The 57,671-nt window shown below is 69.9% G+C and carries 44 protein-coding genes and 1 other RNA gene (2 of these 45 only partly in view); 24 read left to right on the top strand and 21 right to left on the bottom strand.

Annotated elements, in window-relative coordinates:
- The 3 genes from FHS44_RS17280 to FHS44_RS17270 form a co-directional block, all read right to left on the bottom strand.
- On the bottom strand, positions 1-190 hold the 5' portion of the coding sequence (locus tag FHS44_RS17280; RefSeq protein ID WP_184715811.1) for a DUF4193 domain-containing protein. The gene continues 110 nt to the left of window position 1, outside the view; only the first 190 of its 300 coding nucleotides appear in the window; the start codon lies at positions 188-190; its stop codon lies off the left edge, out of view.
- Between the two features lie 293 nt (positions 191-483).
- Entirely contained in the window at positions 484-1,767 is a 1,284-nt protein-coding gene (locus FHS44_RS17275; protein ID WP_184716604.1) for a sensor histidine kinase, read from the bottom strand.
- Between the two features lie 80 nt (positions 1,768-1,847).
- On the bottom strand, positions 1,848-2,501 hold the full coding sequence (locus tag FHS44_RS17270; protein ID WP_184715809.1) for a response regulator transcription factor: 654 nt from the start codon (positions 2,499-2,501) through the stop codon (positions 1,848-1,850).
- Between the two features lie 218 nt (positions 2,502-2,719).
- Here FHS44_RS17270 and FHS44_RS17265 point away from each other — a divergent pair, with 218 nt between their 5' ends.
- Positions 2,720-2,887 (top strand): hypothetical protein, encoded by a 168-nt coding sequence (locus FHS44_RS17265; RefSeq protein ID WP_184715807.1) that lies wholly within the window; start codon positions 2,720-2,722, stop codon positions 2,885-2,887.
- Between the two features lie 55 nt (positions 2,888-2,942).
- Here FHS44_RS17265 and FHS44_RS17260 read toward each other — a convergent pair whose 3' ends face one another.
- Positions 2,943-3,740 (bottom strand): inositol monophosphatase family protein, encoded by a 798-nt coding sequence (locus FHS44_RS17260; protein ID WP_184715804.1) that lies wholly within the window; start codon positions 3,738-3,740, stop codon positions 2,943-2,945.
- Entirely contained in the window at positions 3,737-5,722 is a 1,986-nt protein-coding gene (locus FHS44_RS17255; protein ID WP_184715802.1) for a S9 family peptidase, read from the bottom strand. The genes FHS44_RS17260 and FHS44_RS17255 overlap by 4 nt, the downstream gene beginning before the upstream one ends.
- Positions 5,723-5,845: 123 nt before the next feature.
- Between FHS44_RS17255 and FHS44_RS17250 the strand changes: the two genes are divergently transcribed.
- On the top strand, positions 5,846-6,808 hold the full coding sequence (locus tag FHS44_RS17250) for a ferrochelatase (protein WP_184715800.1): 963 nt from the start codon (positions 5,846-5,848) through the stop codon (positions 6,806-6,808).
- Here FHS44_RS17250 and FHS44_RS17245 read toward each other — a convergent pair.
- Positions 6,799-8,001: a lytic transglycosylase domain-containing protein gene (locus tag FHS44_RS17245; protein WP_246435610.1), complete on the bottom strand. Its 1,203-nt coding sequence runs from the start codon at positions 7,999-8,001 to the stop codon at positions 6,799-6,801. The two genes, FHS44_RS17250 and FHS44_RS17245, sit on opposite strands and share 10 nt — an antisense overlap.
- A 150-nt stretch (positions 8,002-8,151) precedes the next feature.
- On the opposite strand from FHS44_RS17245, the gene FHS44_RS17240 reads away from it, so the two are divergent.
- The 3 genes from FHS44_RS17240 (at position 8,152) to sepH (ending at position 12,741) form a co-directional block, all read left to right on the top strand.
- Positions 8,152-9,360: an MFS transporter gene (locus tag FHS44_RS17240; RefSeq protein ID WP_184715796.1), complete on the top strand. Its 1,209-nt coding sequence runs from the start codon at positions 8,152-8,154 to the stop codon at positions 9,358-9,360.
- 89 nt (positions 9,361-9,449) lie between these two features.
- Positions 9,450-10,775: a D-arabinono-1,4-lactone oxidase gene (locus FHS44_RS17235; RefSeq protein ID WP_184715794.1), complete on the top strand. Its 1,326-nt coding sequence runs from the start codon at positions 9,450-9,452 to the stop codon at positions 10,773-10,775.
- Between the two features lie 529 nt (positions 10,776-11,304).
- The gene (gene sepH, locus FHS44_RS17230) at positions 11,305-12,741 is read left to right on the top strand and encodes a septation protein SepH (RefSeq protein ID WP_184715791.1); all 1,437 of its coding nucleotides are present in this window, start codon (positions 11,305-11,307) and stop codon (positions 12,739-12,741) included.
- A gap of 73 nt (positions 12,742-12,814) precedes the next feature.
- Here the strand turns inward: sepH and FHS44_RS17225 are convergent, their stop codons facing one another.
- Positions 12,815-14,449, bottom strand: coding sequence for a PH domain-containing protein (locus FHS44_RS17225; protein WP_312863689.1), 1,635 nt, complete (start codon positions 14,447-14,449; stop codon positions 12,815-12,817).
- Positions 14,446-15,027 carry a PH domain-containing protein gene (locus FHS44_RS17220; RefSeq protein WP_376771600.1) on the bottom strand — a complete coding sequence of 194 codons (582 nt, stop codon included), beginning with the start codon at positions 15,025-15,027 and terminating at the stop codon, positions 14,446-14,448. Before FHS44_RS17220 ends, FHS44_RS17225 begins: the two co-directional genes overlap by 4 nt.
- Before the next feature lie 491 nt (positions 15,028-15,518).
- Here FHS44_RS17220 and FHS44_RS17215 point away from each other — a divergent pair, with 491 nt between their 5' ends.
- The 7 genes from FHS44_RS17215 to FHS44_RS17185 all read left to right on the top strand — a co-directional run bounded on the left by FHS44_RS17215 (position 15,519) and on the right by FHS44_RS17185 (position 26,980).
- Positions 15,519-16,085 carry a YbhB/YbcL family Raf kinase inhibitor-like protein gene (locus FHS44_RS17215; protein ID WP_184715790.1) on the top strand — a complete coding sequence of 189 codons (567 nt, stop codon included), beginning with the start codon at positions 15,519-15,521 and terminating at the stop codon, positions 16,083-16,085.
- A gap of 183 nt (positions 16,086-16,268) precedes the next feature.
- Positions 16,269-17,798, top strand: coding sequence for a hypothetical protein (locus FHS44_RS17210; protein ID WP_184715788.1), 1,530 nt, complete (start codon positions 16,269-16,271; stop codon positions 17,796-17,798).
- Between the two features lie 76 nt (positions 17,799-17,874).
- Positions 17,875-20,163 carry a SulP family inorganic anion transporter gene (locus FHS44_RS17205; protein WP_184715786.1) on the top strand — a complete coding sequence of 763 codons (2,289 nt, stop codon included), beginning with the start codon at positions 17,875-17,877 and terminating at the stop codon, positions 20,161-20,163.
- Positions 20,164-20,314: 151 nt separating this feature from the next.
- Complete coding sequence (locus FHS44_RS17200; RefSeq protein ID WP_184715784.1) at positions 20,315-21,754, top strand: CBM96 family carbohydrate-binding protein; 1,440 nt, start codon at positions 20,315-20,317, stop codon at positions 21,752-21,754.
- 49 nt (positions 21,755-21,803) lie between these two features.
- Positions 21,804-23,000 carry an MFS transporter gene (locus tag FHS44_RS42365; RefSeq protein WP_221460921.1) on the top strand — a complete coding sequence of 399 codons (1,197 nt, stop codon included), beginning with the start codon at positions 21,804-21,806 and terminating at the stop codon, positions 22,998-23,000.
- Positions 22,997-23,935 (top strand): TolB family protein, encoded by a 939-nt coding sequence (locus FHS44_RS17190; protein ID WP_312863688.1) that lies wholly within the window; start codon positions 22,997-22,999, stop codon positions 23,933-23,935. Before FHS44_RS42365 ends, FHS44_RS17190 begins: the two co-directional genes overlap by 4 nt.
- 411 nt (positions 23,936-24,346) lie before the next feature.
- Positions 24,347-26,980 (top strand): RCC1 domain-containing protein, encoded by a 2,634-nt coding sequence (locus FHS44_RS17185; RefSeq protein ID WP_184715780.1) that lies wholly within the window; start codon positions 24,347-24,349, stop codon positions 26,978-26,980.
- 302 nt (positions 26,981-27,282) lie between these two features.
- Here FHS44_RS17185 and FHS44_RS17180 read toward each other — a convergent pair whose 3' ends face one another.
- From FHS44_RS17180 to FHS44_RS17170, 3 genes are all read right to left on the bottom strand, one after another.
- Entirely contained in the window at positions 27,283-28,671 is a 1,389-nt protein-coding gene (locus FHS44_RS17180; RefSeq protein WP_184716596.1) for an SNIPE associated domain-containing protein, read from the bottom strand.
- Between the two features lie 123 nt (positions 28,672-28,794).
- Entirely contained in the window at positions 28,795-30,024 is a 1,230-nt protein-coding gene (locus FHS44_RS17175) for an exonuclease domain-containing protein (RefSeq protein WP_184715778.1), read from the bottom strand.
- Positions 30,025-30,138: 114 nt separating this feature from the next.
- Positions 30,139-32,373, bottom strand: a complete 2,235-nt coding sequence (locus tag FHS44_RS17170) for a DUF2339 domain-containing protein (RefSeq protein WP_184715776.1) — start codon at positions 32,371-32,373, stop codon at positions 30,139-30,141.
- 542 nt (positions 32,374-32,915) lie between these two features.
- Between FHS44_RS17170 and FHS44_RS17165 the strand changes: the two genes are divergently transcribed.
- Both FHS44_RS17165 and FHS44_RS17160 read left to right on the top strand, forming a co-directional pair.
- Positions 32,916-33,908, top strand: a complete 993-nt coding sequence (locus FHS44_RS17165; RefSeq protein ID WP_184715774.1) for a hypothetical protein — start codon at positions 32,916-32,918, stop codon at positions 33,906-33,908.
- Between the two features lie 1,173 nt (positions 33,909-35,081).
- On the top strand, positions 35,082-35,795 hold the full coding sequence (locus tag FHS44_RS17160; RefSeq protein WP_184715772.1) for a hypothetical protein: 714 nt from the start codon (positions 35,082-35,084) through the stop codon (positions 35,793-35,795).
- Between the two features lie 373 nt (positions 35,796-36,168).
- Here FHS44_RS17160 and FHS44_RS41015 read toward each other — a convergent pair whose 3' ends face one another.
- From FHS44_RS41015 to FHS44_RS17150, 3 genes are all read right to left on the bottom strand, one after another.
- Positions 36,169-36,330 carry a hypothetical protein gene (locus tag FHS44_RS41015; protein WP_246435609.1) on the bottom strand — a complete coding sequence of 54 codons (162 nt, stop codon included), beginning with the start codon at positions 36,328-36,330 and terminating at the stop codon, positions 36,169-36,171.
- A gap of 102 nt (positions 36,331-36,432) precedes the next feature.
- Positions 36,433-36,744: an HAD family hydrolase gene (locus FHS44_RS41010; protein WP_312863687.1), complete on the bottom strand. Its 312-nt coding sequence runs from the start codon at positions 36,742-36,744 to the stop codon at positions 36,433-36,435.
- 52 nt (positions 36,745-36,796) lie between these two features.
- Entirely contained in the window at positions 36,797-37,465 is a 669-nt protein-coding gene (locus FHS44_RS17150; protein WP_184715770.1) for a hypothetical protein, read from the bottom strand.
- Between the two features lie 359 nt (positions 37,466-37,824).
- Here FHS44_RS17150 and FHS44_RS17145 point away from each other — a divergent pair, with 359 nt between their 5' ends.
- A complete protein-coding gene (locus FHS44_RS17145) occupies positions 37,825-38,199 on the top strand; it encodes a hypothetical protein (RefSeq protein ID WP_221460920.1) in 375 nt (124 codons plus the stop codon).
- Positions 38,200-38,320: 121 nt separating this feature from the next.
- Here the strand turns inward: FHS44_RS17145 and rnpB are convergent.
- The 4 genes from rnpB to FHS44_RS17125 form a co-directional block, all read right to left on the bottom strand.
- Positions 38,321-38,708: RNase P RNA component class A (gene rnpB / locus FHS44_RS17140), an RNA gene on the bottom strand.
- Positions 38,709-38,871: 163 nt separating this feature from the next.
- On the bottom strand, positions 38,872-40,368 hold the full coding sequence (locus FHS44_RS17135) for a bifunctional RNase H/acid phosphatase (protein WP_184715768.1): 1,497 nt from the start codon (positions 40,366-40,368) through the stop codon (positions 38,872-38,874).
- On the bottom strand, positions 40,365-41,105 hold the full coding sequence (locus FHS44_RS17130) for a zinc ribbon domain-containing protein (RefSeq protein WP_184715766.1): 741 nt from the start codon (positions 41,103-41,105) through the stop codon (positions 40,365-40,367). Before FHS44_RS17130 ends, FHS44_RS17135 begins: the two co-directional genes overlap by 4 nt.
- Positions 41,102-41,938, bottom strand: coding sequence for a Nif3-like dinuclear metal center hexameric protein (locus FHS44_RS17125; RefSeq protein WP_184715764.1), 837 nt, complete (start codon positions 41,936-41,938; stop codon positions 41,102-41,104). Before FHS44_RS17125 ends, FHS44_RS17130 begins: the two co-directional genes overlap by 4 nt.
- Before the next feature lie 77 nt (positions 41,939-42,015).
- Here FHS44_RS17125 and FHS44_RS17120 point away from each other — a divergent pair, with 77 nt between their 5' ends.
- The 3 genes from FHS44_RS17120 to FHS44_RS17110 all read left to right on the top strand — a co-directional run bounded on the left by FHS44_RS17120 (position 42,016) and on the right by FHS44_RS17110 (position 45,597).
- The gene (locus tag FHS44_RS17120) at positions 42,016-43,053 is read left to right on the top strand and encodes a dipeptidase (protein WP_184715761.1); all 1,038 of its coding nucleotides are present in this window, start codon (positions 42,016-42,018) and stop codon (positions 43,051-43,053) included.
- Positions 43,050-44,132: a M20 family metallopeptidase gene (locus FHS44_RS17115; protein ID WP_221460919.1), complete on the top strand. Its 1,083-nt coding sequence runs from the start codon at positions 43,050-43,052 to the stop codon at positions 44,130-44,132. The genes FHS44_RS17120 and FHS44_RS17115 overlap by 4 nt, the downstream gene beginning before the upstream one ends.
- 121 nt (positions 44,133-44,253) lie before the next feature.
- A complete protein-coding gene (locus FHS44_RS17110; protein ID WP_184715759.1) occupies positions 44,254-45,597 on the top strand; it encodes a sensor histidine kinase in 1,344 nt (447 codons plus the stop codon).
- Here FHS44_RS17110 and FHS44_RS17105 read toward each other — a convergent pair.
- Positions 45,587-46,477: a DMT family transporter gene (locus tag FHS44_RS17105; RefSeq protein ID WP_184715757.1), complete on the bottom strand. Its 891-nt coding sequence runs from the start codon at positions 46,475-46,477 to the stop codon at positions 45,587-45,589. The two genes, FHS44_RS17110 and FHS44_RS17105, sit on opposite strands and share 11 nt — an antisense overlap.
- 468 nt (positions 46,478-46,945) lie before the next feature.
- Here FHS44_RS17105 and FHS44_RS17100 point away from each other — a divergent pair, with 468 nt between their 5' ends.
- The 3 genes from FHS44_RS17100 (at position 46,946) to FHS44_RS17090 (ending at position 51,335) form a co-directional block, all read left to right on the top strand.
- A complete protein-coding gene (locus FHS44_RS17100) occupies positions 46,946-49,579 on the top strand; it encodes a chitinase C-terminal domain-containing protein (protein ID WP_184715755.1) in 2,634 nt (877 codons plus the stop codon).
- Between the two features lie 161 nt (positions 49,580-49,740).
- Positions 49,741-50,307, top strand: a complete 567-nt coding sequence (locus FHS44_RS17095) for a copper resistance CopC family protein (protein WP_184715753.1) — start codon at positions 49,741-49,743, stop codon at positions 50,305-50,307.
- Entirely contained in the window at positions 50,304-51,335 is a 1,032-nt protein-coding gene (locus FHS44_RS17090) for a CopD family protein (RefSeq protein ID WP_184715751.1), read from the top strand. Before FHS44_RS17095 ends, FHS44_RS17090 begins: the two co-directional genes overlap by 4 nt.
- Here FHS44_RS17090 and FHS44_RS17085 read toward each other — a convergent pair.
- A complete protein-coding gene (locus FHS44_RS17085; protein WP_312863686.1) occupies positions 51,293-52,438 on the bottom strand; it encodes a hypothetical protein in 1,146 nt (381 codons plus the stop codon). The two genes, FHS44_RS17090 and FHS44_RS17085, sit on opposite strands and share 43 nt — an antisense overlap.
- Before the next feature lie 197 nt (positions 52,439-52,635).
- Here FHS44_RS17085 and FHS44_RS17080 point away from each other — a divergent pair, with 197 nt between their 5' ends.
- Both FHS44_RS17080 and FHS44_RS17075 read left to right on the top strand, forming a co-directional pair.
- A complete protein-coding gene (locus FHS44_RS17080; protein WP_184715749.1) occupies positions 52,636-55,182 on the top strand; it encodes a CocE/NonD family hydrolase in 2,547 nt (848 codons plus the stop codon).
- The gene (locus FHS44_RS17075) at positions 55,179-56,090 is read left to right on the top strand and encodes an ABC transporter permease (RefSeq protein ID WP_184715747.1); all 912 of its coding nucleotides are present in this window, start codon (positions 55,179-55,181) and stop codon (positions 56,088-56,090) included. Before FHS44_RS17080 ends, FHS44_RS17075 begins: the two co-directional genes overlap by 4 nt.
- 13 nt (positions 56,091-56,103) lie before the next feature.
- On the opposite strand, the gene FHS44_RS17070 is transcribed toward FHS44_RS17075, so the two are convergent.
- On the bottom strand, positions 56,104-56,283 hold the full coding sequence (locus FHS44_RS17070) for a hypothetical protein (protein ID WP_184716703.1): 180 nt from the start codon (positions 56,281-56,283) through the stop codon (positions 56,104-56,106).
- Positions 56,284-56,435: 152 nt separating this feature from the next.
- Here FHS44_RS17070 and FHS44_RS17065 point away from each other — a divergent pair, with 152 nt between their 5' ends.
- On the top strand, positions 56,436-57,671 hold the 5' portion of the coding sequence (locus tag FHS44_RS17065; protein ID WP_184715745.1) for an ATP-binding protein. Its footprint extends 888 nt past the window's final position; only the first 1,236 of its 2,124 coding nucleotides appear in the window; it begins with the start codon at positions 56,436-56,438; its stop codon lies beyond the right edge, outside the window.

Genomic DNA, 57,671 nt, shown 5'->3' with positions numbered 1-57,671 from the left:
GAATCACCCTCAGTGAGAGCTCCTCGTTGGACAGGTCCGCGCCCGGCAGCTCAAGCGACTCGGCGAGGTCGGTCTCGTCGATGTCGATACTGCCCGAGGACTTGTCCGTACGGCGGGCCTGCAGTTCCTGAAGACTGTCCTCACCGAGGTCGTCGTCAGTCTTGCGTGGGCTGTCGTAGTCGGTAGCCATCGGTCTGCTCCATCCCCCTCATCTATCTATCTGTCCGCGCTTGTGGTCCGTTCGCGCTCGTTCGCGCGTGTGTAACGTTCGAGAGGCTCAACTTGTGCCCGATCCGCCAGATAGATTCCTGCTTCGGTACCCCGTCGGAATGGTCGGTGAACCTCCCCACACGTGAGGGACCTCCCGCCAATGGGCGTGGTTAGCCAAATATGGCGTAAACCACAACATTGGCGGCATGCACCACCGTGTTCGACGGCACATCCAACCACATGTACGGCGTGAACGAGACGCCCCCCGCCGCATCAGCGCGACTGAAGTCTCACCGTCACCACGAGACCTCCCCCGTCCCTGGGAACGGCGGCCACGTTACCCCCGTGAGCACGCACGACCGCGCGGACGATGGACAGCCCGAGCCCCGCTCCCTTGGAGGAGTCGACCCGCTCGGCGTTGAGCCTGCGGAACGGCTCGAACAGGCTGTTCACCTCGTAGGCGGGCACGTGCGGCCCCGTGTTGGCCACCTGAACGACGAGGGCCCCCTCGACCATTCCCGTGCGGACCCACACGCGTCCCCTGTCGGGGAGGTTGTGCTTGATGGCGTTCTCGACCAGGTTGGAGACGCATCGTTCGAGGAGCACCGGGTCGCCGACCGTCTCGGCGCCGCGCAGCTCGGTGGTCACGACGACCCCGGCCTCCTTGGCGCGCGGCAGGAGCTGCTCGACGGCGGTCTCCGCGACGTCCTTCACGTCGACCGGCTTGCGCACGCTCAGCTCGCGCTCGCTGCGCGCCAGCAGCAGCAGCCCCTCGATGAGCCGCTCGTTGCGCGCGTTGACCTCAAGCAGCGTACGGCCAAGCGCCTTGAGGTCCTCGGAGGCCTGCGGATCGCCCAGCGCGATCTCCAGGACGGTCCGGTTGATGGTCAGCGGGGTGCGCAGCTCGTGCGAGGCGTTGGCCACGAACCTCCGCTGGGTGTCGAAGGCCACGTTGAGCCTGGTCAGCATGGCGTCGAAGGTGTCGGCCAGCTCCTTGAGCTCGTCGTCGGGGCCTTCGAGGCCGATCCGCTCGTGGGCGAGGGTGCTGTCGGAGAGCCTGCGCGCGGTCGTGGTCATCTGCTGGATCGGCCTGAGCGCGCGGTCGGCGGCGAGATAGCCGATGATGATCGCCAGGATGCCGACCCCGGCCAGGGCGGGCACGGAGCGGGTCAGCAGGGCCTTGCGCGCCCCGGTCACCGCCAGGTGCAGGTTCGAGTTCCACCACTGCTGGATCTGGGCCGCGACGTCGCTGGGCATGTCGTCGGTGACCGCCGTCGGCCACGCCGACTCGATCGCCCAGCCGACCATCATGTAGATGACGAACAGCAGCAGGACCCCGGCGATGAAGAACAGCACACCGTAGGTGATGGTGAGGCGCCAGCGGATGCTGATCCTGCTGACCGTCGAGTGCAGCCGTTCGAGCGGGGTCGGCGAGAGCGAGGTGCCACCGGGCGGGGGCGGCCCGTCCCAGGCGGGCGGGCCGGTCGGCGGGGGCGCCTGGAGGCGGACCGGTGAGACGGTCGCCTGGCGGCCGCGCTCGGAGTGCGGACTGATCATGGGGTGGGTCGGCACCCCCTGTCCGGCCTCGTCGGCAGGTCCGCCCGCGAACCGGCCCTCTCCCGCGCCCTCGCCGCCGCTCACAGCTTGTACCCGACCCCGGGTACCGTCTCGATCACCTGAGGCTCACCCAGCTTCTTCCTGAGGGTCATCATGGTCACGCGCACCACGTTGGTGAACGGGTCGATGTTCTCGTCCCAGGCCTTGTCGAGCAGGTCCTCCTGGCTGACGACCGCGCCCTCGGCGCGCATCAGCTCCTCAAGGACCGCGAACTCCTTCTTGGTGAGCGCGATCTCCTCGCCGTCCCTGGTGACCAGCCTCTTGCCCGGGTCGAGACGGACTCCGGAGCGCTCCAACACGGGAGGCAGCGCCGGGGCCGAGCGGCGGCCGAGCGCCCGCACCCGCGCGACCAGCTCGACGAAGGCGAACGGCTTGGCGAGATAGTCGTCGGCGCCGAGTCCCAGCCCCTCGACCCTGTCGTCGACGTCACCGGAGGCGGTGAGCATCAGGATCCGCGAGGCCGTCCTGTCGGCGACCAGGCGGCGGCAGACCTCGTCGCCGTGGACCTTGGGCAGGTCGCGGTCCAGGACAATTACGTCGTAGTCGACGTAGCCGGTCCTTTCGAGCGCGCCCGCGCCGTCGTAGGCGACGTCGACGGCCATGGCCTCACGCCGGAGCCCCGTCGCGATCGCGTCGGCGAGCACCCGCTCGTCCTCAACCACAAGCACGCGCACGACCTCTGCTACCTCCCGTGAAAGATCCGCGAAACCCGCGGCAACGACTGTTCATTGTCGCCATACCCCGCGTAAGACGGGGGTAAGGCCGGTCTCACCGTACGAACAATCCGTGATGTAAGACACATATAGGTTTAACCAGGCCATCGCCATGGGTAGAGCTCACACCCAGTCCCCCGCCAGCCCTATCCTTCAGCCCCCGTGAGAAAGAAGGTGAGATGGGCGAGTTCACCACCACGATCGAACACCGCCTCGACCAGGCTTACAAGAACCTGCAGGAAGCCAGGTCCGCGGGCGACCACTACCTCGCCGACACCTTCACCGCCGAGATCGAGGATCTCCGCCGTCTGGCAACGGACAACGGCGTCGTTCCCGTCCAGCGCTGAGCGAACAGGCCCTCCGGTGCCCCTGCCCGGGGGGCCTGCCCGTGCCCGCGTCCGTTCACGGGTCGTCGCGTTCCGGGTCCAGCGGCGCTAGCAGGTCGTGCAACTCCTCGAACAGGCCGGGCGCCGCGCAGATCGTCAGGTCCGGGTTCGGCGGTCTGCCCGCGAGGCCGCCGATCCTGGCCCCCGCCTCGACGGCGACGAGTCCGCCCGCCGCGTGGTCCCAGTACTGCGGACCGCGCTCGTAGTAGCCGTCCACCCGCCCGGCCGCGACCGAGCAGAGGTCCGAGGCCGCCGAGCCTCCCCTGCGGATGTCACGCACGCGCGGCAGCACGTGGGCGAGCACCCGCGCCTGGACCGCGCGCCGTCCCGCCCCGTAGCCGAAACCGGTGGCGATCAGCGCCCGGTCGAGCGGCACGCCGACGGTGCAGCGCAGCCGCTCCCCCGCCAGCCAGGCGCCCCCGCCCCTGACCGCGGTGAACACCTCACCCCTCGGCACGACGTTGACCACCCCTGCGACGACCTCGCCGTCCACCTCGACGGCCACGCTGACGGCCCACTCGGGCAGGCCGTACAGGAAGTTGACGGTTCCGTCGATCGGATCGACGATCCAGCGGACCCGGCCCTCACCGGTCGCGCCGCCCTCCTCACCCAGGATCGCGTCGTACGGCCTGGCCCGCCTGATCCGGTCGCGGATCAGCTCTTCGGCGGCCCGGTCGAGGGCGGTCACCACGTCCGTCGGGCTGGACTTGGTCGCCAGGATCTCGGGTCTGGCGGGCCGTTTGGCCAGGAGCATCTCCCCCGCCTCCCGGGAGATCTCCTCGGCGAGCCTGCCGAGGAGACGCACGTCCGTCATGACAGCGACTCCGGCCGCTTCCACTCCCTGCCCAGGACGTGCTGGGCGAGGAAGGCGAGGACGGTCTCGTACCAGACCACGGCGTTGCCCGGTTTGAGCACCCAGTGGTTCTCGTCGGGGAAGTAGAGGAACTTCGACTCGACCCCGGTGCGCCGCAGGTCCCACCACAGGCGAAGCCCCTCGCCGACCGGCACCCGGTAGTCCTTGTCGCCGTGGACGACCAGCACGGGGGTGGAGATCCGCTCCAGGAACAGGTGCGGTGACAACTCCCGGTACATCCGCCCGCCCGGGAGCCCGAACTCGCGCTGGAAGTACATCGAGGCGTCGCTCGTGCCGGTGAACTGCTCAAGGTGCCACAGGGAGGCGTGGGTGACGATCGCCCTGAACCTGTCGGTGTGCCCGGCGATCCAGTTGGCCATGTAACCGCCGAACGAGCCGCCCATCGCGGCGGTCCTCGACGCGTCGAGCTCGGGCAGTTCGAGCGCGGCGTCGGTGATCGCCATCAGGTCGGCGTGGGTGCGCGGCCCCCAGTTGGCCCAGCCCCGCTGGATCATCCGCGCGCCGTACCCGGTGGACAGGCACGGGTCGGGCAGCAGCACCGCGTAGCCGTTCTGCGCCATGATCCACGGGTTCCACCGCCACGACCAGTCGTTCCAGGTCGCCACCGGGCCGCCGTGTATCCACAGCAGCAGCGGCGCCGGGCTCTGCGCGGAGGCGCCCTCGGGCAGCACCAGCCAGGCCCTGACGGTCTGGCCGTCGTCGGCGGTCACGCTGACCTCGGTCAGGGTGCCGGGCAGGTCGAGGCGAGGGGTGGGAGAGGGCAGCGTCTCGACCGTGCCGTCCGCGGTGACGTGCACCGGGGTCGGCGGGCTGTCCACGGCGCCGCGCAGCGCGTAGACCGAGCCGTCGGGCGCGGCCTGCAGCGACAGGTAGGCGCCGTCGTCGGCGGTCAGCCGTACCGGCTCGGAACCGTCGGCGGGGACGCGGAAGATCGGGCGGCGCCCCAGGTGGTCGGCGGCCAGGTAGAGCGAGCGGGAGTCGGGCGCCCACACGAAGTCCACCGGCCACAGGTCGTGGTCGCCGACGTGACCCGCGACGTGCCCCTCCCCCGTGGCCAGGTCGACGATCCACAGGACCGTCTCGGTGGCCACCTCTCCCGTTCCCTGCCTGGAGCGCACGCACGCGACCAGCCGCCCGTCGGGGGAGACGACCGGGCCTTCGAAGTCGTGACCGTCCTGCTCGGCGAGGATCCTCCGGGTGCCGTCCGCCACGTCGATCGCCGCCAGGTGGAAGCCGAACTCCCCGCCGGGCAGGTGGACCGTCCAGCTCGTCACGACGGTCGCGCCGTCCGGCGTGAGGTCCCACGAGGCGAAGGCCAGGCCCTTGCCCGGCTGCGGGGTGAGGTCCCTGATCCCGGTCAGCCGCTCCTGCCCGAGGGCCCCGGCGAACAGCCTGACCTCACCGGGCCCGAGGTCGTGGTCCCAGTGACGGACCAGCGGGTCCTCGTGCAGGATCGCGCTCACCCCGTTGTCCTTGCGCGTCCTGCGCCGCTCCGCCTCGGTCGCCTCGTCACCGGGCAGCACGTCGGAGCCGAAGACCACGTGCCCGCCCGCGGTGACGATCCCCGTCACCCCACCGGGCCGTGAGGCGATCTGCCGTGCCTCGCCTCCGGCGCGGGGCAGCAGCCAGAGCGCGGAGACCTCCTCCTCGGCCTCCTTGACCGTCGGGTCGGGGCGGCGGGAACAGAAAAGCAGATCGCCCTCCGCCGTGAACTCCGCTCCTGTCTCACCCTTCACCGACCGGGTCAACCGGTACGGCTCACGCCCATCCGTGGGAATTTCCCAAAGGGCCGTGCCATAGGACTTTCCGTCGGGGTTGAGTGCCTGGACCACGCTCACCAGGCGAGTTCCGTCGGGGGAGAGCCGCAGGGAAACCACCCGCGGGACGCCGACATAATCGCGGATGTCGCTAAATGGGGTCACGCTTGGAACCTACCCTGCCCTTCTTCCTCGATCACCATTGGCGAAGGCCACTTTCCATACCACTCGGCACCCCCCGGCGTGATGATGCGGGAGGACTGCCCCGCATGCGGTTTGATGAGTGTCATGGGGACTTACGACGCGCTGCTCGTCGTCTCGTTCGGAGGGCCGGAGAAGCCCGGCGACGTCATGCCGTTCCTGGAGAACGTGGTGCGGGGCCGGGGCGTCCCGCGTGAGCGGCTGCTTGAGGTCGAGGCGCACTACCATCGCTTCGGCGGGCGCAGCCCGATCAACCAGCAGTGCCGCGACCTGATCGCCGCCGTCGAGCCGACCGTCGACGTGCCGGTCTACTGGGGCAACCGCAACTGGCACCCCTATCTTGAGGACACGCTGCGCCGGATGGCCGCCGACGGTGTGCGCAGGGCCGCCGCCTTCGTCACCTCCGCCTACGGCTCCTACTCGGCGTGCAGGCAGTATCTCGACGACATCGCCCTGGCCAGGGCCGCGGTCGAGGGCGCTCCCGAGGTCGTCAAGCTCAGGCACTACTTCGACCACCCGGGGTTCGTCGGGGCGATGGTCGACCACACGCGCCAGGCCCTCGACCGGCTGCCCGCCGAGCACAGGGACGCCGCGCGCCTGGTCTTCACCGCGCACAGCGTCCCGGTCTCGATGGCCAGGACGGCAGGGCCCGGCGGCGGGCAGTACGAGGCGCAGCTTCGCCAGGCCGCCGCCGCGGTCGTCGCGGGGCTCGGCGGGGACCGGGAGTGGGACCTGGTCTGGCAGAGCCGCAGCGGCCCGGCGCACGTGCCGTGGCTTGAGCCCGACGTCTGCGACCACCTGCCGAAGATCGACGCCCCGGCTGTCGTCCTGGTGCCGATCGGCTTCGTCTCCGACCACATGGAGGTCGTCTACGACCTCGACGTCGAGGCCGCCCAGACGGCCGCCGCGCTGGGGCTCCCGCTGGCCAGGGCCGCGACCGTGGGCGTCCACCCCCGGTTCGTCGCGATGGTCGGCGAGCTGCTCGCCGAGCCTGAGCCGGTCCCGTGCGCGGCGACCTGCTGTCCGGCCCCGCCCCGCCGTCACGGGTAGGCGCGGGCGTAGGCCTGGGCGGTGGACAGGACCTTGTTGACGTAGGCCCAGGAGTGGTTGTAGAACCACACGGCCTTCTCCAGCTTCCTGCCGCCCTGGCCGGCGCCGTTGGCGCACAGGTAGTTGGCCGCGCCGGGCACGGCGTCGTAGGGGCTCCAGATGTCGGCGACGCCGTCTCCGTCCCCGTCCACGCCGTAGACCTTCCAGGTGGCGGGCATGAACTGCATGGGACCGAGCGCCCCCGCCGACGAAGGACCGTTGTTGCGCCCGTGTGAGCTCTCCACCTGGCCGATGGCCGCGAGCACCGTCCACGACAGGCCGGGGCAGACGGCGGCGGCCTTGCGGTAGAGCTCCAGGTAGCTGCCCGGCCGCCCGACCGTCGCCCTGGTCGCCGCCCGCTCCTTCACCTGCTCGGTCCGCGCCTTCGCCGTCCTGGTCCTGACCGTACGGCTCCCGCCGACGACCACCACCTGGGCACCGGGGCCGAGCGCCTTACGCACCCCGGCCTCCATCGCGGCGACCTCCTTCTCCGGGCCGTTGACCAGCAGCGCGACCCCGGGCAGCAGGCCGAGCCGCCGTCCCGTCTCGGCGCTGACCAGGCCGTCGACGCCGAGCAGGCCAAAGGAGGCGGAGGCGGCGACCCGCAGCACCGGGCCCGCGTCCACCTGGTATCTCGCGCCGAGAACCAGCCCGAGCCGTCCGGTCGCGGCGCTGTCGGCGACGAGCTCTCCCCTGTTCAGCGCCTCCCAGACCCTGGGCTGGTCGGCGACGGCCCTGGGCGCCCAGGCGCGGAAGCGGGCAGGTTCGACCGCGAGCAGGTTGAGCGTGGCGCCGGAGAGCCGCACCGCTCCCCCGTCGAAGGAGTCCACCTTCTGGACGTGCCCGAGCCGGGCGATGTCCTGTTTGACGCGTTCGGGAAGCGTGGACGGGGAGACCACGAAGAGCCGGGGCGGGGTGAGGGTGATCCCGGGTCCCCCGGTCGCCGCGACCACCGGGGTCGGGCTGACCGGCGGCGGGCTCGCCTGACTGAGGTCGGCCTGCGGGGCGAGCCTGGCCAGATCACCCACGGTCATGTCCCGCCGCTGGTCGGGGGCGACCGTACGGGCCTGTGCCGGGGTCTCGGAGGGGCGCAGGACGACGAACACCGCACCGGCGGTGACCGCGAGGGCGGTCACGGCGAGTATCGCGACCAATACCCCCAACCTGGGATGATGTGACACTGCTCTCACGTTAGCCCAAGCGTCCCTGATTCGCCCATGTGCGCGAAGAATGGGGTGCCAAGTGATGGTTTGGATAGAAACGGTCGATACCATCGACCGCGAGAACGTGTGAGAGGGGCATTCGTGGTCGGGCCGTACAGGAAGTTGTTCAACAGGCCCGGCGTGAAGGGGTTCGTCATCGCGGGCTTCTTCGGGCGGATGCCCATGTCGATGCTCGGCATCGGCATCGTCCTCCTCGTCGAGGCCCTCACCGACTCCTACGGGATGGCGGGCGCGGTCGCGGCCACCGTCAGCGTCGCCTTCGCCATCGCCGGTCCCCTGACGGGCCGCCTGGTGGACAGGTACGGCCAGGCGAGGATAGCCGTCCCCCTGGTGCTGACACACGGTGTCGCGCTGACGAGCCTGATGATCTGCGGCGCGTTCGGCGCGCCCGCGTGGACCCTGTTCGTCACCGGCGCCCTGGCGGGTGGCAGCGCCCTGTCGCTCGGCTCGCTCGTGCGGGCCCGCTGGTCCCACCTGCTCGGCGGCTCCGACGACCTGCACATCGCCTTCTCGTTCGAGTCGATCGCGGACGAGGTCATCTTCGTGGCCGGTCCCGCGCTGGTGACCGCCCTGGCCACCATGGTCAGCCCGTACGCCGGACTGGTCGTCGCCCTGGTCTCCACGGTGATCGGCACCATCGCCTTCGCCATGCAGCGCGGCACCGAGCCCCCGATCGTCACCGGGGGCGAACGCTCGGGCAGCCCGATCACCATCCCCGGCGTCGCGCTGCTGTCGTGCGTGTTCCTGGCGGTCGGCTCGGTCTTCGGCTCGGTCGACCTGATCACGGTCGCCTTCGCCGAGGAGCACGGCGCCAAGGCCGCCGCCGGTCTGCTGCTCTCCGTCATCGCCTCGGGCAGCCTGCTGTCCGGCCTCTGGTACGGCGCGCGGCGCTGGAAGTCCTCGCTGCGCAGCCGGTTCGTCACCACCCTCGGGATCTTCGCCCTCGGCGTCTCCCCCTTCGCCCTGATCGACCACGTCGGGGTGATGGCCCCGTTCATGTTCCTCGCCGGGATCGCCGTCTCCCCGACGCTCATCACGGGATACTCGCTGATCGAGCGGCTGGTCCCGGCCCGTCTGCTGACCGAGGGCATGGCGTGGCTGTCCACCGCGATCGGCTTCGGCGTCGCGCTCGGCTCGTGGGCGGCGGGACGGCTCACCGACCTCTACGGCGCCTCGAACGCCTACATCTTCCCGCTGGGCTGCGCCCTGCTGGCCGTGGTCGTCGGCATCGGCGGCTCGGCCTGGCTGCGCACCCCCGCTCCCCTGGTCTCCAGCAGTAGTCATGAGTAAGGTTCATGTTCTCCGGCGGGACGGACAGGGACCCGTGCCCGCGGCGTGAACCGGGCACGCCTCGCGACGCCCCCGGCCGAGGAGCGACCATGAGCCGACCCCCCGCCGCCTTCCGCAACTGGGCGGGCAACCAGTCCGCCGTCCCCGCCGAGGTCCACACGCCCTCCTCCGCCGAGGAGGTCGCCCTGGCCGTACGGCGGGCGGCCGAGACAGGGCGGCGGGTGCGCATGGTCGGCACCGGGCACTCCTTCACCGGCGTCGCGCTGACCGACGGCCTGCTCCTGCGGCCCGAGAGACTGACCGGCGTCCTGGAGACCGGCGACGGCTGGGTGCGGGCGGCGGCGGGGACCCCGCTCAGCGCGCTCAACGAGGAACTCGCCCGCAGGGGCCTGGCGCTGGCGAACATGGGGGACATCACCGCCCAGACCCTGGCGGGAGCCGTACAGACGGGAACCCATGGGACCGGGGGCAGGATCGCCGGCCTGGCCGACCAGGTGATCGCGCTGGACCTGGTGCTCGCCGACGGCGAGAGCGTCACCGTCTCCCGCGACGGCACCGCGGAAATCCGCGACGGGATCACCGAGCGGGACCTCTTCGACGCCGCCAGGGTCGGCCTGGGCGCGCTCGGCGTGGTGACCGCGCTGACCTTCGCGGTCGAGCCGTCGTTCCTGCTGCACAGCGTCAGGAGGCCGATGCGGCTGAGCGAGATCCTCGACACGCTCGACACGATCACCGCGGACAACGAGCACCTGGACTTCTTCTGGCTGCCGCACACCGACACCTGCCTGACCAAGCGCAACAACCGCCATCCGGGACCGGCCAGGCCGCAGAGCGCCCTGCGGCACTGGCTCGACGACGTCTTCCTGGAGAACACGGTCTTCGGCGCGCTGTGCGGGGTCGGCGCCCGCCTGCCCGCCGCCATCCCCGGCATCAACGCCCTGTCCGCCTCGGCGCTGTCGGCCTCCGAGCGCGTGGACACCTCCTACAAGGTCTTCGCGACCGTACGGCGGGTGCGCTTCCTGGAGATGGAGTACGCCGTCCCGCGCGAACACCTCGCCCAGGCCCTCAGGGAGACCCGCGACCTGATCGAACGGCGGGGCTGGCGGATCACCTTCCCCATCGAGGTGCGGGTCACCCCGCCGAGCGACGCCTGGCTGTCCACCGCCTACGGCCGCGACTCGGCCTACGTCGCCTGTCACGTCTACCGGCCGACGCCGAACCCGAACTACTTCGAGGGCGTCGAGGAGATCATGGTCCGGCTCGGTGGCCGTCCGCACTGGGGCAAGCTCCACACCCGTGACGCGGCGTACCTGTCCACGGTCTACCCGCGTTTCGCGGACTTCCTGCGGCTTCGTGACCTGCTCGACCCGGGACGGATGTTCGCCAACGACTATCTGGACACCGTCCTGGGCTGACCCGGCACATCCCGCGATCCAGGGGACTCCGGGGACGCCGGGGCCGAATGGGCGTTCGCCGTGCCGTTCCCCGAATCGGCCCCTTGTCACAAGGTTCCGGTAAAGGCGTGCGTAAAGCCTCCTCCGGAGAGTGACGCGTCGGCGTGTCCCGCCGTCGCCGTGGCGGGCACTGGGGGCAGATTCGCAGACGCCCGCGCCGCTCGACCCTGAGGGAGTCCGCAGGAGATGACCTTCTCCCACCGCCCAGGCCAGCCAGGCCAGCAGCCCCGACCCGGGGGCTCTTGCACCAAGTTCGCGACGGCACCCTGGGTTATTGGGGAGAATCCGTCGAGGACTCCGAATGTACTGCTCCACAACGGTGCCCGATAAGTAGATGAATGGAGCAAATGTGACCGGCGTCACATCGCTGCGAGCCCCATCCAGGAAGGCGATGTTCGGACATGCCGGGTACGGTGCTGGCAGGCAACCGGCACACGCGAGAGACTCAAGGGTCCGGGGGAAGATTGAGCACGACGACGAAGGGACTCGCATGCAGGAGCTCCGACTCGTCGCGGTGAGTGAGGACGGGACCTACCTCGTGCTGGCCACGGCCGGCCGGGGCACCCGGTTCACGCTGCCCGTCGACGACCGGCTCCGCGCTGCCGTCCGCGGCAACTTCTCCCGTCTCGGCCAGTACGAGATCGAAGTGGAGAGTCCGTTGCGCCCCAAGGAGATCCAGGCCCGGATCCGCGCCGGCGAGACCGCCGAGGAGATCGCCGCCACGGCGGGCATCCCGGTGGAGCGCGTGCGGTGGTTCGAGGGCCCCGTGCTCCAGGAACGTGAGTACATGGCTCAGCAGGCGCAACGCTGCGCCGTACGGCTGCCGGGTGACTCCGCTCCCGGTCCCACTCTCGGTGAACTGGTCGCCGAGCGACTGACCCGTCGCGGCGTGCCCGCCGACGAGATCGACTGGGACTCCGCAAAGCGGGACGACAACCTGTGGCGGATCAGGCTCGGTTTCGTGTGGAACGGTCACAGCCGCAGGGCGGAGTGGATCTTCGACCCACGACGGCGTCACATCACCCCGCACGACGACGAGGCCATGCGCCTGTCGTCGGGCGACCAGGCCGAGCCGGTCGAGGACACCACGGTCACCCCGTTCGTGCCCCGGGTCGCCAAGCTCGCTCCCGTGCCGCCACTGGCGCCCGAGCCGCTGAGCCAACCCCCGGTCTCCTTCCCTTCCGTCCTGCGCCAGGAGCAGCCTCCCGCCGACGACGTTCCCGCGCCGCCGCGGGAGGAGCCCGCCGCCTACACGCAGCCCCCCATGCCGCCGCTGCCCCCGGGTTACGACCCGCCGAGGCCGACGGTGCCGCCGCTGCGCGCCCCGGACTCCATGGCCCCCTTCGAGCAGCCGATCAGGACCCCCGAGGCCGCGCCCGTCACGCGGATGCGGCCCCAGGAGCCCCCGTCGCTCGTGACGCCCAGGCCACTGGCCGCTCAGGAGCAGATCAGGGAGCCCGAACCGGTGACCCCGCCCGCTCCCGAACCCGTCGAGGTCGCCGAGACCGTCGAAGTTCCCGAGGTCCCCGAAGCCGCTGAGGTCCCCGAAGCCGCTGAGGCCGCCGAGGTCGTTGAAGCTGTCGAGGCCGTCGAGCCGAAGGCCGAGGCTCCCGTCGAGGAGGAGTCGGTCGCGGTGCCCGCCGCGCGTCCCAGCCTGGACGAGCGGGCCAGGCAGGAAGCCGCGGAGCGGGAGGCCGCCGAGCGGGAGAAGGCAGTGTCGCCCGCGCCGCCCGAGGCCGCCAAGCCGGTCCCGGAAAAGGCCGTCGAGAAACCCGTCGAGAAGGTCGCCGAGAAACCCGTGCAGGAGAAACCGGTCGAGCCGCCGCAGAAGCCGGCACCCGCGCGACCGGCGAAGCGGGCGAGGGGACGACGCGCCTCGGTGCCCACCTGGGACGAGATCATGTTCGGCGCCAGACGTCAGGAATGACCGCGTGGACGCGTGACAAGGCGGGGGTGGCACGGGAAACCGGCCGCCCCCGCCTCGCCGTACGGGCGGATGTTCACTCTTGGGGTTCGTTCAGCAGGAAGGGCGCGAGCCAGGCGGGGGTGACCTCGGCGGCGAAGGCCACGCCCTGGGCCTCACCGACGTCGAAGGCCGAGTAGCCCCCGCTGCCCGCCCCGACCCCCGCGGTTACGGTCAGCACCCGGGCCTGGCGCTGGAAGGGGGTCTGGGTCAGCTTCCAGCCGACCACCGCGCGCTCCTCGATCACGGCCTGGGAGCGGCGCAGCGAACCCGACCTGACGGAAAGGCGCGTCCCGTCGTAGGCGTGGCCGAGTGAGCGGTAGCGGTCAAGGCCGAGCGGGACGCCGAGCACCGCCAGGAGCAGGGCGGCGACGGCGGGCACCCACCACAGCGGCGACCACGCCAGAGCCGCCGCGCCCGCGCAGAGCGCGACCAGCAGCCACGGGAAGACCGCCCTGAAGAGCCTGCGCCTGCGCGCCACGGGCGGGTGCGGCCGCAGCCGGGAGATCGCCGGGCCGATCGCCTCGCCGACCACGTCGAGCGCCTTCGCCTTCGGCACGACGGGCAGGAGCTGGCCCCGGGTCTGCGAGTCGCCGAGCCCGGTCACGACGGCCCACGCCCTGGCGACCCCGGCCCAGCGTTCGGCGATCCCCTCGACCAGCTCGAATCCGCGCACCCTGCGGCGTTCGAGTGAAACGCTCCTGCGGGTGAGCAGGCCGCGCTCGGCGACGAGGTAGCCCTCCCGTACGCGCAGGGTGAAGTCCCAGTTGAACACGGCGTACATGACGCCGCCCGCGACCGGCATGGCCAGCACGAGCAGCACCAGGGCGGCGAGCAGCACCACGGGGTGGTCCCAGATCCACTCCCCCGCGCCGACCACGAACCGCCCGTCGATGCGCAGCTCGTTTCCCCACTGGAAGGCCAGGCCGACGGCACCGGCGGCGAGCGCGAACGGGGTCAGGAGATAGGCGCCGGACAGCGGCCCGTAGGCCAGCCACCGGCGGGGCACGACGAAGAGCACCCGCTCGGCGGGCGCGTGCCGTACCGGCGCCGAGACCTCCTGCCCGTACGGCCCCGCGGTCTCGGCCACCGTCTCCGGGTTCGCGGTACGGCGTGCCGCACCGGCGCGGGCGTGCCGGAGGAGCACGGCCTTGAGGCGCTCGGCCTCGGCGACCGTCACCCCGTCGAGCTCGCCCTCCTGCTTGTCCTCGCCACCGGCGCCCGTGTCGATCTTGAGGACGGCGATGCCGAGTAGGCGGTGCAGCGGCGGGTTGCTGACGTCGACGCCACGGACGCGCTCCAGCGGGATCGTCCGTACGGACCTGCTGACCAGGGCACGGGTGAGCTCAAGCCTGTCCCCGACGACCTGGTAGGTGAAGGTGGCCCAGCGGACCACGGCGTAGGCGACGGAACCGGCGACGCCGAGGGCCGCCCAGAAGAACGAACCCGGCGAGAAGCCCCCGACGAACAGCACTCCGGCCAGCGGCAGGAAGAGCGAGGGGAGCATCTTGATCGGCTCGGTCAGCAGCACCTTGGGGCTCAGCCGCAGCGGCGGGCTCACGGGCGGGACGCCCGGTTCGCCCGGGTCGCTCTGTCCTGGGCCGGGCCGCGGCCACGGGACGGGGGCGGGCTCACCCGCTGGGTGCGGAGGCCGTCCGTCCTGCCCGGTCACGTCGCGTCGTCCCTCAGCTCCTCGGCCCGCCGCGCGAGCTCCTCCGCCAGGGTCGCGGCGACCCCGTAGTCGAGGCCCTTGATCGTGGAGGACCCCGCGTGGGAGGCCGTGCGGATCTCGACCGTCGCCAGCCCCAGGACCCGCTCGAACCAGCCCTGCGCCTTGTCGACCGTCTGGATCCTGCTGACCGGGACGAACGCCCACTCCCTGCTGATCCAGCCGGAACGGGCGTAGACCACGTCCCCGCTCAGCTCCCAGCGGTGCACGGCGTAGCGCCAGAACGGCTCCACGATCGCGGCGGGGAGGGTGGCGAGCGTCACCAGCGCGGGCAGCCACCAGATGTTGCCGAGCGCCCAGCCGGGAAGCCAGGACCAGCGGTCACCGTCGATCCAGCGGGTGAGGAGGAACGATCCTCCGATCAGGACGGCGGACCAGAACACCCCCTCGAACAGCCACAGCGCGACCGCCTTGCGGGAGACGGGGTTCGCCGGTGCCCGCAGCGGGACCCGGCCCCCCGTGCCGGGCACGGCCGTGGCCGCGCTCGCGCGCTCGGCGTGCTCTTCGGCGTGGTCGCTCACGGTGCCAGCCTAAAGGGTCCCGTCCCGGGTGGCTGACCGTCATGCCCGCGTTGTGTGGCTTGCCGTACACCGGCGGTCCGGCCCTGGAGCGACACGGCCCCTGACGTCGCCCCAGAGGCCCGTGGGGACACCGGGAGAGCCGGGGCGCAAAGAGACCCCGGCGACGCCCGTGGAAGGCGGCAGGGGGCTCCTGGCGCCGGGGCTCCGCCAGGATTCCGGTGACCGGATCGGACCGCCCCCGGTGGCGGCGGCCGTCCCACCAGCCGCGGGCCGTACCCCGTGACGGTCATCGGCCCCGGCGGCGGGGGACGCCGGATCATGGCAGGTCGGAGCGGGTGCGAGGGGCCGGGCCTGTCGCGCGGGTGAGGCGGCCGCCGGCCCCTGGACCGTTCCCACGGACCAGGGATCATGTCCGATTCCCGTGTTTTCCGCGTCATGGAACCTCGCGATCCGGTCTGCGCATCTCCCGGATCCGCGTAGCATCATCGGGCATGGGGCAGCCAAGGACGTCTACGCGCCGCCCGCGACCCGCCGTGGGGACGGCGCTGGCCGCGGCGCTCGTCGTCGTTGCCTCTGGCTGTGGGCTGACAGGTGGCTCCGCTTCCGCCGACCGGCTGCAGCTGGAGCCGATCAGTGTCTCCAGCCCCCAGTTGCGGGACGGCGCGGCTCTGCCATCCGACTACTCGTGCAAGGGGTCGGCGGGCAATCCGCCGTTGCGGTGGTCGGGAGTCCCGAACGGAACCAAGTCGGTCGCGATCGTGGTCGACAACAACTCACGCACCGGTGGAGAGGTGAACTGGGTCGTGTTCGACATCGACCCGCGCACCAACGAGCTGGCCGACGACAGTGTCCCGGTCGGCGCCGTGGAGGGAAGCACGACCAGCGGCAAGACGGGATACAGCCCGCCCTGCCGCGACCAGGAGAACTACCGTTTCACCGTCTACGCGCTCAACGACCAGGTCGATCTTCCCAAGGGCGCCTCCCTTGAGAAGACCCTGAAGAGCATCGCGTCCAAGACGATCGCCTGGGGTCGGCTCACCACGACGCACATCGAGTGACAGGCCAAACACCGGAGGTAGTAATGGTTACCAATTCTTCACTTAGGGTGTGACAACGCTCATAGTGGTCCGACACAATCAGATCCAATGTCCGTGCGCAGGTGATGCAAGGGGGCAGGTCGCGTCGATGGCCGCGCGACCTCACCGGCGCCGCTGGAAGGCCATGGCCTTGAGGGTGGTGCAATGATCGCGGTCGTAGCAGGTCTGGTCGCCGTCGTGCTCCTCGTGCTCGTCGTCGTGGCACTGGGCATGCGGTCGATGAACCGCAGGGAGAGTGCGCTCCCCGCGGAACGCCTTCGCGAACTGGAGGAGAAGGAGGCGCAGACGCCTGCCTTGTCCATCGACGACTTCGCGACGCGGGAACCGAAGATGAACCACTTCAGTCCCGATCTGACCCCGTTCGACGAGCCGAAGCCGCCCCGGCCACCGCGTCCCGCGGGTTCGCGTGGTAAACGCGGCGTGAACGAGTTCGGCGAGGCCGACGACTACGACGACGACTACTGGACGCGGCTCCAGGCTGACGAGGGCGGTTTCGGAGGGTCCTTGGCAGCCAGGATGGGTGCCAGCCGTCCCGCGTCCGAGCCACCGGCCCAGCGGCCCGCGGGTCGTCCCGCCCCCGCGAACCCGGTCTCCCCTGTCGTCCCGATCTCCGCCTCCGCGGCCGACGCCGACGCGGTGACCGTGCAGGCTCCGCTGCCGAACAGGCCGCAGCCTCCCAGGCCCGCGCAGGCCCCGGTGCCGCCGCCCGCTCCGGCCGTCGCCTCGGCCTCGCTGCCCTCCGGTCTCGCCGACCTGATCGAGCCGGTCCAGCCGAACCCGGCCCCGACGTCCGCCGCGCTCGCCGAGCAGAAGACGGTGACCTTCGCGGCCCCGACGCCCGGCGCGTTCGGTGAGCCCCGCACACCGCGCTCCCGCAGGAGCGGCCGCGCCGCCTCCGCCGGTGGCAACACGGGCCCCGGCCCGCTGCCCGGCGCACCCGCGCGGCCCGACCCGCTGAACGAGCCGCTCGGCGCTCCCCGTCCGCGCGGCACCGCCCCCTCCGGCCCCTCGGGACGTGGCTCCGGCCGGGACACCGGGGCGGGGCCGCTGCCTCCCCCGATGCCTCCGATGGGCCCGACCACCAGCGGCGGCTTCCCCGCGTCCCCGCCCCCCTCGCGGGGCGCGACGCCGAACGCCGCCCCCTCGCCCACGCCGTACGGCACGGGCGGGGTGCCCGAGCCGTCCGCGCCCGTCGGGGACAACCCGTGGGCCCGGGCCACCTCGCCGACCTCGGGCGGCTGGGCCGCGGCGAACAGCCCCGACATCCTCGACGACCCGGCGCCGTCCTACGGCTCCTACCAGAACCCGGTGTACGAGACCCCCGCCGCGAACTCCTACGAGGTGAGCCCGGGCTGGGCCACCATCGACGACGACGCGCTCACCGGTCCGACCCCGGCGATCTCCACCCCGACCGCCCCCTCAAGGGCCGTCGGTTCCTACGACGACCAGCCGCGTACGGCGGGCAGGCCGTCCGGCGACCCGATCCCCTCTCCCGCCGCCTGGCAGGAGCCGGTCCCCGCGCCCGGTGGCGGCACGGGCACGGTGTGGCCGAGCTACGGCGAGCTGTACGGCACCGGCCCCGAGGTCGCGACGACCCCCGAGCCGGGGCGCACCTCCCCCCGTGGCAGCCGTCACCGGGCCCAGGAGCCGGACTACCCCGACTACTACCGCTGATCCGACCATCCCGGCGTCCGCAACAGGCCACGCCGGGCCACTCAACCGCGAGGCGCCGACAACGTAGTGTCTGTCCATGGGGACGGACACGAAGAGTAATCAGGCACTCACCAAGAGTGCCCTCGCCTCCGTACTACGTCATGATCTGCCCGCCTCCCTGGTGGTCTTCCTGCTCGCGGTGCCGCTGTCACTGGGAGTGGCGGTCGCCTCGGGAGCACCGCCCGCCGCCGGGCTGATCGCCGCGGCGACGGGCGGGGTCGTCGCGGGCCTCCTCGGCGGCTCCGCCGTCCAGATCAGCGGGCCCGCCGCCGGGCTCTCACTGGTGGTCGCCGAGCTGATCGCCGTGTACGGCTGGCGGGCCACCTGCCTGATCACCCTGCTGGCCGGTGGCCTGCAACTGCTGCTCGGCACCTTCAGGGTGGCCCGCGCGATGCTGGTGGTCTCCCCCGCCGTGGTGCACGGCATGCTCGCCGGGATCGGCCTGGTGATCGCCCTCGGCCAGCTGCACGTGGTGCTCGGCGGCACCCCGCAGCGCTCCGCCGTCGAGAACCTGGTCGAGCTGCCCGGGCAGGTCGCGACCATCCACGGCCACGCGGTCTTCGTCGGCCTGCTCACCGTCGGCGTCATGATCGGCTGGAACCGGCTGCCCCGGCGACTGCGGGTCGTGCCCGCGCCGCTCGCCGCCCTGGTCGTCTCCTCGGCGACCGCCCTGCTGGCCGGTTGGGACGTCACCCGGCTCGACCTGTCATCGAGCCTGGTCGGCTGGGTGGCGCCGGTCTGGCCTCGGGGAGACTGGCACGGGATCATCGAGGCGGTGCTGCTGGTCGCTTTGCTGGCGGGGGTCGAGTCACTGCTGTGCGCGGTCGCCGTCGACAAGCGGCGCGACGGCGGGCGCGGCGACCTGGACAGGGAGCTCGCCGCGCAGGGCGTGGCCAACATCGTCAGCGGCGCGCTCGGCGGCCTGCCCGTCGCCGGGGTCATCGTGCGCAGCACGGCCAACCTGCGCGCCGGGGCCCGCAGCCGCTGGTCGGCGGTCATGCACGGACTGTGGATCCTGGTGTTCGCCCTCTGCCTGTGGCAGGCGATCACGCTGATCCCCGTCGAGGCGCTGGCCGCCCTGTTGATCTTCATCGGGGTGCGCATGACCGACCTGGGGCGGCTGCGTGGCCTGCACGGGCACGGTGAGGTCCCGGTCTACTTCGCCACCATGGCCGGGGTCGTGCTGCTCGGCCTTCCCGAGGGGGTCCTGCTCGGTCTCGGCCTGGCCGCGCTGTCGGCGCTGCGCCGCCTCACCAGGGTGACCGTGCGGGCCAGGCCCGAGCCCGACGGCCGCTGGCACGTGCTGGTCGGCGGTTCGCTGACCTTCCTCGGCGTGCCCAGGATCGTCGCGGAGCTGCACACCGTTCCCCCCGGGGTGACGGTCGATCTCGACCTGAACATCGACTTCATGGACAACGCGGCCTTCGAGGCCGTCCACGCCTGGCGTCAGGAGCACGAGCGCGGGGGCGGCAGCGTGGACATCGACGAGCTTCACGACGAGTGGTACGCCATGGCCGCCAGCGGCGCCAGGGTCTTCCCGGTGAAGTCGCCGCCCCGCGCCCCCGAGCGCTGGTGGCTGCCCTGGGCGCACCGGCGCGGGCCGGTCGCGGTCCCCTCTGAGCGGGCCGGGCCGCCTCCCGCGCCCGACCACCTGCTCGCCGGGGCCAGGGAGTTCCACCGTCGCACGGCGCCGCTGGTCAGGCCGTTCCTGCACGCGATGGCCCGTAGACAGGACCCCTCCCACCTCTTCATCACCTGCGCCGACTCCAGGGTCGTGCCCAACCTGATCACGGCCAGCGGCCCGGGTGATCTGTTCACCGTCCGCAACATCGGCAACCTGGTGCCCCGCTGGGGATCGGCACCGCGTGACGACTCGGTCATGGCGGCGATCGAGTACGCCACCGGCGCGCTCGGCGTCAGGACCATCACGGTCTGCGGCCACTCGGGCTGCGGGGCGATGGCCGCGCTGCTCGCCGGGGGTGACAGGGCGGCCGGGCTGCCCTCGCTCGGCCGCTGGCTGCGGCACGGCGACCACACCCTGGCGCGCTTCGACGCCGACTCCGGCCTCGAAGGGCTCGAAGGGCTCGAAGGGCTCGAAGGGCTCGAAGAGGGCGGGGGGACGGGGCCGCTCGACCGGCTGTGCCGTACGAACGTGATCCAGCAGTTGGAGAACCTGCGGACCATTCCCAGGGTGGACGAACTGGTCAGGCAGGGACGGCTGGAGCTTGTCGGCCTCTACTTCGACATCTCCGCGGCCCGGGTCCACGTGCTCGGGCAGCCGCCTTCCACGGGGTCGCTACCTGACCTCGTGGATAGACATCCGTGACCCCGAGGCCGCCACCATGCTTTTCCCGGTCGGCATGTGGGTCATTAACCTTCCCGTCTCCGTCCGATTCCTCTGCGCTCACTGAACCGAGTCCTCGGCGGCCTAGCGTCCGTGGTTGCCCCCCTGACCCTCCGTGCGCGAGGAGTGACGCATGTTCCGACCGTTCAGAAGCAAGGCCCTCACGGCGGTGTCGACGGCGGCCGCCGTCGGTGGCGCTACCGTGTTCGCGGCCGTCTCCCTGTCCACCGGTGTGGCCAACGCCGCGACCGCCACCTTCACCCCGGTGGCCGACACCTATGTGGACAACAGCCACACCGGCACCAACTACGGCACCTCGGGACAGCTCGGCGTCGACGGCTCCCCGGTCAAGCGGTTCTTCCTGCGCTTCACCGTCACCGGGATCACCGGCACGGTCGGCAACGTCAAGCTGCGCGTCCACACCGACGACGTGAGCGGCGCGGAGAGCGACAACGGCGGCACGTTCAAGGCCGTCGGCAACACCACCTGGTCGGAGACCGGCACCACCTGGAACAACCAGCCGGCCATCGACGGCGCCACCCTGGGGACGCTCGGCTCGGTGGCCCGCAACGCGTGGTACGAGCTGGATGTCACGCCGTACGTGACCGGCAACGGCACCTACAGCATCGGCGTCACCTCGTCGGGCTCGGACGGCGCCGACTACGACGCGCGGGAGAGCGGGGCCTCGACCGCGCCCCAGCTCGTGGTGACCACCGGTACGGGTCCGACCTCGACGCCCACGCCTACCCCCACCTCGACCTCGACCTCCTCGGCCGACCCGGTGCTCGTCGGGGCGGGTGACATCTCCAACTCGGGCTCCGGCGACAGCGCGACCGCCGCGCTGCTCGACTCCATCCCCGGGACGGTCTTCACGCTGGGCGACAACGTCTACGACAACGGCACCGCCTCGGAGTTCAACACCTACTACAACCCGACGTGGGGACGGCACAAGGCGCGGACCAGGCCGGTTCCCGGCAACCACGACTACAACACCTCCGGGGCCTCGGGCTACTACGGCTACTTCGGCTCGTCGGCGGGTGACCCGTCCAAGGGCTACTACTCCTACGACCTCGGCTCGAACTGGCACGTCATCGTGGTCAACTCCAACTGCTCGGCCGTCGGCGGCTGCGGCACCGGGTCCGCGCAGGAGACGTGGCTGCGCGCCGACCTCGCCGCGAACACCAAACCGTGCACGGTGGCGATGTGGCACCACCCGCGCTACACCTCCGGCGCCAACCACTCGCCCGACACCTCGGTCGCACCGATCGTGCAGGCGCTGTACGACAACAACGCCGACCTGATCCTGACCGGCCACAACCACCAGTACGAGCGGTTCGCGCCGATCAACCCGGCCAACCAGCTCGACAACACCCGTGGCATCCGGCACTTCGTGGTCGGTTCCGGCGGTGCCAGCCACTACTCGTTCGGGACGATCCTGCCCAACAGCGAGGTCCGCAACAGCAACACCTACGGCGTCCTGAAGCTGACCCTGCACCCCAGCGGCTACAGCTGGCAGTTCGTGCCCGAGGCGGGCAAGACCTTCACCGACAGCGGCACCACCGCCTGCCACTGACGACGTGTACCTCTCCACCCTCGACAGGAACCGGACCGCCGGCGGACCCGTGAGGTCCGTCGGCGGCACGGTGCTCGCGCTCGGCACCGTCAGCCTCGTCACGGACATCTCGGCGGAGATGGTGACCGCGATCCTGCCGCTGTATCTCGTCGTCGGGCTGCAGTTCAGCCCGGCGGCCTACGGCGTCATCGACGGCCTGTACACCGGGGCGACCGTGCTGCTGCGGCTGGTCGGCGGATACGTCGGCGACCGGGTCAACCGGCACAAGACCGTCGCCGGGCTGGGCTACGGGCTGTCGGCCTTCGCCAAGCTGGGGCTGCTCGCCGCCGGGGCCTCGGGACCGCTCATCGGGCTCGCGGTCACCGTCGACCGGGCGGGCAAGGGCCTGCGCACGGCGCCCAGGGACGCGCTGATCACCCTCGCCACCCCGCACGACCGGCTCGGCAGGGCCTTCGGGGTGCACCGGACGATGGACGCGACCGGCGCCTTCCTCGGGCCGATCGTCACGCTCGGCGTGCTGGCGCTGGGGAACGGGGCGTTCGGCCCGGTCTTCGTGACGAGCTTCTGCGTCGCGCTGCTGGCCGTACTGATCCTGGTGATGTTCGTGCCGGACGCGGGCGGCCCACGCCCCCGCCCGGCCGAGGTCTCGTGGCGGGCCGTCGCCGGGCTCGGGCGGGGCCGCCTGCTGCCGGCCGCGTGCCTGCTCGGCCTCGTCACGATCGGCGACGGGTTCGTCTACCTCGTCCTGCAGCGGCGGGTCGACCTGGGGATCGGGTGGTTCCCGCTCCTCGCGGTCGGCACGAGTCTGGTCTACCTGCTGCTGGCCGCCCCGCTGGGCAGGCTGGCCGACCGGGTGGGACGGCTATGGGTGTTCGTCGGCGGGAACGCCACACTCGCCGCCGTCTACCTGCTGCTGTACGGTCCGCTCGGCGGATGGCCGCTGGTCGTCACGGTGCTGGCGCTCTACGGGACCTTCTACGCGGCCACCGACGGCGTCCTCATGGCGCTGGCGGGCTCGGTGTTCCCTCCGGAGCTGCGCGCGACCGGGATGGCGCTGGTGCAGAGCGGTCAGGCCCTGTCCTACTCCGTCTCCTCCGTGCTCTTCGGCCTGGCCTGGCAGGCCTGGGGAGCGGGTGCCGCCTGCCTGGTCGCGGCCGTCGCGGCGCTGCTCGCCCTCCCCCTGACCGTCTTCCTGCTCACCAAGGAGTCACGATCACTCTCAGCCCGCGAACACGTGTCCTCGTGACGGTCCTGGCCGCGTTGCTGCTCGCCGGGGTCGCCGTCACCTACACGGCCCTGGCCTCCTCCCCCGTCTCCTCCGGTCCCTCTTCCGCTGGAGTTCCCGGTGGGGGGCCGAAGCTGCAGGTGCTGACCAACGGCCTGTTGTCGACGGTCTCCCGCGCCGACCCCGGTGGGCCGCGCGAGGTCACCGAGCTGCGCTGCGACCGCGCCTACGTGGCAGGGGGGACGCTCGCCTGCCTCAAGCCCGTCGGCCCGCTCAGCTCCTCCGGCCTGCTCGTGCTCGCCCCCTCCCTCCACGAACGCAGGAGCCTGCCGCTGACCGGCTTCCCGAACCGGCTGCGCGTCTCGGCCAGCGGCCGGATGGTCGCCTGGACGCTGTTCATCGACGGGCACTCCTACGCGACGACCGGTTTCTCCACCCGGGCGGGCATCCTCGACACCCGGACGGGGCGGCTGGTCAAGTCGCTGGAGGACTTCTCGATCACGCTGGACGGCAGGCCGTACCGTAACGCCGACGTCAACTTCTGGGGCGTCACGTTCGCCTCGGACGACAACCGCTTCTACGCGACGCTGTCCACGAACGGCCGCCGTCATCTGGTCGAGGGCGACTTCGCGGCGGGGACCGTCAGGACGCTTCGGGACAACGTCGAGTGCCCGTCCCTGTCCCCCGACGGCACCCGGATCGCCTACAAGTCCGCCGTCGACGCCGACCCGAAGAAGGGCTGGCGGCTCTCCGTCCTGGACCTGGCCACCGGGCGCGTCACCCCCCTGGCCGAGACCCGCAGCGTGGACGACCAGGCCGTCTGGCTCGACGGACGGACCGTCGGCTACGCGCTGCAGACCGGTGACGGCACCAACAACGTCTGGTCGGTGCCCTCCGACGGCACCGGCGCCCCCCGCCTGCTCGTTCCCGGCGCGAGCTCTCCCGCTCCCGCCTGACCTCTGCTTCACGCAGATCGGCGCGTCCAGCCAGCGGGCTGGACGCGCCGATTTACTTTTCCGGTCCGCACGGAGGGCGACCGTTTCCTTACGGAGGACCGACTTTTCGTCTTCCCGGGCGAAAAAGCGGAGAGCGGTCCGTTCTCTGTTTCCGCGTAACAGCGAACCATCATTTGTATGATGCGCTTCCACCCCTGTCAACCACGCGGGATCCGCTACCAGGCCGTTCCTGGAATCGCCGGAAATCACTTCACGCATTCGCCTGGAAGCCGATCGTATAAATCATTTTTCACGGTTGATTTTCACCTGGGTCGTCAGCCTATGCTGGCTCGTCGAATCTGTTGTTCTCATGACGCACGGCGATGCATGAGTAATCGAAAATGCTCTTAAACGACGTCTGAGGAGAATTTGTTGTCGCTTCGCTCTGATTCCGGGGGACCCTCACGGCGGCTCGCCGCGGCCCTGCTCGCGGTGGCCGTCGGCACCTTGTCCGCCGTGGTCACCGCGGGTCCCGCCTCGGCAGAACCCGCCCCCGCCTACGACCACAGCAAGGACAAGGGCACCGCCCCGGGCACCCACGGCCCGCTGCCCAAGGGCTTCTCCACGACCCAGCTGACCGTGAAGTTCAAGCCGGGCCTCGCCGTACGGCTGCGCGATCGTGGGCTGGTCGCCAAGGACTCCGGAGACGCCGCAGAGATCCAGCACGTGCTGGGCAAGTACAGGGACGCCACCATCCGGCCGCTGTCCTCGACCCCCGAGACGAAGATCACCGAGCAGCGCCTCCAACTGGAGAAACGGACCGGCCGTGAACTGCCCGACCTGAACTCCTGGTTCGTCGTCACCGCCCCCAGGAGCGGCGTCGAAGGACTGCTCAGGGACCTCAACGCGCTGTCCTCGGTGGAGATCGCCCAGGCCAGGCCGGTTCCCGTCGCCCCCTCCGAGCCGCTGGCCTCGCACCAGAGGTATCGCAACCCCTCGACCTCCGTCCTGGGCGGAGGGGTGGACGCCGACTACGCCAACGCCCAGCCGGGCGGCAAGGGTGACGGCATCACCGTCACCGACATCGAGGTCCAGTCCGTGGTCGCCCCCTCCTACGGCGCGCAGTCCCTCGCCGCGGGCGACGACCACTCGCTGATGGTCGCGTGGACCCCGACGCTCGGGCAGGTGTGGGCTTGGGGCGACAACAGCCAGGGCCAGCTCGGGCTGGGGAACACCACGAACAAGAAGGTCCCCTCGCAGGTCCCCGGCCTGAGCGACGTCACCTCGGTCTCGGCGGGCAACGACTACTCGGTCGCGCTCAAGACCGACGGCACCGTGTGGGCGTGGGGTGACAACAGCCAGGGGCAACTCGGCAACGGCACCCTGACCGACAGCAAGGTCCCCGTCCAGGTCGCCGGGATCTACAACGCCGTGGGCATCAGCGCGGGACCCGGCCACGCGCTGGCGGTCCTGTCGGACGGCACCGTACGCGCCTGGGGAGACAACAGCCAGGGCCAGCTCGGCTACGCGGGATCCGACTCGCCGGTCGCGATCACCGTTCCCAGCCTCACCGGTGTGTCCGCCGGGCCCGGTGGCGTCGCGGCGGGCGGCGCCCACTCCGTGGCCCTCCTGTCCAACGGCACCGTCAAGGCGTGGGGCGACAACGCCCAGGGACAGCTGGGCGACGGGACCACCACCGACCACACCACCCCCGCCGCCGTCACCGGGCTGACCGGTGTCAGCCAGGTCAGCAGTCGCGGCGACCACGTCCTCGCCCTCCTGACCGGCGGCACCGTCAAGGCGTGGGGCGACAACAGCCAGGGGCAGCTCGGCGACGGCACCACGACCGACCGCAAGACCCCGGTCGCCGTGTCCGGCCTGACCGATGTCAACGGCGTCTCCGCGGGGACCCTGCACAGCGTCGCCACCACCGCCTCGGTCTCCTCGACCACCTACACCTGGGGTGACAACAGCCAGGGCCAGCTGGGCGACGGCACCACGACGGACAGGACCTCCCCGGTCGCGACCTCGGCGAACAGCGAGTCGGCCGTGGCGGGGCTGGCCCACACGGTCAGCAAGCTCGGCCAGTGGTTCTACGTCTGGGGCGCCAACGCCAGCGGGCAGCTCGGCGACGGAACGACCACCCCAAGGACCAGCCCGACCGAACTGGTCGGACTGACCAACCAGTGGAACCTGTGCCACGAGGACCTGGCGGGACGCGTCGCGACCGGCGCGATCGTCCAGGTGCCGAGCCTGTTCGGTGACCCCTGCACCAACGACTCCTCGATCCGTCACGGCACCGCCGTCGCCGGGATCATCGGCGCCCAGGACGACAACGGCCTCGGCATGGCGGGCATCGCGCCACACGCCACCCTGCACCTGTCCGGCACGGCCGTGTTCGACGCCGTCGCCTACGCCACCGCCCACTCCCAGCCGGGTGACGTGATCCTGTACGAGGTCGCCCTGGTGCCCGACGGCTCCGGCGGACCGTGGTACCCCTGGGAGTACGACAGCAGCGTCTACGACCAGACCGTCCTGGCCACCGCCGCCGGAGTGACCGTCATCGAGGCCGCGGGCAACGGCGGCAACAACCTCGACGACCCCACCGACACCTACGCCACCACGATCATGGGCCGCCCCGACTCCGGCGCCGTCATGGTCGGCGCCGGAGCGCCACCCAGCCCCGGCGGCACCAACTGCCTCGGCTCATCCCCGCCCGCCGAGCGGACCGCCCTCCCCTTGTCGACGTACGGCTCCCGCCTGGACGTCCAGGCCTACGGCTCGTGTGTGGCGACGACGAGCGCCCCGGGCTGGCAGGACCTGACCCCTTCCGCGACCAACCCGAACAAGACCTACGCGGGAACCTTCAACGGCACCTCCAGCGCCAGCGCCATCATCGCCGGAACCGTCGCCGCCCTCCAGGGCGCCGCCAAGGCCGGCAGCGGCGTCCTCACCCCCGCCCAGGTCCGCGACACCCTCAAACTCACCGGCACGGCCCAGCCCACCGGCGACCCCCACCACATCGGCCCCCGCCCCAACCTCCACGCGGCGATCGACTCCCTGTGACGCCGTAGGGCTTTTTCGTGAGAAGGCGCCCGGGAACCGCTTCCCGGGCGCCTTTCGCGCGTGATGACCGGCCGGTCGTGCCGTACTCCCCGGTCGTGTCAGCGAACGTCGGTCGCCTGGCAGGTCAGGTAGGCGGCGTGGGGCGCGCCGCCACAGCGGCCATGTTCGCGGGCGGTTACTCAGGGATGTGAGCGACAGCCTGACGGGGGGCATCCGGTCTTGCCGTACGCAGAGGAGATGGTTCATGGCGTGAACGGCGCGTTCGAACTGACGGGGGTGGCCTGCCGTCCCCGGCCAGGCCGTCAGGCGTGTGCCGTCTCGTTGGCCGACTGCCTCCACTCCAGCGCCTCGGGAACGTCCCGATACTCCAGCAGATGCTGGCCCGCGATCTGCTGGAGCAGATCCCTGACCTCCGCGGGCGTGGCACGGAAGAACTCCCGGCGCGGGTTGACCCTGTTGACCCGACGGTCGTTCAGCGCGGCGTGCAACCGTCCCTCCAGACCGACCGCGTCGTCGCTGAAGATCAACGCGTGGGTGTCGAACCTGAACGGCACCGAGGCGTCCCCCAGCTCCCGCACCCGGTCCTCCGGCTCAAGGCGGCGGGTCATGCCGATCTTGACGACGTCCTCACCGAAGGCGCCGATGTTGGAGATGACATACACGTAGCCCGCCCGGACGTTGGCCTCACGCGCCTCGACGTCACTGACCGCCGCACCGATCTCCTCCAGCTTCGCCTTCAGCTCCTCCACCGCTGCCTCGTCGCCCTTGGCGATCAGCTTGGCCAGCGCCGCCTTGTAGTGGGCCTGCTCCTTGCGCAGCCGGGCCTTCTCCCGCTCGAACTCCCGGCGCGCGGCCTCCTCCTCGCGCTGCTGCTCCCGCTGGGCGCGGTTACGCTCCTTCTCCTCCTCCTGCTTGGCCAGGTAGTCGGCGGTCAGTTCCAGCTCGTAGACCCTCAGCCGGTGGTACTCGCCGCTGACATGAATGTCCATCGTCTTGCCCAGCTTGACGATCATCTCCACGGCCTTCTCCAGCCGATCGACAGCTGACTGCAGCTTGTACGGACGCATCGTGCGCACGCAGTTGTCGGCCTCGGCGTTGTAGGCACGCAGCATCAGCTTGGAGAAGTCACGCACCATCCGGCGCCCCTCGGCCGCCGACCCGTTGACCTGCCAGCCCGTGGAGCCCAGCACCGCCTTGTTCTCCCTGGCCATCGCCTTAATCCGGGCCTTGACCTGCGCCAGCCGCTCCTTGTACGCGACCGCGTCGCTCAACGGATGCTGGTAGTCGTAGACCCCGGCCTCCTGCAACAGCACGGTCTCCTCGGTCTGCACGACCTGCCGCTCGACCTCGTGCAACCGCCGTACGGCATCCGCGAGGGCCGCCCGCAGCCGTCCGTGTTCGGCGCGCAGTTCCTCGGTCAGCGCGGCGACCCCCATGGCGTCCATCCCGCCCAGCCGCTCGATCCACGCGCGAAGCTCGGCGTTCTCGGCCTCCAGCTTCTTCTTTCCGCCGAACAGTCCCGCGCCGCTCCGCTCCGGCAACGCGGGCGCCGGAGAGGTCTGTACGGATACCCAGAACTGCCAGCCAGGCGGTGCCGGAGGCCACGACGGATCCGGCTGCCACCCCTGGGGAGGCTGCCAGCCCGCGGGCGGAACCGGCCATCCAGGAGGCGAGTTGAACCGGTACTCCATCACGGGCGTCCTCCTCGACTGTGTGCCATGTCACAGGAGGACAGCCATCCATACTGATCGGTTTACACCACCCGGCGCGATCCGGGTTCGACCATGCTCAGAGACCTCCCCGAGGTGTCCGGATCAGGAGCCGCCCGGTGCCAGGTGCGTCGAGCTCGCGATCATCCGGGCGAACGCCTCGGGGGTGACGATGGGGATGCCGTAGTCCCGTGCCTTGCGTGCTTTGCCGGACAGGGTGTCGGGGTCGGCGGCGACGAGCAGCCGTACCTTCTTGGTGATGTTGCCGTGGGGTACGAGACCCGCCTGACGGGCGCGTTCCTCCCAGTTCTCCTGCCCGCCTTCCATGTCCCCGGTGAAGACGATCCGGTCGCCGGGAGCGAGGGAGAAGCGGGAGCGGGGAGCCGGGAACGTTGGCTTTTCTGCCATCAGGACGTCGACGGTGGTCAACGGGATGTGCAGGAGCGTGGCGACGAGTTCGAGTTCGTGCCGTTCGGCCGGGGTGACGACCCCGTCGGCCAGGGCGGCCGAGACGAGGCCGGCGAGATAGTCGCGGTGCAGGTGCTCGACGTCGCCGCGTGAGAGCCCGAGCTGCCGGGCGAGGTCCACCAGCGCGTCGGCCTCGCTCGCGGAGATGTGATGGTCCAGGAGCGCCTGGTCGAGCAGGGCAAGGTAGCTGTCGGCGAGGGGCGGCTCAGGGGCGCGGGGAAGCTGGTCCACCAGGCGGGCCAGGAAGTGGGTGGCGCGTTCGGCCGCGACGCCGCGTCCCACCCAGGCGACGTCGGTCTTTCCGATCGTCGGCCAGGCAAGCTCCGCGGCCAGATCCAGAGACGCCCGCCACGGAACGTGGGGACGCGCCGAGGCCAGGTAGTGCCCGAGCAGGCCCGCGGCGGCCCGGGCGTCGGCGAGGGCGTGATGGTGATCGTCCAGACGAATGCCCGCCGCCGTACAGCAACCGGCGAGACTGCGCGGCGCGTCAGGCAGGAACCGAGCCGCCTCGACCATCGTGCAGACGCCGAATCCGTCGACGTTCGGAACCGATGCGTCCAGTCGCGCGTACTCGTGCTCGAGAAACGTCCATTCGAACCGCAGATTGTGCGCCACGAGAACACGCCCTCGAAGCAGGTCGGCGAGGGCACCGGACACGTCTGCGAAAGGCGGGGCGTGACGGATGTCGGCGGCGCTGATCCCATGAATGTGCTGCGGCCCGAGGTCACGCTCCGGATTGACGAGCGTGTTCCATTCGCCGGTGATCCGGCCTTCGCCATCGAGATGAACGACGCCGATCTCGATGATCCGGTCGTTCCACGACCGCCGCAGCCCGGTGGTCTCAAAGTCGATTACGGCATAACCCACATGGCCTCCTGTAACGTTCCCACCAGGAGATTCACACCCCGATGATTATCGGGAGAGGCGAGTTTCCGGTATGTGATCCTCCTGTGACAGAAGGTTCACCGACCGACATCGGGATCACCTGCGGTAGACGATCTCCTTGTCGTCGCCGTCTTTGTCGCCGGGGCTGGGGTACGCCATGATCAGCAGTCGCTGACCGGCTTCCTCCTCGCCCTTCCATGGGAACCAGGCGTAGTGCACGCGGATCCGGTAACGACCGCTGCGGCCGTTGAGTGACAGGTCGGGCAGGGTGGTGCCGCTGAGGCTGTCCGTGAGCACGATCTCGCCCGTGGGGCTGCGGTAACCGACCTCGACGACCTTGTCCCAGCCCTTGGTCTCCACGGGCGGGCGGCGGCTGTACGTCTCAACGGTGACGCAGATGTCGAAGTCGGAGTGCGTGAGGACGGTCAGGGTGCCGGAGCTGGTGGAGACCAGTCCGTTGCCGGGGTCCAGATCCGGAACGGCCTCCGCCTCCTCGTCTTCGTACGTCTGCAGCACCCCGTAGTCGGTCCACTGGGGCTCCTTCATCCGGATCGCCTTGGCCGGCTTGACGCGCGGGCGGTGGTGTGGCGTCGCATCGCACATGCGCTGGGCGTCCGCCTGCATCTCCGCGAGTTCCCGATCCTGTTCGGCGCGTTCGGCGTTGACGACGGCGGCGGCGCGCGGGCAGATACCGGCGAGCGGGTAGGTCAGGGCAGCACGGTTCACCTTCCAGCGAGCCAGCTCTCGCGGGTCGTCGCGGGTGTACAGCTCGCACATCCAGCGCCCGTACGCGATCACGACCTGGTCAGGTGTGGTGTCGGAGAACCGGCGAAGGCCCCTGTCCGGCTGGCGTAGCGAGCAGACGAACTTCTGCTCGGCGGTCAGCTCACGAGGCTCCAGTTCCCAACGCTCGGGTGGGTCGCACTCCTGCGCCGTGATCACCGGTCCGCGGGCCTGGTCCGCCGCCGGTATGAAACAGAGCGTCACCGCCACGGCGAGGCTCACCAGAAGAACCTGGCGGCGGGTACGGCGGGCAGGCGGCGCGCCGTACAGGATCGTCAGGGTGAGGGCGGAACCGGTGAGCGCGAGTCCGTACCACAGCGGGGAGATCCCGGCGGAGACGAGCGTGCCGTCCTTGACGAACAGGCCGCTCGGGTAGAGCTGCAGTTCCCCGAGCAGGCTTGAGTCCGCCGTGGTGGAGGCGCTCACGACGGCGACACCGGCCAGGAAGAACAGGGTCAGCGTCGTAGCCCGCGTCAGGCGGTAGGTGCGCCGCCAGACGGCCACCAGGATCAGCAGCGACGGCACACCGACCCCCACGAGCAGGTCGAGGACATACCAGGCGAGAGTGAGCTCAAAGCTGGTGAACTCACGGAGGACGTTCCACACCGCGTTCTTCGGGCCAAGCCAGAACGGCACTCCGTGCGCGAGGTTGACGACCGCGGGGAGCAGCGGGAGCGTGATCGCCACCACCGGCAGCGGCCACCGTCTGGCGGGCGCCCGCGGGGGCCGTGACGACGGGGCCAGGACGCTGCCCAGGTCGTGCGCGGATCGAGCCCACCAGACCAGTCCAAAGAAGGACAACGCGCCGATCGCATCGAGGAACAGTTCGCGCCAGGAGATCTCGTTCACGTAGCCGAACCCGATGATTCCGGAGGGCTGGACGAACGACATGACCAACGCGATCACGCCGACGCGCACGGTCGTCCCGCTCCAACGGGGATCACGCGCCTGCGCCAGCAGCACCGCCACCATCCACAGCGGCCAGGCGAACTGCTCGATCCAGTCCAGGGCGGGAATCCGGATGAACAGGTCAGCCCCCAGTGCCCATTCGAGGGTGACACCCAGGTTCACCAACACGCTGAAGATCCCCGTCACGAGAACCAGGAGTCGTAGCCATCGAGGAGCGGTGTCGCGCAGCACACGGAAGAACAGCCAGGCCACCGCCAGTTGGAGCGGCACCCCGACCAGCCAGAACCACCAGCCGTACGGGATCGGCAGACGTGCGACCAGGTTGTATCCGACGTTGAGGTAGAGCGCGACCCGCAGCAGGCGGACCTCTCCGCCACGTTGCACCGGTTCCCCGCGCTCGCGACCGCGCAGCACCTGCCAGTACGCCCAGGCCTGCACCGCCGCGATCAGGACCAGCAGAACCAGAAGCCACCACCATGGCCTGAGGTCCTCGGACACGAAGCCGTACTGACCTATGACGACTCCCCAGACGGGGGTGATGTCGCCGGTCATCATGGCGATGACACCGAGGCCGACCACGGCGGCGAGGTAGACCGCCGCGAGGGCGACCGCGATCCCGCCGAAGCGGTGACGGCGCATGGGGGAACTCCTGGGAGGAGGAAATGATCAGCGAAAGCGCCCAACCCTAACGAGTCCCGCCAAGTTGATCAAACGTCTCACTTGCTCAACTCAGGCCTACCTCAGCCACTCATGAGATGTCCGTGATTTGTTCCAACGATGGCCATCCGCGACAAGGCATCGACTCCGTGGTCGGATCGAACCGGCTCCGGCTACGGGAGCTCCCATGCTCGAACATGCTTTATGCACAGGACTACTTCAACGCCGACATCCTCAAGCCCTCGGCCCTCGCGGGCGGGTTGCCGGTGGAATGACCTTCCATGGTCTACGGCCCGCCTTCGCCAGTACGGCATTCGCCGAGAAGGGCCATGTCGTTTCCCTAACCGCTGCGTGAACCGACTGCCGCCACTCCACTCCGACCTCTACGTGCGTGGTGCGGAACAACTCCCGATGCAGGTTGACCTTGTTGGCCCACCGGTCGCTCTTGAATGTGGAGTCACACGCATCGACGACCCAGCGCCGCCTCGTGTGCGATCATCGACGGATGACAACAAGAAAGGCCCATGGCCGCTGATCGTCGGCTCGCACTGCACGCGACGCTTCCCGGCCGCTACGCCCGCTACGAGGTCCTGGCCTCGACCATCGACCACCGCGGCCGACTGGTCGCCCTGGTCGCCGACCCCGCCCAGGGCTTCACTCCCATCCCGCGATCCTCCAAGCTCCGGCCTCCCCCACGTTACGACGCGATCGCCGTCATCTGCGACGAAGTCGAGACCCACGAGATCCCGCTGACAGAGCTCGTCCTACGGTTCACCCACATCGACACCCTCGGCGACGGTGTCGTGCTGGTCGCCGCCCGCTGTGAGCCCGTGGGCATCGACTTCGAGCGCTATCAGAAATCGGTTCCCGAGGACGAACTACACCTCACCGACAACGTCCGGGCAATCGACGAAGGCGGGCAGACCCGGTCGGCCTTCTACGCCAGTGACGGCATCGAGCAGCTCATGACAGATGCCCAAGGCAACATCTGGACCAGCTACTTCGACGAGTCGAACTACTGGTCCCCCAATCTGGACGGCACCCGCTCCTACGGTTGCATGATCGGTCTGGCGCGCTGGAACAGCGACGGCGGCCCGCCCTGGATGGCGCCGTCCCACACTCCAGGTGTCTTCTGGTGCGACTGCTACGCACTGAACGTCGGCCACGACGTGATCCATGCGTGCCCCTACACCGACTTTCCACTGATCGAGATCGACGCTGACGGCGTCCGGAGCATCACACCGAACCCTGTCACCCGATGCAGCGGCCTGGCCGTCTCCGGTTCCGAGCTTGCCTTCTTCGACCAGCACCGAGCGCGCCGCGGATTCCGCTGGGAGATCCGCAGAGCCCTCCGGCAGGACGGAGTCGTCACCGAAACGGAACGCGAGCACCTGCTGTTACCAGACGACCGAAACCCGACCGGCTGGGCGCGAGGGAAAATCGGCAGAGACGGGACGCTGTGGCTACACGAGGACGGGGATCCACGGCGCTGGTACCGCTATGAGGTAGACACCTAAATCCGATCCAGATTTTCCGTAAACAGAACGAAAACACCCCGGAGTGGTAGTCGCTTCGGGGCGTTCTTGCTGGTCGACGCTGACGGCCAGGGGCAGAGTCGAGCCGCTGACCATTCTCGTGGGTCCAAGCGGCCCTCCATCGGCGGCAATAGCGACACAAGCTGACGTATCCGAATCAAGGGAAGAGCCTTCTTTCCGAGGAACAAGATGAACGACTTTTGGGTTGCGATCGTCTTCAAGACCGCAAACTCACACCGCAGGGGCCCGTACGCGGTTGGTATGGTGAGCGTCGAGGCAGGGAGGATTAGTGAGTCCTTCAATACCTTGATTCATCCACCCGCAAGATACTCCTGCTCCGTCCCCTTCAACGTGGGCTTACGCGGGATCAGCGAGAGCAACGGGAGAATGCAACCACTTGGGAAGAGACCTTTCAGAAGATCCTTGCATTCGTGAGCAGGCGACCGCTTGTTGCCCACAATGCTGCCTTCGACCTCGACGTTCTCCGGGAAGCCTACACCACATCAAACATCCCATGGCCGGACATTAGCTATGTCTGCTCTCTAGTCGTCGCAAGACAAACCTGGATCCTTTCCTTGCATAGCTTTCCCTACGTAGTCCATGCTGCAGGCAGCATGGACTACGTCATCACAAAGCTGGTGCCGACGCCCGCGCTGCCGCCGAGATTATGCTCGACACTCTGCGTATACATGAGGCCACTACGCTTCATGATCTTCTCGCCAGCTGCGAGATCCAGATGGGGCGGCTTTCCGTGGACTCCTGGTCACGATGTCAGAGCGCAAACAGCAACGCACGTGCTTCCATACCCGATGCGAACCCCGACGGACTAACAGTCCGCTTCACCGGCACGCCGTTCAGCCTGGGCCGCAAGGAAGCTCATACCCACCTTGCCGAGGTTGGTGGCCAGCCCGCAGCCGGCGCGACCCGCAAGACTAACGTCCTGGTAATCGGCGCCCAGGACCCCGCCAAGGTACGACGAGAGCAGGAGGGCTGAAGAACTCCTCGCGAAAGGTCGCCATATAGAGATAGTCAGTAAGGCCGACTTCCTGGAGCGGATTGCCTGTAGCGAGCTCGCCAAGTAAGGGGTGAAAGGCGAACGCGCTGCCACCGCTCGGCTGTCTTTACGAAGCTCGCCAGGCGACCTAGTCTCTGGGCATGGTCGAGAAGCGCGACAGGCGAAAGAATATTCCAGCCCCCATACAGGCGGCGCTCTGGGCGCTTAGCAACGGACGGTGCTATGCCCCAGATTGCCCCTTTCCAGTGATTTTCGAAGTCAGACCTGGTGTCTACAAGAAGAACGCCCAGATTGCTCACATCTATGGCGTGCAACCTGGATCCGCACGTCATCGCCCCTGCAGTACCCTCGAAGAGGAGCAGGAAAGAGACTCCTTTCGCAATCTAATACTCCTATGCCTGGCGCATCATGCAGAGGTTGATGACCAGAAAACAGGTGCGGATCTCTACCCGCCCGAGCTCCTGATTGAATGGAAACGCAAGCACGAAGGAGAGCACGGCAAACACCTCGCGCGCATCAGCAATCCAATGACCGACGAACTGATCGAAGCCTTGCTGGTAGAAGCATTTGAGCCACCCGTGGTTCGCCTTGAGCGCATTGCTGAGCAACTGGAACGGACAGGTAGTCTCAACATAGACGCCTTACAAGAGTTGAGGCAGATTATCTCAGTGATGAACAACGCCGCCGTAGGGGTGGACAATCTCACAGCGAGCCGCCTTGCCTATGCAGCGGAAGTGTTCGACGGAAACAATCTCAGCAGAACTGCGGCGTCCTTATCGTACGCAGCAGAGACGCTCCCCGGCGTCCTACGTTCCCTTGATGAAAAGCTCCGGAGGCTTGGCGGCATGATGTAACCACAGGTAATGCCTGGTAGTCGGCTCAGCATACGGCGACGAGCGTGCTCGACCTACGCGACGTTGCGTCACTACTGCTGTCGCTCCGCCGGGGTCTCCAGTGACAGCATCAGACGAAGAAGGGGCCGTAGCAGCCAATAACTCGAATAGGTCTGGCATCGGCGATCTTCAACTTAGGTTCTGAACACTTCATTACGAGTTAGATCACGACCGTCCAGGACTGTCTACCGCTACCTTCGCGGCCTGATGAGGCGGACTCTTACAGGGCCCCTCGGTCCATGGTCGCCCAGGTCCGCCCAGATCTGTTGTTAGGATCCGCGTTAACAAGATTGCGGTTCGCGCTACCTCGACCTCTGGACAGGTCACCGGTCCGCTAGGAGAATCTCCATCGCCTGAAGCACGTCTGTGACGACGTGGTCCACCCCGTCCTCCTGGTCCGGCCGCATCCCTCGGTCGATCCGATGGTACGGAGGCCCGCAGCGATGTCCTTGACGAGGTGATCACCGACCATCCATCCCCCATCCGCAAGGGCCATGCCGCACCGCTTGGCGGCGATCTCGAAGAGACCGACGTCAGGTTTACGGATGCCTTCAAGTCCGGAAAGCGCATAGGCGTCGACGGCTTCGGCCAGTCCCGTCTACTGGGTCTTGCCGAGCTGATTGTCCGCTGTCCCGTTGGTGACGATGGCCACCCTCCATCCGGCAGCGCGGAGCCGCGCCAGTCCCTCCACCGCCTCGGGACGACAGCGAGCCAGGTACGGCATGCGCTCGCGGTAGCGGCCCCACAGTTCCTCGATCGACGCCGAAACACGGACCTTACCGAAGAAGACTTCGCGATGCGGGTAGCCGACCCGGTCGAAAGCGACCAGTCGGTCAACCGCCTCATGCCCAAGACCGTGCTCATCGGCGAACTCCGCAGCCCATATCCGGAACGCCTCGTCCAGGTTCACGAGTGTGTTGTCCAGATCGAAGAGCGCAAGCCGTTACGCATCGCCACCCTTCTCAACCGGCGACGGACGGATACCGGACTGCCACAAGGTCGTCGGCGAGATCCTTCATGGTGAGGTCGGCGTTCAGCGCGGTTACCACCGCCTGTGTCAGCGGGTGGAGGGCGTAGACGTGCCGCACCGCGTCGAGATCCACGGGCACCTCGTAGTAGTCCTCGGCGAACCGCCGGAACGTCTCCGGAGACGGATCGACGAGCCTCGCGAACAGGTATGACGCTCCATCGGGGTCGCTTGTGCCGTCCGGGTAGTCGATCTCGCCCACCCGCCAGCGGTCGTCGCCAGTCTCGCGCCACAGGCAGGCGGTCACGACCGGCATGCCATCCTCGTCGCAGAACGCGGGCTCGGCCACATAGTGGCGGAAGACCTCGGGGACAGAGTCGAGCACTCCTGGCCAAGGGCCGTCGTTGCCGTACGGGCTCATCACCGCCTCATGGTCGAAGCCACAAATGTAGACACCCGCCGCCGAGAAGACGATGGAGTATTCGTCTCCGGAACCGTTGCGCATCGAGGCCATCTCCTCCCCGGGGCTCCACCCCGCGTCAAAGGAGTGGTAGCGGCTCCCCCAGTCCGGACTCAGAACGGCCTCCAGTACTGCCATGGACCGGCACAGGTCGCGGAGCATCGGGACATCGGGCAGCAGCCGGGCCACATCATGAGCGGTCATGAGCCTCATCCAATCGGATGCCAGTGACATCCTCCTGAGGTGTTCTCTTCCTGGCACGGGGGACGGGACTACCAGCACTTCAGCAAGGGTGGCAGTTGAGACCTGGGCCGACATCGCGGGGTGGAGCCTGACCTGCGCTCCGACCCCTTCATCGCTTCTCCGTACTTCCGGTCGTCTCACACCCCCATGTGCCCTCGTTGCGCCCTGCCCTCGTAGATCTGGGTGATCTCCGGCCCCGGATCGGGCCACCTGAGAAAACGGCTCGATCATGCCACTGAGAAGGAATTACGCTTGCGGGCGTATCGCGTCGCTTGTCACTGGTTTCGGCTTTCCCACGGAACAGAACAGGAGGCCGCCCCGTGTCGATCCCCAAGAAGGGTTCGCGACTCATCACGGTCAACGGCGTCACCTACCGCTGGCGGATCCGTCGTAAGCCCACGTACTGCCAGGCGAACAGTTGGGGACCTCTGACCTTCGCGGTGGAACTGGCCGATGGGCCGGGGCGCGTCCTCCTGGTGTCACTTCCCTGCTCCCGGCCGGACGCCTGGCTCGGGGAGCGAGCGATGGCCGTAAGGCCCGCACTTGTTTCGGCGACCATCCGCAGGGCTCTCCGCCACGGCTGGGGCCCGCACCGAGCGGGCAACGCCCTCGCTCTCAGCCTGATCGAAGACAACCTGACAGAGGCGATGAACGGTCAGCGGCCCTCCTACGTGGTCCCCTTCATGCGGAGATGACCAGTTCGGAAGACATCGCTTTAAAAGAGTGGTCGTCATCTAGGGATGTCGCCATTTCGGCTTGGTAATCCAGCACAGAATGAGCGATCTTTATTGATCATTCCGTGCATGCGCCAGAGGGCGGACGAGTCGGCCTGTAGGCCGGGTTTTGTCCTTCATTGCTGAAGGGGCGACCATCCATCTAGGGCCGGCGTTGCCGCCGGTCTCGAGCGGTCTACCCGCGCGGCTCGGGCGGGCAGCCCTCAGACGTCGCGCGCGGGACGCTCCGGAGAGCGTCCCTTCTTGACCTTGCTCCGGGTGGGGTTTACCTAGCCGCCCACGTCACCGTGGGCGCTGGTGGTCTCTTACACCACCGTTTCACCCTTACCCCCGCGAAGGGGGCGGTTTGTTTTCTGTGGCACTGTCCCGCGGGTCACCCCGGGTCGGCGTTACCGACCACCCTGCCCTGTGGAGCCCGGACCTTCCTCGGCGGGTCCTCACAGACCCGACGCGGCCGCCCGGCCGGCTCGTCCGCCGTATCCCAAAGCCTACCGGTGTCCCGGAGCCCGCCGGTTCCCAAGTGGTCTCCAACCGGGCGACAAGTGGGACCGGGTGGGATGTGATCAGGCAACCGGGGCGACCGGAGGCCGCCGACGGGGCCGCCCGGCCGTACCGCCCGGGGAGGGGTGTGGGTCAGCGCAGGTGAGAGGTGTCGTTGAACGCCTTCACCACGGCGGGCCCGTCGGCGTAGTACTCGATCAGGGACAGTGAGGCCAGGTCGAGATGCATGCGGTACAGCGCGGCGAGGGGAGCCAGCAGCGCGGACCTCAGCAGCATCTTGATCGGCGTGACGTGGGAGACGACGAGAACCGTCCTGCCCTCGTAACGCTCGACCAGCCGGTCCCCGATCACCTGGACCCGCCGCGCCGCATCCCCGAAACTCTCCCCACCCGGCGGCGCGGCGGACGGGTCCGCCAGCCACGTGGCCAGCTCGTCCGGCCAGCGTCGCTGGATCTCGGTGAACGTGTGGCCCTCCCAGGCGCCGAAGTCGGCCTCCCTGAGTTCGGGTTCCACGACGACGTCGAGGCCCAGCCCGGCGGCCACGGTCTCGGCGGTGACGAGGGCCCGCCTCAGCGGCGAGCTGACAACCACCTGCACGCCGTACGGCTCCCGCGTCAGCCTGGCCGCGGCGGCCCGCGCCTGGGCGAGGCCGTTGGGGGTGAGCTCGGGGTCGCCAAGGCCGGAGAACCTGCGTTCCACGGACATCGGGGTCTCTCCGTGCCTGAGCAGCAGCAGTGAGGTCGCCGTGGTGGTCGGCGGGCGCCAGCCGGTGCCGGTGGTCGCGGAGGCGGTCGGGAAGGTCTCCGCGTCTGAGACGCCACCGGCCCCAACCTCAGAAAAGGAGACGTCCAGTACGGCCTTCGCCCCGGGAGCCGGAGCGGTCTCCACCTCAGAAACGGCACCAGCTCCTGGAGCCGGTACGGCCTTCGCCTCGGGAACAGCGCCAGCCCCTGGAACCGGTGCGGCCTTCGTCTCCGGAGCAGAAACCGGCACGGCTCCAGCCCCGGTGACCCGGGCGGCCTCCGCCTCGGAAACAGTGTCGGCCCCAGGAACCGGTGCGGCCTTCGTTCCCGGAGCCGGAACGGCCCCGGCGCCGGTCGCCCCCGAGGCCGAGGTGGTCCCCGCCCCGGAAACCGGTACGGCCGACTCAGAAGGAGGGTCGAAGAGGGAGCCCTGCTCGGAAGGCGCCGCGGTGAAGGACGACTGCCAGGGGACGCCCTTGGCGGCGGCGTCCATGGCCTCGTTGGCGAGGCGGTCGGCGTCCTTGTTCCTCTCCCTGGGGATCCAGCGCCAGGTGACCCTGAGGCGGCGGGCCAGGGAGGCGGCCTCCGTCGCCAGAGGGCGCAGACCCTCGTTTTTGATCTTCCAGCGGCCCGCCATCTGTTCGATGACCAGCTTGGAGTCCATCCGTACCTCGACGGAGGCGTCGTCACCGGCGAGGTCGAGCAGCGCCCTCAGTCCCGCGATCAGCCCGCGGTACTCGGCGACGTTGTTGGTCTGGGTGCCGATGGACTCGGCGACCTCCACCAGGATCTGGCCGTCGGCGGCGTCCTTGACGACGGCGCCGTAGCCAGCCGGTCCCGGATTGCCCCGGGACCCGCCGTCCGCCTCGACGACGAAAGAGGTCACAGGCCCGACTCCGGGGTACGGACGAGGATCCTGCGGCACTCCTCACAGCGGATGACCTCCTCGTGGGAGGCCGCCTTGATGCGGTTGATCTCGGCGATCGACAGGCTGGTGCGGCAGCCGAGGCAGCGGCCACCCTGGAGCATCGCGGCCCCGACCCCGAACTGGTCGCGGAGCTTGTCGTAGAGGGCGAGCAGGTCGGCCGGGATGTCGGCGGTGATCGTGGCGCGCTTGCCCTTGGCCTCGCCGGCCTCCTTGTCGATCTCGGCGAAGGCTGCGTCCCTGCGGTCCTCGGCGCCGCCCCGCGTGGTGGCCAGCTCGTCGCGCTCGGCGGAGAGCTTCGTGGCCTGGGCGTCGGCCGCCTCGCGGCGCTCCATGATCTCCAGGACGACCTCCTCCAGGTCGCTCTGGCGGCGGTGCAGGGAGGCGATCTCCGACTGGAGGCTGGCCAGGTCCTTCGGGGAGGAGACCTGGCCGGAGTCGAGACGCTTCTGGTCGCGTTCGGCGCGGACCCGGACGGCGTCGACGTCGGCCTCGGCCTTGGCCTGCTCACGGGCCAGGTCGCCCGCCTCGGTCTCGGCGGCGATCACCTGGGTGGCGAGCCTGGCCACCTTGGCGGACAACTCGTCGATCTCGGCCAGTTCCGGCAGGGTACGGCGGCGATGGGCCAGGCGGTCGACCACGGAGTCGAGTTCGGCCAGGTCGAGCAGGCGCTTCTGGGCTGCCGGGGCTGCTTTCACTTCAATTCCTCGCACTCTGCTGTTGTCTTCCAGGCGTCCGTGACCGTCTCGGAGACGCGCGTCTCAACAGTAATCCCCCGCGCGGCCAAGGCGGACGTCAGGCGGTGTGCCGCGTCGGCGAGCCAGGGCCACTCGGTCGCCCAGTGGGCGGCGTCGATCAGGGCAGGGCCTCCCGGCTCCTCGACGAACTCGCTGGCCGGGTGGTGGCGCAGGTCCGCGGTGAGGAACACGTCGACCCCGGCGGCGCGGGCCGTACCGAGCAGGGAGTCGCCTGAGCCTCCGCTGACCGCGACACGGCTGACCTCCCGGTCGAGGTCTCCCGCGACGCGCAGGCCGCCCGCCGTACCGGGAAGACCTTCGGCGGCGCGCCTGGCGAAGTCCCGCAGGGAGAGCGGGGCGGGCAGCGTGCCGACGCGGCCGAGGCCGCGGCGGGGGTCGGCGGCCGCGGGCAGGAGGGGGGTGAGCGGCCCGGTCAGCCCGACGGCACGGGCCAGCGCGTCGGAGACGCCGGGATCGGCGACGTCGGCGTTGGTGTGGGCGGTGAAGAGGGCGACGTCGTTCTTGATCAGCGTGTGGACGAGGCGGCCCTTGTAGGTCGTGGCGGCGACGCTGGTGGTTCCCCTCAGGTAGAGGGGGTGGTGGGTGACGATCAGGTCGGCGCCCCACCCGACGGCCTCCGCGGCGACGACCGCCGTCGGGTCGACCGCGAACAGGATCTTTCGCACCCGGGCGCCGGGGTCCCCGCAGACGAGTCCGACCGCGTCCCACGACTCCGCCCATGCTGGGTCATAGATTGATTCGAGCTCTCCGACCGTGTCGGCAAGGGTAGGCACGTGCGCAGACTACCGGCCCGCCCGCCGCCGATGATCCACACCACCTTCTCGTGAGGCCCGTGAGGAAGGACCCGCCCTTGTCCGTCGATCTCCATCGTGACGCCGTGGTCGCCGACACCCACAACGACCTGCTGATGGCGGTCACCGCGCGGCCACCCCACCGGTGGGCCTCCTTCTTCCGCGAACGCTGGCTCCCCCAACTCCACGACGGCGGCGTCAACCTCCAGGTCCTGCCCGTCTTCATCGACGACCGCCACCGCCCAGAAGGCGCCCTGCGCGAAACCCTGCGCATGATCGAATGCGCCCACACCCTCGCCGAAGGCAACCCTGACCACGTCCGCCTCTGCCTCGACGGCACCCAGATCGACCACACCCTGGCCGAAAGGAAGATCGCCCTCGTCCTGGCGTTGGAAAGCGCCCCCGGCCTCGACACCAACGTCGAACTCCTGCCCACCCTGCACCGCCTCGGGGTGCGCATCGCCTCCATCGCCCACTGGGGCCGCACCCCCCTGGCCGACGGCAGCGGCGAAGACGCCACCGCCAGCCGCCTCACCACCGCCGGAGTGGAAACCCTGCACCAGATGCAACGCCTGGGCATCCTCTTCGACCTCTCCCACCTCAGCGCCACCGGCGTCGACCACGTGCTGGAACTGACCACCCGCCCCCTCATCGCCACCCACTCCAGCGCCCGCGCCCTGCGCGACCACCACCGCAACCTCCCCGACGACCACCTGCGCGCCATCGCCGCCACCGGCGGCCTCATCTGCGTCAACTTCTTCCCCCCCTTCCTGGCCGAGCACCCCGACGACTACACCCTCGACCGCCTCGTCGACCACATCACCCACATCGCCGGCGTAGCCGGCATCGACCACGTCGGCCTCGGCCCCGACTTCGTCCGCGAAGTCCTCCACGACACCACCCCACCCTGCTGCGAGGACGCCGCCCCCGAAGGACTCGACGCCACCGCCACCCTTCCGGGGCTGGCGGGACCGGCCGGTTTGCCCCTGGTGACAGAAACCCTGCTCAAACATGGCTTCTCGGACGAAGAGATCGTCAAGATCCTCGGCGACAATGTGCTGCGCTTGTTCCGTTCCGAACTGGGAAGGCCCGCATGAACCTCGACCTGATGCTCGACGACCTGGAGGAACTCGTCGTCTGTGAATCCTTCTCCGCCGACCACGAGGCGCTGGCCCGCAGCGCCGCCGTGGTCGCGGACCAGGGGTTCAGAAGGCTCGGCGCGCGCCCCGAGACGATCGTGATCGACGGTGTCCCCCACCTGCGCTGGACCTTCGGCACGCCCAGGGTCCTGCTGGTCGGCCACCACGACACCGTCTGGCCGATCGGCACGCTGCGCGAGCACCCGTGGTCGCTCGACGACGGGATCGCCCGTGGCCCCGGGGTCTTCGACATGAAGGCCGGGCTGGTGCAGACCTTCCACGCCCTGGCCTCCCTGCCCTCACTTGAGGGGGTGTGCGTGCTGGTGACCGGGGACGAGGAGGTCGGCTCACGGACCTCGCGCGAGCTGATCGAGGAGTCGGCGCGCGGGTGCGCCGCGGCGTTCGTCCTTGAGGCGAGCGCGGACGGCGGCGCGCTCAAGACCTCGCGCAAGGGCACCTCCGACTACCGGATCACCGTGTACGGCAGGGCCGCCCACGCGGGTCTCGAACCGGAGAAGGGCGCCAACGCCGGAATCGAGCTGGCCCACCAGATCCTGGCGCTCAGCGCGATGGGCGAGGGGCTGACGACGGTGACCCCGACCACGCTGTCCGGGGGGACCACGGTCAACACGGTGCCCGCCACCGCGGGGGTGTCCGTCGATGTGCGGGTGCCGAGCGTCGCCGAGCAGGAGCGGATCGACCGCCTGGTCAGGGGGCTGCTCCCCCGCCTTCCCGGGACGCGGATCGAGGTGGCCGGGGGGCCGAACCGCCCCCCGCTTGAGGAGGCGTCCTCGGCGCGCCTGTTCGAGCTGGCGTGCGAGATCGCCAGGGACCTGGGCATGGAGCCGCTGCGCTCCGCGTCGGTCGGCGGCGCCTCCGACGGCAACATCACCGCGGGGGTCGGCTGCCCGACGCTCGACGGGCTCGGCGCGGTCGGCGGTGGCGCGCACGCGCCGCACGAGCACGTCATCGTCGGGGAGATGCCCGCCAGGACGAGACTGCTGGCCGAGCTGGTCACCTCGGTGCTGAAGACCTGAGGCACGCCGGGCTTCCCCCCAATGGAAGGGGAGCGGAACTTTGCCCCTCCTTGGCCATTAATGGCCAGGAAACGGCAATTAATCCGCCTAGGAAGATCGTCGGATCTCGGGGGAAGCTGGCGTGGTCACCAAGGGCTCCTGGTCGGTGCGGACCCGATTGACTCTGATCGCCGTCACCGTGGCCGCCCTGTCCGGACTCGCCCTCTCTCTGGTCGCCACCCTCTCCCTGTACGGCCTGGCGGGCAGCTACCGGGCCCAGGAGATCACCAACGCCGCCCTGGAGACGATCAACCTGACCGTCCGGGAGCAGTTGCCCGCCGTACTTCCCCAGGGGGCGTTGGACGGGGTCCAGGTGCTCGACCCGTCGGGCCGGGTCCTGTCCTCCACGCCCAACCTGCGGGGGAGGCCGCGGATGGCGATCTTCGTCCCTCCGCCGGGAAGCGTCAGCGCGGACCGGCAGGTGTGCGACAGCCCCGAGTTCCCCGACCGGTGCATGGTCGTCGTGGCGTTCAGGGTGCACCGGCCCGGGGGCGACTGGATCATCTACGCCGCCGATGACATCGTCCCGTGGTACGTCCATCCCGGCCTGTTCGCGGTCATCGTCGGCACCAGCCTGGCGCTGGTGCTGCTGGCCGGGGTCGGCGCCTACCAGACGGTCAACAGGGCGCTGGCCCCGGTGAACGCGATCAGAAGTGAGCTGGCCGAGATCACCGCGACCGACCTCGGCCGCCGGGTGCCCGTCCCGCCCGCGGCGGGGGAGATCAAGGAACTGGCCGTCACGATCAACCAGACGCTCGACCGGCTTGAGGCGGCGGCCGAGCAGCAGCGCAGGTTCGCCTCTGACGCCTCACACGATCTGCGCAGCCCGCTGACCGCGATGCGGGCGCAGGTCGAGGAGGCGCTGCACTATCCAGAGGACACCGACTGGAAGGCGAAGGCCGGGGAGATGCTCGCCAGCCTGGACCGGCTCCAGGCGATCGTCTCTGACCTGCTGATGCTGGCCAGGCTCGACTCCGGGGCGCCCATGGCCCGTCAGTCGATCGACCTGGGCGAGCTGTGCCGGGAGGAGATGGACCACCGCAGACGCCGCGTCGAGATCGTCTGCGACGCGGAGTCCGGCGTCATGGTGCAGGGCAGCCGTCTGCGGCTGGCGCGGCTGATGACGAACCTGCTGGACAACGCGGAGCGGCACGCGGCCTCACGGGTCGTGGTGACCGTGGCCGCCAGGGGGGACACGGCGGTGGTCGAGGTGCTCGACGACGGCGCGGGGATCGCCCGCGACCAGTGGGAGGTGGTCTTCCGCCGCTTCACCAGGCTCGACGCCTCACGTAACAAGGACGCCGGGGGCACCGGCCTGGGGCTGCCCATCGCCAGGGAGGTCGCCGAGGCGCACGGCGGGACGCTGGTGATCGAGGAGAGCGAACGTGGCGCCCGTTTCGTCCTCCGGCTGCCCCTCAGCCGTTGACCCTCTCGCCGGGCACCAGGACCAGGAGCATGGCCAGGGCGATCAGCCCGCCGCCGACCAGGACGGTCCAGGTGAGGCGTTCGCCGTACAGCATGATGGCCAGGGCGGTGACCCAGAGGGGCTGGGCGGACAGGATGACCGCGGCGGGCGCGGCGGGCACGTGGGCCTGACCGAAGGAGCGCGCGAGGAACCCCAGGGCGCAGGCGACGACCGACAGGTGGGCCATGGCGGCCCAGTCGGCCACGGTGCCGGGCAGGGTGAGACCGTCCGGTACGGCCAGCGCCCCGGTCATGAGCGCGATGACGCCGAGTTGGATCACCGCGAGGGCGTAGGCGTCGCGTCCGGCCCCCTCGAAGTCGCCGAGCACGAGGGTGTGCCCCGCGTACAGCACGGCCGAAAGCAGCGTGACGGCCAGGGCGGGCAGCGGTACGGCTCCGCCCTCCGTCCCCCTGAGCAGGGTGAAGATCGTCATCGCGGCGGTGGCCAGCGCGACCGCGACCCAGGTGCGGAAGGGCACCTCGGCGCCGAGCAGGACCAGCCCGAGGACCGGGGTGATCACCACGTAGGAGCCGACCGTGAACCCGGAGACCGACGAGGGCAGGTCGTGCAGGGCGATCGCCTGCGCCGTCTGGCCGACGCCGAACAGCAGGCCGAGCTGCACGCCGGTCAGCCAGGTGTTCTGGGACAGGCCACGCAGGCAGCGGGGCCGCAGGGCGAGCAGGGCGATCGTGGCGACGGCGTAGCGCTCGGTGAGCAGGTCCGCGACGGGCATGCGGGCCATGAGGTCCTTCATCAGCGGGAAGGCCGACCCCCAGGCGGCGCTGACGAACAACAGAAGGACGGCTCCCATGAGGGGGCGGGGAGCGGAGACCGCTGCCATGACAGCAGGATTCCACTACGCCCAGCTACCGAAGGGACGAGAAGTCCGTGGTGGAGTGGCCTGAATACCACGTTGAGTGAATGACCTCACCCCGGCGCGAGGTTCCTGTCACCCCTCGCCCGAGCCCCAGGCCCGAAGCCGATGCGGCCTCTCCGGTCGCGGGGGTACCGCGCCGGAGGGCCGCCGGAGTCGCCGGGGATTACCCGGGATGCGAATCCGCTGGACACGGGCACGGGCCGTCCCGGCGCGCCGCACGGATCCGGGGTCGTTGGAGCGTGCGTTCGCGGGGGAAGGGCCGTGACCCGCCGTGGCCCAGCAGAGCCACCCCCAACTAACTATCAGGAAACTTTCTTAAAAGAAAGCATTGACGGACCAGGTGGGAGCGCATAGTTTCCAAAATCAACAACCCGTGGGGGGCCTCGGGGTTGGGGTAACTGCTGTGTTTCCTCATTCGGAGGTAGCTCTCCCATGTCCTCACGTTTACGCGCGGGCCTCGCGGCGGCCGGTGCGTCGTTCGCCCTCATCGCCTGTGCCCTCGCGGGCACGGCGACCGCCGCGGCCGACGACTCGTCGTGCCGCCCCGACGGTCTCTACACCACCCCGGGCCTCGACGTGCCCTACTGCCAGGTCTACGACGACGCGGGCCGGGAGAAGATGGGCGCGGACCACCCGCGCCGCATCATCGGCTACTTCACGAGCTGGCGGACCGGCAAGAACGGCCAGCCGTCCTACCTGGCCAAGGACATCCCCTGGGACAAGGTCACCCACCTCAACTACGCGTTCGCGCACGTCGGCTCGGACAACAAGATCTCGGTCGGCGGTGACGGGGCCAACAACCCCGCGACCGGCATGGAGTGGCCGGGGATCGACACCCTCGACCCGTCGCTGTCCTACAAGGGCCATTTCAACCTGCTGAACAAGTACAAGAAGGCCCACCCGAACGTCAAGACGCTGATCAGCGTCGGCGGCTGGGCGGAGACCGGCGGTTACATCGACGACGCGGGCAACCGTCAGGCGTCGGGTGGCTTCTACACGATGACCACCAACGCCGACGGCTCGGCCAACACCGCCGGGATCAACGCCTTCGCCGACTCCTCGGTGGCCTTCATCAGGAAGTACGGCTTCAACGGCGTCGACATCGACTACGAGTACCCGACGTCCATGAAGGACGCGGGCAACCCGCTCGACTGGCAGGTCGGCAACGCCCGCCGCGCCTCGCTGATGAAGAACTACGCGGTGCTGATGAAGACGCTGCGTGACAAGCTCAACGCGGCCTCCGCCGCCGACGGCAAGTACTACCTGCTCTCGGTCGCGGCGCCCTCCTCCGGCTACCTGCTGCGCGGCATGGAGACCTTCCAGGTCACCCAGTACCTGGACTACGTCAACATCATGTCCTACGACCTGCACGGCGCCTGGAACGAGTTCGTCGGCCCGAACGCGGCGCTCTACGACGACGGCAAGGACGCCGAGCTGGCCAAGTGGAACGTCTACAACACCGAGGCGTACGGCGGCATCGGCTACCTCAACACCGACTGGGCCTACCACTACTTCCGCGGCGCGATGCCGGCGGGCCGGATCAACATCGGCGTGCCGTACTACACCCGGGGATGGCGCAACGTCACCGGTGGCACCAACGGCCTGTGGGGCATCTCCAAGAGCACCAGCGGCTGCCCGATCGGCCTGACCACCTGCGGTGACGGCGCACGCGGCATCGACAACCTCTGGCACGACCTGGAGAACAACAGCGAGGTCGGCGGCGGCGGCAACCCGCTCTGGCACGTCAAGAACCTGCTGGACGGCCGCGCCGGATCGTACGGCCCCGCCTACGGTCTCGACCCGAACAAGCCCGACGACAAGCTGACCGGCACCTACACCCGCAACTACAACTCGACCCTGGTCGCGCCGTGGCTGTGGAACGACAGCAAGAAGGTCTTCCTGTCGATGGAGGACGACCAGTCGATCGGCGTCAAGGCCAACTACGTCAAGGACAAGGGCATCGGCGGCCTGATGATCTGGGAGCTGGCCGGTGACTACGCCTGGGACTCCGCCAAGGGCGAGTGGTTCATGGGCAACACCCTCACCAACCAGGTCTACGACACCTTCAAGACCGCCACGCCGTACGGCGCGACCCGGGCGAAGGTCAGCATCCCCGACGAGAAGCTCGACGTCAGCGTGGACATCAGCGGGTTCCCCTCCGGTGACAGCAACTACCCGATCACCGGCAAGCTGAAGGTCACCAACAACTCCAGGACCACGATCCCCAGCGGCGCCGAGTTCCAGTGGGACTACGCCAGCTCCGCCCCCAGGACGGCCAAGGACCAGTCCGGCTACGGCCTGACCGTGATCAGCAGCGAGCACGGCAGCGGCAACAACATCGGCGGCCTGAAGGGCGACTTCAACCGGGTCTCCTTCAAGCTCAAGGCCAACGAGTCGCTGGCGCCCGGCGCGTCGCTGAGCATGGACTACGTCTACTACCTGCCCGCCCCGGCCCCGGCCAACTTCACCGTGAGCTTCGGCGGCAAGACCTACGGCCTGACCGGCGACTACGCCCGCGGTGGCGTGGTGGTCAACCCGACGCCGACGCCCACCGGCACCGGCGGTCCCGGCGGCGACTGCTCGGCTCCCCCGTGGTCGGCCGGTGAGGTCTACAACGGCGGCGCCAAGGTCTCGCACAAGGGCCACGTGTGGCAGGCCAAGTGGTGGACGCAGAACAACGAGCCGGGCACCAACAGCGTCTGGACCGACCTCGGCGCCTGCGTCACCCCGACCGTCACGCCCACCGTCACCCCCACGGTGACGCCGACCGTGACCCCCACCGTCACCCCGACCGTCACGCCCACGGTCACTCCCACTGTGACCCCCACCGTGACGCCCACGGTCACCCCGACGGTCACGCCCACCGTGACCCCGACCGTCACCCCGACCGTGACGCCCACCGTCACGCCGACCGGTAACTTCCCGGCCTGGAAGGCGGGTACGTCCTACACCTCGGGCACCCGGGTGACCTACTCGGGCGTCAACTACGAGTGCCGCCAGGCGCACACCTCCGCCGTGGGCTGGGAGCCCGCGAACGTGCCCGCGCTCTGGCTGCGCCTCAACTAGCCACCTCTCCCATCGGCGCCCGGCGATCCATTCCTGCCACGGATCGCCGGGCGCCCCCGTTTTTCCGCCTCCCCCGGCGCCTTCCCGGCCGATTCCCGCACCCGCCCACCAAGATGGGAGCATTGCGGGAACACGACGAACCCATAGGAAGGCCACGATCGGTGAGGCGGTTACTGACTGTCCTGTTGCTCGCGAGCGCCGCGCTCCTGAGCGTGGTCACCCCGGCGCAGGCCCACAACGTGCTGATCGGCAGCGACCCGGAGAACGGCGCCTCTCTGGCCACGGGCCCCGCGCGGATCACCCTGACCTTCGACCAGACGGTACGGCAGGGCTTCGCGCAGATCAGCGTGACCGGCCCCGGCGGCACCCGCTGGGAGGAGGGCAAGACCACGGTCTCCGACGAGAAGGTGAGCGTCGAGGTCAGACCGCTCGGCCCGGCCGGGCAGTACGTGGCGGGCTACCGCATCCTGTCCTCCGACGGCCACCCGGTGTCGGGCAAGGTGACCTTCACCCTGACCGCCGCGGGCACGGGAACCCCCGCCCAGGCCGCCCCCGGCGCCGCCACGGCCCCGGCGCAGGCGCCCGACCTGAGCGCCCAGGCCGCCGAGGCCGCGCAGAACGGCGGGGCCGGGATGGCCGTGCTGTGGATCGTGGGCGCCCTGGTGCTGCTGGGCGGGGCGACCGTCGTCGCGATGCGCCGCAACGGGAGCCGGGAGGAGACGCGGTGACCGCGACACTGGAGCGCGCCCCCGAGGCCGTCTCGGTCAGGAGGCTGCTGATCGGAGGCTTCGTCTCCGGGGCGCTGCTGGCCGTACTGGCCGCGACGACCATGACCGCCGAGAAGGCCGTGCCGGGCATCGCCGTGCCCGGCCCCCTCGTCGAGTACGGCCTGCCCGTGCTGCGGGTGCTGCTGGACCTCGCGGCGGTCGCCGTGGTGGGGCTCAGCCTGCTGCCGAGAATCCTCGGGTTCGACGACCCCGAGCGCACCGAGCCGGTGATGCGCAGGGCCAGGCCCGCCGCGGTGACGTTCGCCTGGGCGTGGGCGGTGCTGGCCCTTGTCGTCATCGTCTTCCAGACCGCCCAGCTCAACCCGGGAACCGTCCCCACCCCGGCGCTGATCGCCCAGTACGTCAGCAGGTTCGGTAACGGCCAGGGGATGCTCTTCAGCGCCGCCTGCGCGCTCGCCTACGCGGGCATCGGGCTGCTGGCCGTACGGTTCGGGGAGAAGGTGCCCGCGGAGCTGAGGATCGTGGTTGCCTTCTTCGGCCTGCTGCCGATCCCCGTCACCGGGCACGCGGTGAACTCCGTGTGGCACGACCCCATCATGATCTCGATGGAGCTGCACGTGATGGGCTCGGCCGCGTGGACCGGCGGGCTGCTGGTGATCATGCTGCTGGTCGCGAGGGACCGGGAGCTGCTGGCCGCGGTCCTGCCCAGGTTCTCCAGGCTCGCGACGCTGGCCCTGGCGCTGGTGAGCCTCTCAGGGCTCGTCACCGGCCTGGCCTCGATGGCCCTGACCCCGGGGGTCGAACTGCCCGGGGCGCTGCTCAACCGCGACTACGGGCTGCTGCTGCTCGCCAAGGCCGGGTGCGTGGCGCTGCTGATCCCGTTCGCCGCCCACATCAGGTTCCGTCTGCTGCCGCGCATCGCCGCGCGGCAGGGAACGGCCGTCGTCGCGTGGGCGGCGGCGGAACTCACCGTGATGGGCCTGGCCTACGGGTTCGCGGTCGCGCTCACCACGGCCTCCATATCCTGACCCCGGAGCCCGAAGCGGGTCAGCGCCCACTCCGCGCCCAGCCAGAGCAGCGCCAGCAGCGCCCCGCCCATCGCCACGACCGTCGTCGGGACCAGCGGCGGGGTGAGGTAGGCGGCGCTCTGCAGGCGCAGCGCCTGGTCCACGACGACGGTCACCGCGACCGACCCGGCCAGCGCCCGCACCACCGGGTTCCTGATCAGGAACGCCAGGTCGATCATGAGCGCCCCGGCGATCATGAAGACCGGGACCGCGGAGCGCGGGAAGCCCGTCACGGCCAGCAGCGGCCAGATGAGGGCGCGGTAGGCGACGTAGGAGGCCGCCACGGCGGTCGCGGTGAGGATCCGTCCCGTCATCGCGCGGGCGACGACCAGGACGATCATGGCCGCGGCCACCCCGTAGACCGGGTAGAGCTCGTCGGGCACCGGGAGCGAGAACCTGACCACCATGGGCCGGTCGATGGCGCGACCCATCTGGTCGGCGGCGAACTGCAGCAGGATGGGCTCTGCCTCTGGGCGTCCCCTGTCCCAGGCGGCGATGCCGAACACGCCGTACTCCTGGTGCTGTGCCGGGAACCACACGTTCTCCAGCAGGAAGACGCACAGGGCGCCGAGGACCACCGTGCGCGTGCGCCCCGGGGGCGCTCCCATGAACCAGCCCCTGGTCACCCCGGAGACCATCAGCAGCGTGCCGATGTAGAGCATCATGTGCGACGGGCTCCACGAGGTGATGTCGAGCCCGTTGACACGGTGGTTGATGAGGTCGAGCGGGACCGCGATGAGGAAGACCGCGGTGCCCCAGCCGATGAGACGCTGCGAGGTCCTGTCCACGCCGTAACCGGTGTAGAGGTGGACGATCGTGAGCGTGAGGGCGATGGCGGTGCCGACGCTGTTGAGCAGGTGCGGTGGCGCCAGGTCGTCACGCAGCCACTTGAAATGCCACGAGACGTCCCACGAGGCGCCGAGGACCTTGAACGAGAAGGCGACAAGCCAGCCGAAATAGAGCACCCGGAACAGGTCCTCGGGGGTCTGCCTGCCCGCCTTTCCCCTGGTCCAGTAGGGCAGCGCCCACTGGATGGCCTGGATGGCGCTTCGTTTTGGACTCACGACGAACTTCACGCGCGAAATGATGCCCGTCCTTTACCTTGGTCCGCAATCAGGAACATCCCTGAGAGATCGACAGGGGTTAGTCCCATACGGCGATGCTTGCACCCTTCAAGGGGTTTTGTCGCCACTTGCTCCTCATGTTCTCGCTGTCTGACCGTCTCAGGAGGCTCTCAGCCTGCCCTCAGTAAGCTCACCGCATGAAGCTCGCGGGCAAGCCTGTCGCCTGGATCGCGCTGGTCGCCGTACTGGCCGCCGCCGTGGCCGTCTGGATCCTGTGGCCGTCCCCCTCGGGGGCACGTCCCCAGGAGCAGAGCATCACGGTGCTCGACGGCCCCCGTGACGACCAGCGGGTCACACTGGACGCGACGTTCTTCCCGCCCGCCGGGGGCGGCAGGGCCCCCGCGGTGCTGCTGGCCCACGGCTTCGGCGGCAGCAAGCAGAGCGTCCGGGAGGCGGCCGTACGGCTCGCCGGAGACGGCTACGCCGTGCTGACCTGGTCAGCAAGGGGCTTCGGCCGCTCGACGGGACAGATCGCGCTCAACTCCCCCGACTACGAGGTCAAGGACGTGCGCCAGCTCGTCGACTGGCTGGCCAGACGGCCCGAGGTCAGGCTCGACGAGGCCGGGGACCCGAGGGTCGGCGTCGCAGGCGGCTCCTACGGCGGCGCCATCGCGCTGATGGCCGCCGCCCACGACGACCGGATCGACGCGATCGTCCCCCAGATCACCTGGCACGACCTGGCCGACGCGCTCTTCCCCGAGGCGGGCGGCAGGGGCCCGCAGGACGGGGTGTTCAAGCGCATGTGGGCCGGGCTGTTCTTCAGCAGGGGCGGCACCTCCCCCGCCCCCGTCCCCGGGGCGCCGAGGGCCGTCACCGAAGAGGCGCCACCGGCGAGCGCGCAGGAGGTCAGGTGCGGCCGGTTCCTGCCCGAGCTGTGCGACGTCTACCAGAAGATCGCCGAGACGGGCCGGGCGACGCCGGAGGCGGTCGAGACCCTGCGCAGGTCGAGCCCCGTCTCCGTGCCCGGCAGGATCAGGATCCCCACGCTACTGATCCAGGGGACACGCGACTCGCTGTTCACCCTCGCCCAGGCCGACGCCAACGCCAGAGCCGTGGCCGCGACCGGCGCCCCGGTCTCCGTCGCCTGGTTCGACGGCGGCCACGACGGCGGCGACGGCGAGATCGACTGGCTCCACGAGCGGACCGCCGCCTGGTTCGCCCGCTACCTGAAGGGCGAGAGCGGGCAGGCCGAGGCCCCGTTCACCGTCACCCGCGACGGCGGACGCGACCCCGGCACCCGCCGCCCCGTCCAGCTTCACGCCACCTCCCCCGCCTACCCCGGCCTGTACGGCGCGGCGACGACCCAGATCCCCCTGGAGGGCCCCGCCCAGCCGGTCGCCAACCCGCCCGGCGGCTCCCCCTCCTCGATCTCCTCGGTGCCCGGCTTCGGCGTCCCCACGGGGGCCGGGCTGAGCCTGTCCACCGAGATGCCGGGGCAGAGCGCCCACTTCGACTCCGCCCCGCTCACCGCCCCGCTCCAGGTCACCGGTGGCTCCACGGTCCGGGTCAGGGTGCGTACCGAGGGCGACTCCAAGGACGGGGTGACGCTGTTCGCCAAGCTCTACGACGTCGGCGTGGGCACCCAGGCCCCGGTCCTGCCCGACGGCCTGGTCGCCCCGGTGCGGGTCGCCGTCTCCTCCGGCGGTACGGGCGAAGCCACCGTCACGCTGCCCGTCATCGATCACCGTTTCGACGCCGGGCACCGGCTGCGGGTCGCCTTCACCACGACCGACCTCGGCTACAGCACCCCGGCCGCCCCGGCCGTCTACCAGGTCGAGCTGGCCTCCCCCGCGCTGACCGTCCCGACGGACGCCGCGCTGCGGACCCCGCCCAACGGGCCGTCCTGGTGGACGTGGGCGCTGCCCGCCGTCGCGGTCGTGGTCGCGGCGCTCCTGCTGCTCGCCGGGCGCCGGCGCCGCCGTACGGACCACGACCCGGACCTGGCCGACGTCCCGCTGCGGATCGACGGCCTGACCAAGGCCTACCGCAACGGCGAACTGGCGGTCGACGACCTGTCCTTCACCGTGGAACGCGGCCAGGTGCTCGGCCTGCTCGGCCCCAACGGCGCGGGAAAGACCACGACGATGCGGATGATGATGGGCCTGATCCACCCCGACGCGGGCGAGATCAGGATCTTCGGCCACCGGGTCTCCCCCGGCGCCGCCGTGCTGTCGCGGCTGGGCTCCTTCGTCGAGGGGCCCGGCTTCCTGCCGCACCTGACGGGACGGGCCAACCTGGAGCTCTACTGGCGGGCCACAGGGCGTCCTGAGCGGGACGCCCACTTCGCCGAGGCCCTGGAGATCGCCGGGCTCGGCGGCGCCCTCGACCGCGCGGTGCGGACCTACTCCCAGGGCATGCGCCAGCGCCTGGCCATCGCCCAGGCCATGCTCGGCCTGCCCGACCTGCTGGTCCTCGACGAACCGGCAAACGGCCTCGACCCGCCCCAGATCCGGGAGATGCGCGAGGTCCTGATCGCCTACGCGGCGCGGGGTCGTACGGTCATCGTCTCCAGCCACCTGCTCGCCGAGGTCGAGCAGACGTGCGGCCACGTGGTGGTCATGCACCGGGGACGCCTGGTCACCGCGGGGCCGGTACGTGAACTGCTGAACGGGCACGGTCCGGGTAACGGCTCGGGCAGCCGTCTTGAGGACGTGTTCCTTGACCTGATCGGGGAGAAGGCATGAGCGAGATCCTGGCGCGGGCCGATTCGGCGGTCGAGGAGGTCCCCGAGACCCCGGGGCGGGGCGACGGCCGGGCCGCCGGTTACCTGCCTGGCCGTACGCTGCCGCTCTCCGTGGAGTTCGCCAGGCAGTTCAGGCGGCGCCGCACGCTGGTGATGTTCGGCCTGCTGCTGGCGCTGCCGTGGGTGCTGGTCGCCGCCTTCGAGCTGGGCGCTGGCTCCGGCCAGCCGACGGGCACGCTGCGCATGTCCGACCTGGCGACCGAGGGCGGCCTGAACTTCGCGGCGTTCGCGCTGTCGGTCTCGGCGAGCTTCCTGCTGGTCGTGGCGGTCGCGCTGTTCTGCGGCGACACGGTGGCCAGCGAGGCGAGCTGGTCCTCGCTGCGTTACCTGCTGGCCGCCCCGGTCCCCAGGGACAGACTGCTGCGGCAGAAGCTGGTGGTCGCCCTGGCCTACTCGGCGGCGGCGGTCGTCTGCCTGCCGGTGATGGCGCTGCTCGCCGGGACCCTGGCGTTCGGCTGGAACGACGTGCGGGTGCCGGGCACCGGCGAGACGGTCGCCGCGCTGGACGTGCTGCCCCGGTTCGGGATCGTGGTCGGCTACGTGCTGGTCAGCCAGTTCGTGGTCGCCGCGCTCGCCTTCCTGCTCTCCGTCGGCACGGACTCACCGCTCGGCGCCGTCGGCGGGGCGGTCGGCCTGGTGATCGTCAGCGGCATCCTGCAGGCGGTGGACGCGCTGGGCTCGCTGCGGGAGTTCCTGCCGACGTTCTGGAGCACGGCGTGGCTTGACGCCCTCGCGCCGCAACCCGACTACGGCGGAATGGTCAAGGGCGTGGCCGTCTCGGTCACCTACTCGGTGGTCCTGGTCGCCCTCGCCTTCCGCCGGTTCCGGCGCAGGGACGTGGTCTCGTGAGCTGGGGCCGTTCCTACCAGTGGGGCGGCCGATCCTCCAGCAGCCTGTCGTCGTCGCTGGGCTCGCGCCACGCGCCCCAGCCGATGTCGGTGTCGTCCGCTGTCTGGTCGGGCAGGATCGGCGGGCCGTCGTCAGAGAGATCGACGGGACGCAGATCATCAGGATGCAGGTCGTCGGGCTCAAGCGAAGTCACGGGTCCATGCTAGCCAGCGTGACGCCCACTCCTCCGCACCACGAGTGGACGGTTGGGGAAACTCCTGCCCGCTTCCCGTCCTCAGGGACAGCCGACTGTCCGGACGGGTACGATGCGGAAGGTCAGGTGTCAGCTACCCCCGTGAGGCGGCCATGGCAGCGCCATCAGGATGGCGGCGAGACGGCAATCTCCCGAACGAGCTCACCAGCTTCGTCGGGCGCACCAGGCTCCTGACCATTCTGCGACAGCGGTTGCGCGAGCACCGCCTCGTCACCGTGACCGGCATCGGCGGGGTCGGCAAGTCGCGTACGGCGCTGCGCGTCGCGCACCAGATGCGCGGCCAGTTCAAGGACGGCATCTGGTTCGCCGACATCGCCAGGCAGCGTGATCCCAGCCTGCTCAGGCACACGATCAACTCGGCCCTCGGCATCGCCGACCAGTCGTCCCGCTCTCCGGAGGAGACGCTGGTCGAGTGGCTCAACGACCGCGAGGTCCTGCTGGTCATCGACGCCTGTGAGCACGTGACCGAGGCCTGCGCCAGGCTCTTCGAGGACCTGCTGACCCGGGTGAGCGGCCTGACCATCCTGGCGACCAGCCGCCACTCGCTCAACGCCAGGGGCGAGCACACGGTCACCGTGCCGCCGCTGGCCCTGCCCGGCAGCGTGCCGGGTGAGAACGTCTTCACCAACGAGGCCCTGATGCTGTTCGCCGAGCGGGCGAGCGCGGCGGTTCCCGGCTTCGAGCTCGACGAGCGCAACGTCAGCTCCGTCAGCGAGCTGTGCCGCCGCCTCGACGGCATCCCGCTGGCCATCGAGCTGGCGGCGGTGCGGCTGCGGGCGCTGTCCGTCGAGCAGATGATCGACCTGCTGGCCGACCGGTTCAGCCTGCTCGCGGGCGCCAGCCGTACGGCGTTGCCCAGGCACCAGACGCTGCGCGCGGCGATCGGCTGGAGCCATGAGCTGTGCGAGCCCGCCGAGCGGCTCCTGTGGGCGCGGCTCTCGGTCTTCGCGGGTGACTTCGAGCTTGACGCCGCCCACTACGTGTGCGCCGGGGACAACCTTCCCCACGAGAACATCGTCGACCTCATCTCCAGCCTGGTCGAGAAGTCGATCCTGCTCAGCAGCGGCACCCCGTCGGGGCACCGCTACCGGCTGATCGACACGCTGCGCGACTACGGCGAGGAGTGGCTCAAGCACCTGAACGAGAAGGAGCGCATCAAGGAGCGGCACCGTGACTACTACCTGCAGCTTGCCCTCAAGAGCGAGGAGGCCTGGTCGGGTGCCCGCCAGGTCTACTGGCACGTCCGGATGCGCCACGAGCACGACAACGTCAGGGTCGCCCTCGACTACTGCCTGAACACTCCGGGCGAGATGGTCGCGGGGCTGAAG

Origin of the sequence: Streptosporangium saharense (assembly GCF_014203715.1) — a bacterium.
GTDB classification, from domain to species: Bacteria; Actinomycetota; Actinomycetes; order Streptosporangiales; family Streptosporangiaceae; genus Streptosporangium; species Streptosporangium saharense.
Note: the sequence above shows the minus strand (reverse complement) of the source record. Positions and strands in the feature narration are given on the sequence as shown.

Excerpts from the sequence above, each read along its gene's own strand:
- FHS44_RS17105 (WP_184715757.1), bottom strand. The coding sequence starts at position 46,477 with ATGGCAGCGGTCTCCGCTCCCCGCCCCCTCATGGGAGCCGTCCTTCTG.
- FHS44_RS17165 (WP_184715774.1), top strand. The coding sequence starts at position 32,916 with ATGGCCGCTGATCGTCGGCTCGCACTGCACGCGACGCTTCCCGGCCGC.
- FHS44_RS17100 (WP_184715755.1), top strand. The coding sequence starts at position 46,946 with ATGTCCTCACGTTTACGCGCGGGCCTCGCGGCGGCCGGTGCGTCGTTC.
- FHS44_RS17205 (WP_184715786.1), top strand. The coding sequence starts at position 17,875 with ATGGGGACGGACACGAAGAGTAATCAGGCACTCACCAAGAGTGCCCTC.
- FHS44_RS17160 (WP_184715772.1), top strand. The coding sequence starts at position 35,082 with ATGGTCGAGAAGCGCGACAGGCGAAAGAATATTCCAGCCCCCATACAG.
- FHS44_RS17265 (WP_184715807.1), top strand. The coding sequence starts at position 2,720 with ATGGGCGAGTTCACCACCACGATCGAACACCGCCTCGACCAGGCTTAC.
- FHS44_RS17150 (WP_184715770.1), bottom strand. The coding sequence starts at position 37,465 with ATGACCGCTCATGATGTGGCCCGGCTGCTGCCCGATGTCCCGATGCTC.
- FHS44_RS41015 (WP_246435609.1), bottom strand. The coding sequence starts at position 36,330 with ATGGCCCTTGCGGATGGGGGATGGATGGTCGGTGATCACCTCGTCAAG.
- FHS44_RS17200 (WP_184715784.1), top strand. The coding sequence starts at position 20,315 with ATGTTCCGACCGTTCAGAAGCAAGGCCCTCACGGCGGTGTCGACGGCG.
- FHS44_RS17215 (WP_184715790.1), top strand. The coding sequence starts at position 15,519 with ATGGGGCAGCCAAGGACGTCTACGCGCCGCCCGCGACCCGCCGTGGGG.
- FHS44_RS17260 (WP_184715804.1), bottom strand. The coding sequence starts at position 3,740 with ATGACGGACGTGCGTCTCCTCGGCAGGCTCGCCGAGGAGATCTCCCGG.
- FHS44_RS17115 (WP_221460919.1), top strand. The coding sequence starts at position 43,050 with ATGAACCTCGACCTGATGCTCGACGACCTGGAGGAACTCGTCGTCTGT.
- FHS44_RS17250 (WP_184715800.1), top strand. The coding sequence starts at position 5,846 with ATGGGGACTTACGACGCGCTGCTCGTCGTCTCGTTCGGAGGGCCGGAG.
- FHS44_RS17080 (WP_184715749.1), top strand. The coding sequence starts at position 52,636 with ATGAAGCTCGCGGGCAAGCCTGTCGCCTGGATCGCGCTGGTCGCCGTA.
- FHS44_RS17170 (WP_184715776.1), bottom strand. The coding sequence starts at position 32,373 with ATGCGCCGTCACCGCTTCGGCGGGATCGCGGTCGCCCTCGCGGCGGTC.
- FHS44_RS17180 (WP_184716596.1), bottom strand. The coding sequence starts at position 28,671 with ATGGAGTACCGGTTCAACTCGCCTCCTGGATGGCCGGTTCCGCCCGCG.
- FHS44_RS17210 (WP_184715788.1), top strand. The coding sequence starts at position 16,269 with ATGATCGCGGTCGTAGCAGGTCTGGTCGCCGTCGTGCTCCTCGTGCTC.
- FHS44_RS17235 (WP_184715794.1), top strand. The coding sequence starts at position 9,450 with ATGAGCCGACCCCCCGCCGCCTTCCGCAACTGGGCGGGCAACCAGTCC.
- FHS44_RS17275 (WP_184716604.1), bottom strand. The coding sequence starts at position 1,767 with ATGATCAGTCCGCACTCCGAGCGCGGCCGCCAGGCGACCGTCTCACCG.
- sepH (WP_184715791.1), top strand. The coding sequence starts at position 11,305 with ATGCAGGAGCTCCGACTCGTCGCGGTGAGTGAGGACGGGACCTACCTC.
- FHS44_RS17075 (WP_184715747.1), top strand. The coding sequence starts at position 55,179 with ATGAGCGAGATCCTGGCGCGGGCCGATTCGGCGGTCGAGGAGGTCCCC.